We start from the raw sequence: 54,560 nt of genomic DNA, 5'->3' as shown, positions 1-54,560 counted from the left end.
GGAGGATGGGCGCGCCCGTGGCGTCCGCGACGTCCGGCGCCGCGTTCACATGGTCGTTGTGCGCGTGGGTGCACACGACGGCCGACAGGCGGCGGTCGCCGACGGCCGCCAGGACGGCGCCGGCGTCGTGCGCCGCGTCGATGACGACGACCTCGTCGTCGTCGCCGACGATCCAGACGTTGTTGTCGACGTCCCAGGTGCCGCCGTCGAGGCTGAACGTCCCGCTGGTGACGAGGTGTTCGATACGGGGTGCGCCGGCCATCACAGCACCACCACGGAACGCAGCACCTCACCGCGGTGCATCTTCTCGAACGCCTCCTCCACGTCGCCGAGGCCGATGGTCTCGGAGACGAAGGCGTCCAGGTCGAAACGCCCTCCCAGGTACAGGTCGATGAGGGCCGGGAAGTCGCGCGAGGGCAGGCAGTCGCCGTACCAGCTGGACTTCAGCGAGCCGCCGCGCCCGAAGACGTCGAGCAGTGGCAGTTCCACCGTCATCTCCGGGGTGGGCACGCCGACCAGGACGACCGTGCCGGCCAGGTCGCGGGCGTAGAAGGCCTGCTTGTAGGTTTCGGGGCGGCCGACTGCCTCGACGACCACGTCCGCACCGAAGCCTCCGGTCAGCTCGCGCACCGCCTCCACGACGTCTGCCGTCGTGCCGTCGACGGTGTGGGTGGCGCCCATGCTCAGGGCCCGCTCCAGCTTGCGCGGGTCGACGTCGACGGCGATCACCTTGCTCGCGCCGGCGAGCCTCGCGCCCGCGACGGCGGCCATTCCCACTCCGCCGCAGCCGATGACGGCGACGGAGTCCCCGCGGCCGACGGCGCCGGTGTTCACGGCTGCGCCGAAGCCCGCCATGACGCCGCATCCGAGCAGGCCGGCGGCGGCCGCCGGGGCCGCCGGGTCCACCTTGGTGCACTGGCCCGCGGCCACCAGCGTCTTCTCCGCGAAGGCGCCGATGCCGAGTGCGGGTGAGAGGGGGGTGCCGTCGAGCAGCGTCATCGGCTGCGTCGCGTTGTGGGTGGAGAAGCAGTACCAGGGCTTGCCCTTGCTGCAGGCCCGGCACTGGCCGCAGACAGCACGCCAGTTGAGGATGACGAAGTCGCCCGGCTCGATGCCGGTGACTCCCTCGCCGACGGCCTCGACGCGGCCGGCCGCCTCGTGCCCCAGCAGGAAGGGGAAGTCGTCGTTGATCCCGCCCTCCCGGTAGTGGAGGTCGGTGTGGCAGACGCCGCACGCCTCGATCCTGACCAGCGCCTCACCCGGACCGGGGTCGGGGACGACGATCGTCTCGACGGAGACCGGTGCGCCCTTCTTCAGGGCGACGACGGCACGAACCTCATGAGCCATGAGTTACTCCTCGAGCGGGAAACCTCCCGCACATGTTGCCTAATTAGATACACGTACCGCTATGCGCAACTGATCCTCGGGGAGGGAGCGCCGGGGGTCAAGAGGTCGGACCGGCGGCGTCGGCTCGGCCGGATCCGCCCACGCGAACACGGGGAGGCCCAGATGCGGCCCTTGCCCCGCGCCCGGTTTTCGCCCCGGAATTCGCTCCGCCGGCAGTTCAGCGCGCGGCCTGCGGATCCGCCATGACCTCGGCCGTCCGCACACCGTCGTCCGGCTCCGCTTCGCCGTCGGCGTCGGCGTCGGCATCGGCATCGGCATCGGCATCGGCCGTCTTCTCACCCGCGGGAGCCGGCTTCGTCCTCGGCTCGGCGCGCAGGGCCTTCACCAGGGAGACGCACAGGCCGATCATCACGAAGAGGAACGGGAAGGCGGCGATGATGGCCACTTGTTTGACCGCCTCCAGGCCGCCGGCCAGCAGCAGGACGGCCGCGACCAGGCCGGTGAGCGTGCCCCAGAGGATCACGACGGGGCGGCTCGGGCTCGTACAGCCGCGACAGGAGAGCATGCCCAGCACCACGGAGGCCGCATCGGCACCGCTGACGAAGAACAGGCAGACCAGAACGATCACCACTACCGAGGTGAGGGTGAACCAGGGAAGAGTCTGCAAGGTGGCGAACAGGCCCGCTTCCTCGCCCTTGGCGACCGCCTCGGACAGATGACCGCCGTGCATCTCCTGGTTCAGCGCGGTACCGCCGAGGATCGCGAACCACACGACGCTCACCAGGCTCGGCGCGATGATCACACCGACGATGAACTGCCGGATCGTACGGCCGCGGGAGATCCGTGCGATGAACGTGCCCACGAACGGCGTCCAGGAGATCCACCACGCCCAGTAGAAGACCGTCCAGCCGGAGAGCCATTCGCCGCCGCCGAAGGCACCGGTCGTGAAACTCATCTTGGGGAGCGAGGCCAGGTATCCCCCCAGTGCCTCGGTCTGGCTGTTCAGGATGAACACCGTGGGACCCACGACGAAGACGAACAGCAGCAGGAGGCCGGCCAGGATCATGTTGCCGTTGCTCAGCCACTGGATGCCGCGATGCACCCCGGAGAGGGCGGAGAGCACGAACATGACGGTGAGGACCGCGATGATCGAGACAGCGAGGGCGGTCGAGTCGTCGACGCCCCAGAGCGTCTTCAGGCCGCTGTTGATCTGCAACGCGCCGAGCCCGAGGGAGACGGCGGAGCCGAAGAGGGTGGCGAAGATCGCCAGGATGTCGATGGACTTGCCCAGCGGTCCGTCGACCCGGTCACCGAGCAGGGGACGGAAGGCGGAGCTGATCAGACTGTTGCCGCTCTTGCGGAACCCGAAGTAGGCGAGCGCGAGGCCGGCGACGGCGTACATCGCCCAGGGGTGGATCGCCCAGTGGAAGTACGAGTACTCCAACGCCACTTTGGCCGCGTCCTCGCTCCCCGCCTCGGCCGTACCCGGCGGGGGGCTGGACATATGCATGATGGGTTCACTCGCCCCGTAGAACATCAGGCCGATGCCCATGCCGGCGCTGAACATCATCGCCACCCAGGAGGCGGTGCTGAACTCGGGTCGCTCGTGATCCTTGCCGAGCCGGATACAGCCGAACCGGCTGAACGCCAACACGGCCGCCAGCAGCACGAATCCGGAGCTCGCCAGGACGAAGAGCCAGCCGAAGTTCCCGATGATCCGGCCCAGCGTCGCCTCGGCCACCGCGGCAAGATTGTCGGTGAAGAACACTCCCCACGCCACGAACAGGGCGGACAGCGTCACGGATATGTAGAGGACGGCCGGGTCCACTCGCCCCAGGACCGATCTTGCTTTCTTCGTCGTTGCGGTACTCATCCGAAGCCTTCCGAAAGAGGACGTGGGGCGGGGGCAGGGCCTCTGCCCTGCGGGAACCACCGCACATTGGTGCGTGACACGCAACTGTCAGCTTGATGTGCAACACAGTCCCTTCCGGGTCCCGGTACGTCAAGCCCCGTACACCCATCGTTTCGGTCTCGACCGAGCCCGGCCGCGGGGATGTCCGGCTACGGCTCGGAGGCGAGAGCGCCGGCGTGCGGGCTGCTGACGCCGCCGTGCAGCGACCGCAGATGACGTTCGTGTACCGCCTGCGTGTACAGGTCCGCCGTCGCCGCCGCAGCCGTGTCCCAGCCGAAGGACCGGGCGTGCCGTGCAGCGGCCTCGCCCATCCGGGCGGAGAGTGCCGGGTCGTCGGCGAAGCCGTGCAACGCCCGCGCGTAGTCCACCGGATCGTGCCCCGGTACGAGCACGCCGCTCGTACCGTCCCGTACGGCCACGGGCAGGCCGCCGACCTCGGCCGCGATCACCGGGGTGCCACAGGCCTGTGCCTCGATCGCCACCAGGCCGAAGGACTCGCTGTGGGACGGCATGACCAGGACCGACGCCGCCCTGTACCAGTCGGCGAGCTGTTCCTGGCCCGTTGGCGGCCGGAACAGCACGACGTCGCCGATGCCGAGCCTGGCCGCCAGGTTCTGCAGCCCCTCCGGCTTGGCGAGTCCGCTGCCGCTCGGCCCGCCGATGACCGGCACCACGATCCGCTCGCGCAGCCGGGGCCGCTCCTGCAACAGCCGGGCCACGGCGAACAGCAGGACGTCCGGCGCCTTCAACGGCTGTATACGGCCCGCGAAGAGGGGGACGAGCGCGTCCTGCGGCAGCCCGAGGCGGGCGCGGGCCGCGGTCCGGCCGGCCTCGACGCCCGAGGCGTCGGGCCGGAAGCGCTCCAGGTCGACGCCTGGATGGACGACGGCGACCCGGCCGGTGTCGGCGTCGTAGTGGCGGAGCAACTCCTCCGCCTCCTTCTCGGTGTTGGCTATCAGCCGGTCCGCGGCGCCCACTATCTGGGTCTCGCCGATGACGCGAGAGGCGAGTTCGGGGGTGTCGCCCTCGGCGAGCGCGGCGTTCTTGACCTTGGCCATGGTGTGCATGGCGTGGACGAGGGGGACGCCCCAGCGTTCGGCGGCGAGCCAGCCGACGTGGCCGGAGAGCCAGTAGTGCGAGTGGACGAGGTCGTAGTGCCCCGGCCGGTGGCCCGCCCACGTCTGCATGACACCGTGCGTGAACGCGCACAGCTGGGCCGGCAGGTCCTCCTTGGCCAGACCCTCGTAGGGTCCCGCGTCGACGTGCCGCACGAGGACACCGGGGGCGAGCTCGACGACGGGCGGGAGCGCGGCGGAGGTGGCGCGGTGAAGATCTCCACCTCGACGTCGATCGCGGCGAGCCGCTTGGCGAGCTCGACGATGTAGACGTTCATGCCGCCCGCGTCGCCCGTGCCCGGCTGGTGCAGCGGTGAGGTGTGCACGCTGAGCATCGCGGCGGGGGCGGCGGTGGGGGCCGGGAAGCGGCGATCGGGGCGGCCCGGCGAGGGCTTTTGAGGCGGGGCCGCGGTGCCTGCCGAGCCGGGTCGTGTACGGGCTCATGTCGCCGGTCCCCCTTGCGGCTGCCGTGGCCTGCCGGCGGCAGGCCGGGCGCCTCGTCGTCGTTGAGGCCGGGCAAGCATGGCGTCGACCTCGACCGGGGTGAGCCCCGCGTCGCGGGCCCCTCCAGACAGTTGCACCGGTCGGTGAGCGAGACCCGCAGGTCGGTGGCGACGCGACCGAACGTGTCGATGAGCACCGCTCCGCCGCCTCCGTCAGCACTCGATGACGTTGACGGCGAGGCCACCGCGGGCGGTCTCCTTGTACTTCACCTTCATGTCCGCGCCGGTCTCCTTCATGGTCTTGATGACCTTGTCGAGGGAGACGTGGTGGCGGCCGTCGCCGCGCATGGCCATGCGGGCGGCGGTCACCGCCTTCACCGCGGCCATGCCGTTGCGTTCGATGCAGGGGATCTGGACGAGGCCGCCGACCGGGTCGCAGGTCAGGCCGAGGTTGTGCTCCATGCCGATCTCGGCGGCGTTCTCCACCTGCTCCGGGCTGCCGCCGAGCACCTCGGCCAGGCCGCCCGCGGCCATGGAGCAGGCGGCGCCGACCTCGCCCTGGCAGCCCACCTCGGCGCCGGAGATGGAGGCGTTCTCCTTGAACAGCATGCCGATCGCACCTGCCGTGAGCAGGAAGCGGACGATGCCGTCGTCCTTGTCTCCTGGGCGGGCCCCGCCCGGCACGAAGTTGAGGTAGTAGTGCAGGACGGCCGGGATGATCCCGGCGGCGCCGTTGGTCGGGGCGGTGACGACCCGGCCGCCGGCCGCGTTCTCCTCGTTCACGGCCATCGCGTACAGGGTCACCCACTCCATCGCGCGGCCCGCCGGGTCGCCCTCGCTGCGCAGCGCCCGGGCCGCCGCCGCGGCCCGGCGGCGGACCTTCAGGCCGCCGGGGAGAATCCCCTCGTGGGACAGGCCTCGGGAGACGCAGGCCTGCATGACCCGCCAGATGTCCAGCAGCCCGGTGCGGATCTCGTCCTCGGTGCGCCAGGCCTTCTCGTTCTCCAGCATCAGCGCGGAGATCGACAGGCCGGTCTCCCGGGTGAGGCGCAGCAGTTCGTCACCGGTGCGGAAGGGGTGCTTCAGTACGGTGTCGTCGAGCTTGATCCGGTCCTCGCCGACGGCCTCCTCGTCGACGACGAAGCCGCCGCCGACCGAGTAGTACGTCTTCTCCAGCAGCGGCAGCCCCTGCGCGTCGTACGCGAACAGGGACATGCCGTTGGCGTGGTACGGCAGCGAGCGCCGGCGGTGCAGGACCAGCTGGGTCGAGGCGTCGAAGTCGATCTCGTGGGCCGGGCCGATCTCGGCGGCGAGGAGGCGGATGCGGTTGGTGGTGCGGATCCGCTCGACGTCCAGCTCGGCGTGGGCGACGTCGACCGTGTGCGGCTCGTTGCCCTCCAGCCCGAGCAGGACGGCCTTGGGGGTGCCGTGGCCGTGGCCGGTGGCGCCGAGGGAGCCGAAGAGCTCCGCCCGCACCGCGGCGGTCTGGGCGAGCAGGCCGTCCTTCTTCAGCCGGACGGCGAACATCCGGGCGGCGCGCATCGGGCCGACGGTGTGCGAGCTGGAGGGGCCGATGCCGATGGAGAACAGGTCGAAGACGCTGATTGCCACGCCACACTCCGTGGGATTGGAGGGACATGTGGACCGTGCCGTGAGCATGTCCCTTGCGAGGGTTGTCGGTTACAGGCCTGGGTAGAGCGGGTGCTTCTCGGCGAGGGCGGTGACCCGGGCGCGCAGGGCCTGCGCGTCGTAGGCCGGCTTCAGCGCCTCGGCGATGATGTCCGCGACCTCGCGGAAGTCGTCGGCCGTAAAGCCGCGGGTGGCCAGTGCCGGGGTGCCGATCCGCAGGCCGGAGGTGACCATCGGGGGCCTCGGGTCGTTCGGGACGGCGTTGCGGTTGACGGTGATGCCGACCTCGTGGAGGCGGTCCTCGGCCTGCCGGCCGTCCAGCTCGCTGTTGCGCAGGTCCACCAGGACCAGGTGCACGTCGGTGCCGCCGGACAGGACGGAGACGCCGTGCTCGGTGACGTCGGCCCGGACCAGGCGCTCGGCGAGAATGCGGGCGCCGTCCAGCGTGCGCTGCTGGCGCTCCTTGAATTCCTCCGAGGCCGCGACCTTGAAGGAAACGGCCTTGGCCGCGATGACGTGCTCCAGCGGGCCGCCCTGGAAGCCGGGGAAGACCGCGGAGTTCAGCTTCTTCGCGAACTCCTTCTTCGCCAGGATGATGCCGCCGCGGGGGCCGCCGAGGGTCTTGTGCGTGGTGGAGGTGACCACGTCCGCGTACTCGACCGGGTTCGGGTGCAGACCGGCGGCCACCAGGCCGGCGAAGTGCGCCATGTCGACCCAGAGGTACGCCTCGACCTCGTCGGCGATCCGGCGGAACGCCGCGAAGTCCAGCTGCCGCGGGTACGCCGACCAGCCGGCGATGATCACTTTCGGGCGGTGCTCCTTGGCGAGACGCTCGACCTCGGCCATGTCCACCAAGCCGGCCTCGTCGACGTGGTACGCGACGACGTCGAACTGCTTGCCGGAGAAGTTCAGGCGCATACCGTGGGTGAGGTGGCCGCCGTGCGCGAGGTCCAGGCCCAGGATCGTGTCGCCGGGCTGGGCGATCGCGAACAGCGCGGCCTGGTTGGCCTGCGCGCCGGAGTGGGGCTGCACGTTGGCGTGCTCGGCGCCGAACAGCTCCTTGATGCGGTCGATCGCGATCTGCTCGACCACGTCGACGTGCTCGCAGCCGCCGTAGTAGCGGCGGCCGGGGTAGCCCTCGGCGTACTTGTTGGTCAGGACGGAACCCTGGGCCTCCATGACCGCGACCGGGGCGAAGTTCTCCGACGCGATCATTTCCAGGGTGGACTGCTGACGGTGGAGCTCGGCGTCGACAGCGGCGGCGACATCCGGGTCCAGCTCGTCAAGGGGCTGGTGGAAGAGGGTCATCGGCGGTCTCCTTGCGTGTGGGCGCAGTACGCGGCATACGCGTCGGCGGACAGTGCGCCTGCGATGTTCTCGACCCGCAGCTTGAACAGCCAACCGACGGTGTAGGGAGAAGCGTTGACAGCGCCCGGGTCGTCGGCCAGCGCGGTGTTGACTTCCAGGACCTCACCCGAGGCAGGTGCCAGCAGGTCGCTGACGGCTGTGGGTGACCTGATCTCCCCGCAGCTCTCCCCGGCCTCGACGTGGGTGCCGATGTCGGGCAGCCGGAGGTGGACGACATCGCCGAGCGCGTCGGCCGCGAACGCGGTGATGCCGACGGTGGCGTTGCCCTTGTCCACGACCAGCCACTCGTGGCCCCAGGTGTACCGCAGGTGCTGCGGAACGCTCATGGAGATCTCCCGAGGGGACCGCAGAGGCAGTCGGGGCGGGGAGCTCATGAGGCGGCGGCCGCGACGGCCGGGGTGAGGGTGCGGCGGAGCCGGTTGAACAGCTTCGGCTGGTTCAGGGAGAGCACGGCGACGGGGTTGCCCTCGTGCCGGTAGACGGCCGTGAAGGAGCGGCTGTCGAGGTCGCCCTCGACGACCTGCGGCTCGGCACCGGGGGCGACGTGTCCGGCGAGCTGGATGCGCACGTTGTACTGGTCGGACCAGAAGTACGGCGCGGTGCGCGGTGCGGGGGCCGACACGCCGGAGAGCAGCGTGCGGGCGGCGGTCTTCGCCTGCTCGGTGGCGTTGCTCCAGTGCTCGATGCGGGCGTGCCGCCCGGTGAACAGGCTGGGGCAGCGGGCGACGTCACCGACGGCGACCACGCCCGGGACGCTGGTCGCGCAGCCGGCATCGCACACCACTCCGTCGTCCACCTGAACGCCGGAACCGGCGAGCCAGTCGGTGGCGGGCCGTACCCCCACCCCGACCACGACGATGTCGGCGGGCAGCAGGCGCCGGTCGGCCAGCCGTACGCCGGTGACCCGGCCGTCGCCGTCGAGTCCGGCCACGCCGGTTCCGCACAGCAGGCGCACTCCGTGATCGGTGTGGAGCGAGGAGCACACCAGCCCCATCTCGCGCCCCAGTTGGCGTTCCAGTGGTACGTCGAGCGCCTCGACGACGGTGACGTGGAGCCCGAGCTGGTGAGCGGTGGACGCCACCTCGGCGCCGATGAAGCCGGCGCCGATGACGACGACCCGGGGCAGGCCGTCCAACAGCTCGGCGCGCAGGGCCTTGGCGTCGTCCAGGGTCCGCAGGGTGTGGACACCGGCCAGACCCTGCGTGCCGGGGAGCGTCCGGGGACTGGCGCCGGTCGCGACGACGACCCCGTCGGTGCGCAGTTGCCTCCCTCCGGCCAGGGTGAGGGACCGGGCTGTGGTGTCGAGCCGCATCGCGCGCTCGCCGAGCCGCCACTGCACGTTCAGGTCCTCGTACTCGTCCGCGTCGCCGAGCGCGAGCGCTTCGGCGTCGAGGTCGCCCTTGAGGAAGTCCTTGGACAGCGGCGGGCGGTCGTAGGGGGTGTGGCGCTCCTCCCCGATGACGACGAGGTCGCCGTCGTAGCCTTCTGCGCGCAGCGCGCGGACCGTGCTCAGACCTGCCAGCGACGCTCCGACGACGGTGATGCTCTTCACGCCGGCTCCCCGACGGTGACGTGGAGTTGGACATGGCCGCCTGCCGGGAAGACGTGGCGGGTACCCACCGGGCCCTTCACCGGCGGGCGGGTGACGCGGCTGGACTCGCCAGGCGGCAGGTCTTCGATCCGGCACACCGTGATCATGGGGAACCTCCGGGTTGCGGTGCCCGACTGGGTTGGGAAGCCGTCGGCCGGGGGTGACACCCGGTTCGTCGACGGAGCGGGAGCGACGAGGCCGTCTCGAATAACACAACCAAACTCACTATGCGCAACATGCTTTCGGCTGGCCCCAGGGGTTGTCAAGAGAGAGGGCCGCACCAGTTCGCCATGGTGCATGGCGTTGCGCCATGCTCAACACTGCACCGGCTGGGAGGTGACGGCCTGCGGTCACAGGTCCGGCTCGCCCCTCCCCCAGAGCTCCGCCTGGGAGGTGCCCCCGTCCAGCAGGATGTCGCCCATGCCGGAACCAGGTTCGGCCGCGTGATCGTCCAGGAAGTCTCGATGGGCAGGCCCGCGCCCAGGCCCGCGACCGAACCGTGGTGGCTGCGGATCCGGCGCCCTCACGGCAAGGTGCGGCCGCACCTCGGCGATCGCCGGAGCGGGTGGCCGACGGGCCCGTCCACCTGCCGGAGGGGCCGCACGGCAGGTGGACGGGCTGTACCGGGTGGGGCGGGTCAGTCAGTGGGCCGCGCGTCGAGCTTGTCCTGCAGCCAGGTGTGGAATTCGCCGATGTGGTGCTCGCTGGGCACCAGGACACCGCCCTTGGCATACGCCCTCGAGCTCATCGCCGGCTGCGTGCGCTCACACGCGTCGAAGTCCTGCAGGTTCACCCGGTGGAACAACTCCACCGAACGCTCCACGTCCTTGCCGCTCTCCACGACATGCGCCAGATACAGCCAGTCGCACTCCACGATCGTGCGGTCGGGCGCCATCGGATACAGGGGCACGCAGCCGTCCGGCCCCTCAGGGGGTCGGACGGCTGCGTGTCGCGCCGTTCGGCGCTTGCGTCGTCAGGATCGTTCGAGGTCGCCCTCCCTCAGACCGGCGGCGCGCTCCCTGTCGGCAGCCGAGGGCTGCCGGGAGCGGGCGGGCAGGGCACTGGTCTCCGCCAGCGTGCGGCCCCGCGTCTCCTCCGCCCAGGCCAGGGACACCGCCCAGCCCACCAGGGTGATGCCCGCACCGATCAGCATGGTCGTGCCGATGCCGAGCTTGCTGAGGGAGATCGGCAGCAGGAAGGTGCCCGCGGCGGCGCCGACGCGACTGATCGAGGTGGCCACGCCGTCCGCCGTGGCCCGGATGCCGGTGGGGAACATGCAACACCACACACGTCACGCAACTTGCGTTCCCATGGCTGACGAGTGCCGCAAGGGACTGCCCCGCCAAGCGTGACAGTTGCCCGCCGGCCCTTGACCAGCCGGCCGTCCACACTGGACGATGTTGCGCATAACTCATCCTGTTGTGTATTACGCATCAACGGAGGATGCCATGTCTCCCCGACCGCAGTCCGGCAGCGAGTTCGTCCTCACCCTTTGGTGCCCTGACCGGGCCGGTCTCGTCCACGCCGTGACCACCTTTCTCGTCGGCCACTCCGGCAACATCCTGGAGAGCCAGCAGTTCGACGACCGACTGCAGAACCGCTTCTTCATGCGGGTGCACTTCGATGTCTCCGACCCGGACATTTCCCTGAGCGAACTGCGCACCGGTTTCGGCCCGGTGGCCGAGGCGTACCGGATCACCTGGCAGCTGCACGACGCGGCGACCCCGACCCGCGCACTGATCATGGTGTCGAAGTTCGGCCACTGCCTGAACGACCTGCTCTTCCGCAGGTCCACCGGCACGCTCAACATCGAGGTCCCGGCGATCGTCTCCAACCACCGCGACTTCGAGCCCCTGGCACAGAACTACGGGATCCCGTTCCACCACATCCCGGTGACCCCGCAGACGAAGGGCGAGGCGGAGGCGCGGCTGCTGCAGCTCGTGAGCGAGCTCGACATCGACCTCGTCGTCCTCGCCCGCTACATGCAGATCCTCTCGGACGACCTGTGCAAGCAGCTCGACGGCCGGGCGATCAACATCCACCACTCGTTCCTGCCGAGCTTCAAAGGCGCGCGGCCCTACGTCCAGGCGCATGAGCGCGGCGTCAAGCTCGTCGGTGCCACGGCGCACTACGTCACGTCGGACCTCGACGAGGGCCCGATCATCGAACAGGACGTGGTCCGCGTGGACCACTCGCGCGCCCCGGACGAGTTGGTCACCATGGGCCGCGATGTCGAGGCCCAGGTGCTCGCCCGCGCCGTGGAGTGGCACAGTGAGAGCCGCGTACTGGTCAACGGCAACCGCACGGTCGTGTTCCGCTGACCGCGCCGGCCGGGGCTGCGACTCCTTTTGGCCGCCAAGGGTTCACGCGCGCAGGCAGCGCGCCGGCGCGTGCGTCCGCGGGTGACCGCCTCACTCAGCCGCCGCGGCAGCGCCGGGTCCGCTCGCGCGCGGGGTGCGCCTCGCGGGCGGCCGTGCGGGCAGCCGGATCGGGGCCGCGCGGCAGCGGTGTCCGGCAAGACGGCCGGCCGGCTCCGGCGTCGGGGTGGGCCTGCGGCAGCGGCGACGACCGGCCGGGGCCGCGGGGTGGAGGCGCAGGACCTGCTTGGCGCGTCGGTCCGCTCGCGTCCGCCCTGTGGGCGCCGGATACCTTGAGGACATGGCCGGGTACTGGTATACCGGCTTATCCGTGCGCGGGCCGCTGATGTCGCTGCACAGGCCGCGGCCTTGAGGGATCCATGGAGCCCAGTGCGTATAGTTGCGCTATGAGCAACCATACGGCAGATGGCGAAACAGCAGGTCCCGCGGCGGGCGGCGTGCAGTCCGTCGACCGTGCCGTCAGCGTCCTGGAGATCCTCGCCCAGCGCGGCGAGGCGGGCGTGAGCGAGGTCGCCGCCGAGATCGACGTGCACAAGTCGACCGCGTTCCGTCTGCTCGGGGCGCTGGAGGCGCGTGGTCTGGTCGAGCAGGCGGCCGAGAGGGGCAAGTACCGGCTCGGCTTCGGGATCGTGCGTCTGGCGGGCGCGGTCACGGGCCGTCTGGACCTCACCCAGCAGGGCCGGCCGGTGTGCGAGCGGCTCGCCGAGGAGATCGGTGAGACCGTCAACATCGCCGTCCTGCAGGAGCATTACGCGGTCAACCTCGACCAAGTGCGTGGCCCGGGCGCGGTCGGCACGCACAACTGGGTCGGGCAGCTCACCCCGGTGCACGCCACCTCCAGCGGCAAGATCCTGCTGGCTCACCTGCCGGCGAAGGAGCGGGCCGCAGTGGTCGCGGGGTCCGGGATGCAGAAGCTGACGCCGCGCACCATCACCGCCAGGACCAAGCTGGAGAAGGCTCTCACCGAGGCGCGGGAGCGCGGTTACGCGGTGTCGCTGGAGGAATTCGAGATCGGGCTGCACGCCATGGCGGCGCCGATCCGGTCCCGCGACGGCGAAGTCATCGCCGCCCTCAGCGCCTCCGGCCCCGAGTACCGCTTCACCGAGGAACGGATGCACGAGCTCGCACCCGTGCTGGTCGAAGGCGCCGAGGAGATCAGCCGCCGCATGGGCTACATCGGCTGAGTCCCGCCCGGGCCGAGGGGCCCGGGCGGCGCCGCCTGCCCCTCGCCGGTGCGCCCTGCCGCACGCGGCTCGAGCCGGACCACGATGCTCTTGGACGTCGGCGTGTTGGAGATGTCGGCCACCTAGTCGAGCGGGACGAGCACATTGGCCTCGGGGAAGTAGGCCGCGCAGCAGCCGCGGGGCGTGTCGTAGGCGACGGCGCGGAAGTCCTGTGCCCGCCGCTCCTGGCCCTCCTGCCACTCGCTGACGAGGTCCACCGGGTCCCCGTCGGTGATCCCGCGCTCGGCGAGGTCGTCGGGGTGGACGAACACCACTCTGCGTCCCTGGTGGATGCCGCGGTAGCGGTCGTCGAGGCCGTAGATCGTGGTGTTGTACTGGTCGTGGCTGCGCAGTGTCTGCAGCAGCAGGCGGCCGGGCGGGACGCGCAGCACTTCCAGCGGGTTGACCGTGAAGTTGGCCTTGCCCGTGCGGGTGGGGAACTGCCGCTCGTCGCGAGGGCCGTGCTGCAGGGTGAAGCCTCCGGGGTGGCGGACCCGGGTGTTGAAGCCGGCGAAGTCGGGCAGGACGCGGGCGATGCTGTCGCGGACGGTGTCGTAGTCGGCCCCGAAGGCCGCCCACGGCACGTCGTCGTCCGCCCCGAACAGGGCGCGTGCCAGCCCGCAGACGACGGCCGGCTCGGAGAGCAGGTGCGGGGAGGCGGGTGGCAGCCCGCCGCGCGAGGCGTGCACCATCCCCATGGAGTCCTCGACGGTGACGAACCGGTCCTTCCCGTCCGGTCCCCGGTCGCGTTCGGTGCGGCCGAGGACAGGGAGGATGAGGGCCTGCCGGCCGCAGACTGCGTGGGAGCGGTTGAGCTTGGTGGAGACCTGCACGGTCAGCCGGCAGCCACGCAGGGCGCGCTCCGTGGCGGCCGTGTCGGGGGCGGCGGAGACGAAGTTGCCGCCCATGGCGAAGAACACCTTCACCTCCCCGGTGCCCATCGCCCGGATCGTCTCCACGGCGTCGAAACCGTGGTGACGGGGCGGGTCGAATCCGAACTCCTTGTGCAGCGCGTCGAGGAATTCCGGCGCCGGCTTCTCGTAGATGCCCATGGTCCGGTCGCCCTGGACGTTGGAGTGGCCTCGCACAGGGCACACTCCGGCGCCGGGGCGGCCGATGTTGCCACGCAGCAGCAGAAAGTGCACCACCTCGCGGATGGTGGGCACGGAGTGCTTGTGCTGGGTCAGGCCCATGGCCCAGCACACCACGATCGACCGGGCGGACAGGACGTCGCGTGCGGTCTCCTCGATGGCTTCGCGGGCGAGTCCGGTCGCCTCGGCGACGTCGTCCCAGTCAAGTGTGCGCAGGTGTGCGGCGTAGGCCTCGAAGCCGTCGGTGTGCGCGGTGATGAAGTCGTGGTCGAGGACCGTGCCGGGCGCGGCGTCCTCGGCCTCCAGCAGCAGCCGTGACAGCGCCTGGAAGAGCGCCTGGTCGCCGCCGAGCCGGATCTGCAGGAACCGGTCCGCGAGGGGCGTTCCGCCGCCTGCGACTCCGCGGGCGTTCTGCGGGTTCTTGAAGCGCAGCAGCCCGGCCTCGGGCAGTGGGTTCACCGCCACGATGCGCGCACCGCGCCGCTTGGCCTTCTCCAGCGCGGACAGCATGCGCGGGTGGTTGGTGCCGGGATTCTGCCCGACGACGAGGATCAGGTCGGCGCGGAACAGATCGTCGAGGTGGACGCTGCCCTTGCCCACCCCGATCGTCTCGGTGAGCGCCGAGCCGCTCGATTCGTGGCACATGTTCGAGCAGTCCGGCAGGTTGTTGGTGCCGAATCGCCGTACGAGCAGCTGGTAGAGGTAGGCGGCCTCGTTGGAGGTCCGCCCCGAGGTGTAGAAGGCGGCCTCGTCGGGGCTTCGCAGCGCCTTGAGCTGCTGGGCGATGATGTCGAACGCCGTCTCCCAGGTGACCGGCACGTACGTGTCGGAGTCGGCCGGCTTGTACATCGGCTCGGTGAGGCGGCCCTGCTGGCCCAGCCAGTAGTCGCTGCGGCCCGCGAGTTCGCCCACCGGGTGCGCGGCGAAGAACTCCCGCGTCACCCGGTGGACGGTGGCCTCCTCGGCGACCGCCTTGGCGCCGTTCTCGCAGAACTCGGCCCTGCTGCGGTGATCGCCCTCCGGCCAGGCGCAACCGGGGCAGTCGAAGCCGTCCTTCTGGTTGACCTTCAACAAGGTCAGTGCGGTGCGCCGCACGCCCATCTGGTCGTACCCCATGCGCAGCGCATGGGTCACCGCGGGGATCCCGGCGGCCCAGCGCTTCGGCTCGGTCACTTGCAGTGCGTCCTCGCCGGGGTCCACGCGCGGCGCCTTGCGTGCCATGACTGCCTCTCTCGTCCGATGTGCCGGTGGGACTGCTGCTATGCGCTCAGCTTGTCCTGCAGCCAGGTGTGGAATTCGCCGATGTGGTGCTCGCTGGGCACCAGGACACCGCCCTTGGCATACGCCCTCGAGCTCATCGCCGGCTGCGTGCGCTCACACGCGTCGAAGTCCTGCAGGTTCACCCGGTGGAACAACTCCACCGAACGCTCCACGTCCTTGCCGCTCTCCACGACATGCGGCAGATACAGCCAGTCACACTCCACGATCGTGCGATCGGTCGCCATCGGATACATCCGATGGAAGATCACATGGTCCGGCACCAGATTGATGAACACCTGCGGCCTCACCGTGATCGCGTAATAACGGCGGTCCTGCTCCTGCGCGACACCCGGAATACGGTCCAGACCCTCCGACCCGTCGACCGTGAACCCCTGCACCTCCTCACCGAACCCGGCGCCGTGCCCGACGTAGTACTGCGCCGCATACCCGTCCGCGAACTCCGGCAACACCTCGGTGAGTTCGGGATGGATGGTCGCGCAGTGATAGCACTCCATGAAATTCTCGATGATCAGCTTCCAGTTGGCCTGCACGTCATACGTGATCCGCCGCCCCACCCGCAGATCATCGATCCCATACCGCTCGATCGACTCGAGATCGCCCAACCGCTCGACCACCGCACCCCGCACCTCCGCCTCGAACGACGGCGGAGTCTCGGCCAGGCACACCCACACATACCCCAGCCACTCCCGCACATGGACATTGACCAAGCCGTACTCCACCCGGTCGATATCCGGCATCGACGTCAGATTCGGCGCCGCCACCAGCTTGCCGTCCAGACCATAGGTCCAGGCGTGATACGGGCACTGGAACGCCCGCTTCACCTCACCCGACTCCTCCGTGCACAACTTCGCCCCACGGTGCCGGCAGATGTTCAAGAACGCCCTGACCGAACCGTCCCGGGAACGGGAGACCAGCACACTCTCCCGCCCCACCTGGTACGTGCGGAAAGCACCGGGCCTGGCCAGATCGGCGGCACGGGCCACACAGAACCACATGGCCTCGAAAACCCGCTCCTGCTCCCGGGCGAAAACCTCAGGATCGGTGTAGTACTCACCGGCCAGCGTGGCGATCAAGCTGGGCGGCAGATTCGTGATGGTCATCGTGTCACCTTCAAAAGATGTCAGACGCGCACACGGCGGGGGTGGGCCGTCAGAGACGGTTCACGACGGCGCGTTTCTCAATAAGAGACAGGTGGCGTATTATGAAACAAAGAATCTGGCGTGAGGGCAGCGGTGTCAAGACACCGGCCCAAGGCGGGCGGGGCCTGAGATGCCGGCCGGACACCGGGCCCTCAGCGCAGCAACGCCTGCGCCGGGGCCGCCGCCTCGACGCCCCAGCGGACGGTCACCCGCACCGCATCGAGCGTCGAGGCCGCATCGTGCACGCGCAGGCACCAGACGCCCTGCGCGGCGGCAAGCACGGAAACGGCCGCGGTCGCGGCATCCCGCGACCGCGGCGGGCGCACCTGGCCCGTCGCCGGGTCCGCCAGCAGCCCCCCACCTGGCCGGCGAGGAACTCCTTGGACAACGGCGGCCGGTCGTAGGGGCGGTGGGTCTCGTCGCCGACGATGACGAGCCGTCCGTCAAACCCCTGTGCGCGCAGGGCCCGGGCGGCCGACCGTCCGGCCGGCGAGGCGCCGACGACCGCCACGCTCCTCACGCAGCGCCTCCGGCGACCGGGACCGCTCCGAGCCGTGCGGCGACACAGGAGGGCGGGAGGTTCGGCGGGGCGTCGGAGAGCTTGACGTAGATCATGCCGTCCTCGACCAGGACCTGGTGGGTGCGCACGGGGAGCCGGGCCGGCGGGGCGTCCACGCTCCCGGTGCGCAGGTCGAACTTCGAAGCGTGCAAGGGGCATTCGACCTCGCATCCCTCCAGCCAGCCGTCGGAGAGCGAGGCGTCCTGATGCGTGCACGTGTCGTCGATCGCGTAGAACTCGCCGTCCTCGGTGTGGAACACGGCGACGGGCGGGTCGGACTCGATCCGGAACGCCTCGCCTCGCGGCAGATCGGCGACGCGGCACGCAGGAATCATCATGACCACCTCAGCGCGTATTACGGAACTGATTGCGTAAAGTGCAACGCCAGTCTGAGGTCGCCTCTACCCCTTGTCAAGGAGTCGTTGGGGGCATCCCAGAGGTCTCCCGCAGCTCACCCGCTGCCGGGGAACTGCCGCACGCACCACCGGCCGGATCACCAAACGGCCGGCCCCCGACCGCGCGCGGAGCCGGCCGCGTTGTGGGCCAGCGCGGTCTCGCGTGAACGGGCGGGCCCCCATGGCTCGTCGCCGCGCAGGGTGACGCGGTGCATGATCCGCCGGAAGTCGCCGTAGTCGCGGTTGGCGTAGTGGGCCGTGGACCGGTTGTCCACAGAGTGACATCGCCGTCGCGCCAGCGGTGCCGCACCAGGTACTCGGAGGCGGCAAAGGGCTCGTCGAGCAGCAGCAGCGGGGGGCGACGGCAAGCGCCCGGGCGATGGCCACCCGCTGTTGCTGCCGCCGGAGATCTCCCAGGTGCGCCGGTCGCCGGTCTGTGCCAAGCCGACGCGCTGGAGCAGCGCCTCCGCCCGGTCCCGGCGCTCGGCCCGCGGGACGCCCGCGTAGCGCAGGGCCGACTCGACGTTGCCTCGCACCGTGCGCCACGGGAACAGCCGCGGCTGCTGCAACTCCGGCCTGCCGCCCCGGCGTCGGGGGCTGCCCGGCGACCGTGATCGCGCCGTCCGTCGGCTGCTCGAATCCGGCGATCAGCCGCAGCAGCGCGCTCTTCCCGCAGCCCGACGGCCCGACCACCTCGCCCGTCGATGGCGAGCAGGCTCCCTTCTCCGGCGCGCTCCTGTCTCGTGAGATCGCCCTGTCTTACCTGGCGCTTGAGTTCGCAGGAAACCTGTGTGATGAGCCGGATGTGCCTCGTGGTCCCGAGGGACGCTAGGGTCAGCCGCGTGACGCTCCTGGAGACCCAGCATGTGGACGCCCACGTCGACTACTACGGGCTCGGCCTGCAGGACGCCGATGACGGTTGGCTGCCGACGATGTTCCCCGAGGGGTTCACCCAGGGGCCGTTCCTTTCGGAACAACCGGGGCGTATCGACATCACGAGTGCCGGACACACGCAGACCGTGTCCTTCGATGCCGAGATCTGGAGCGGTCCCCCGCCAGTGCCCGACGGCGAATGGGACGAGTCCGAGACCGCCCGCATCGAATGCCGCTCCGGCGAGCTGCGGCTGTGGGCAGTGGCAGGCGGGCCGGCCCGGCAGGGCATCGTTCTGCCCCACGCATCGGCGACATGGAATGTTCACGTCCAATGCCGAGGCCGTGCCGCCGCGGCAGAGGCGTGTCTCGTCGACGTCCCTCATGGAGTCGAGCAGTACCTGGCCCAGTTCTGGCCTGTCTGATTCCGGGGTGGGCCGCAGTCTTCAGCGGCCCGCCCCAGGACTGGTCAGCCAGTGATCTTGACCAGGCACCCGTCGTCGCTCTGCCCCTTCAGCGTGATGCACAGGCCTGGGGCTCCGGTTGTCCCTACCGTCGCCATGCTCATCACATGGTAAGTGAACTGGATCTGCCGACTGTCGAGCGGGACGGTGCCGACCACCACGACATCGAAGGCACTCTCGCCGACCGGCCTGCTGTCCTTCAGCCACGCCTGCAGGTAACCGGCGCCCGAGCAGACAGCGACCCGGGGCCGCCGCCCTGCTGGGCTGAGCGTCCCTGCTTCAGACCGCCGCCGAGTCCCCGGCCGGCGTCGGCCGCGCGCTCCGGGCGGCCTGCTCAGGCTGCGCCGGCGGCATGGCCTGAAGGTGCTGGGCGGCCTCGGCGGCGGTGTAGGAGGAAGCGAAGGTGAACGCGCGCGGGGACGGCCCGTGCACCCGCAGGTCCGCCAGCCGCTCCAGGGCCTCACCGACGGTCGGGAGGTGCCCGGCGGGGACCCACCAGAGCACCAGGTGCGCCTCGACGTGCCGTTCGAACCATTCGCGACGCCGCCGCATCACCTCCAGGTGCCCACTGCGGTAGGCGAAGTCCCACAGAGCCTCCTGGGTCTCCCACACCGACAGGTTGACGATGACGTCCTCACCAGCCGGGCGCAGGCCGGTGGCGTCGGCCGCCCCCTCTTCCACGAGCCGCCACACGAAGCCGGGCGCCCCGTCGGCGGCGGCGTTGACCGGATCGAGCATCTCGACGAACGGCGCCACGCGCGGATCGTCGAAGGGGTGGCGGAGCGTGGCGACGTTGAGCTGGGCGAGGTGGGCGGCATGCGGGAATGCAGTCATGGCCTCATCCCAGCACGGCCCCGCTTTCTATGTCAATTATCATTGCATTTAGAAGTCTCGACCACCACGCAGCACTCCCCCGGCCGGGCGTCCATGCGAGCTCGGACGGGACCGTCCGCGCCGAGCAGCCCCTCCAGCAGCGCCAGATTCATGCCACAGACGAGCGGCGGGAAGCGTTCGGCGACGGCATGAAAGGGGCAGTTGCGCATACGGACGACGCGTGCGGCAGCCTGGGGCGTCCCCTCGGCGCCTTCGGTGCCCTGGACGCCCTCGGCGCTCTCAACGTCTTCCAGGTGCGGTTCGTAGCCGCGGGCGGCCAGCATCTTCATGGCCTCTTCAAGGCCGCCACAGGGCGCCGCCGAGCCGCGCAGGGCCTCACCCCGGCGGCGCGCGGACGCGCAGAGCCCGGCGTCGAGCCCGGCCTGCTCGGCGGCCTCGGCGAGCAGCTCGGCGGCGGTGCGGTAGTCGCGGGCGGGCAGCGACACCGACCGCTCGGCCCGCGCCCGCGTGTACACCTTGGCGGGACGGCCCGCCCCCGGTCCCGAGCGGCCCGTCAGGCGGCGGCTACCGCTCTCCAGCAGCCCGACCTCAGTCAGCCTGTCCAGGTGGTGCGCAGCGAGCGTGCGCGTCACCCCGGCCGCCTCGGCGGCCTCGTTGCGGCCGACCTCGCGGCCCTGTGCCGCCACGTACTCGTACAGGCGGCGCCGTACCGGATCCTGCAACATTGCGATCGCGTCGATGTCCTCCACCTGGCCATTCTAGGAACAACACGGGTTGGATGTAGAAAGCCGCGGACCATCCCGCCTGGTGCGCCCGAAGAGCACCCTCAGCCGGTCGGCCGCACTGGACGCCGCAGCCGGCCGGGTCAGCGCCGTGAGCCACGAAGGAGGAGAGGGTACGGGCGGGTGTGGAGGCCTGCCCGCACTGCCGGCCGAACACGGAGCTCGGGGTGCTCGACCAGGACGCCGTCTTCCGCCGGCTGATCACCTTCTCGGCGGCCGTCTGCTTCGCGGGGGCCTTGGCCGCCTTCTCCGGTTCGCCGGACGGGCCAGTCCCACGGCGGCGGGCTGAGCGGAGCTCCCCCATCGGCCTGCCACCACCTCGCGGCAGCAGCCGGTCCCCCTCGGTCACGGCCGACGGTGCGGTCCGACGGCACACGGCACCTGGAGCACCCCACCCCTCCCGTAGCCGGCCTCTCCCTCGTCACCACTGCCGCCGCCGGCCTTGGCCGCGACCACCTGCTCCAGGGCGTGCGCGTACGGAGCGGCTTCTCGGACATGCCTCACGAGTATCCGAGGGTTCGTCAGGCACGTTGGCTGTCGCTGGGACGGTACCGCTGTCAGCCGCCCCTCAGCTCCCCTTCTTCATCCGCTTGAAGTATCCCGACGGCGGGGTTCACGGAATCGGCCCTTCCGGACTCTCCCTGACGACGGGGCGTTCAGAGGAAACCCCCGTGGGCAGCGGAATCTGGACGGTGCGATCAGGTACCGCGACAGTGGGGGACTTCGCCACATACCAATAGGCCACCCTTGCGTCGCCCGCCCACTCAGCTCCCTGTAGCCGGCTGATTGGACGCCAGCCACGATGGCGAAGAGCTTTCACTCGGCCGAAGGTCCCGGCAGGCCGACCGCGGGTTTCGATCGAAACACCTTCCGAGTGGCGCACCGACGCGCTCCAACGAGCGACCACGAAGCGGTTCGGCCGAACCGCTTCCCGCTCGCCCGCGGTTCGTCCCGCCCGTTCACGCCGCCCCCGTCGTCGTACTCTTCCCCTCCCGGACATGGCCGGCCCCCTGTGACAGCGGTTCGGCCGGTGAAGGCCGGTGCACGCGCGCACCATTGACTTGGACGTCGTCGAAGCCACCGGTCCGGCACGAGGGTTGCCGGTATCACTCCCGAACCACCGTTCGGGAGCGGGGAACGCACGGTTAGGCTGTGGCGCCTATGCTCCGCTTCCACCGCACCGGTCTCGCCCGCACCGGTCTCGCCCGCACCGGCCGCGCCGCGGCCGTCGCTCTGGCCGCCGTCACGGCCGCGGCGGCGGTGGTGTCCTGCACATCGCACGCGGGAGTGCGGGACGGCGGCCCCGCGCCGACGCTGTCGCCGCCGGTGCGTGCTTCGCCGCTGTGGCCGCAGTACGAGCCGCCCGTGCCGCCGTCGGCGGGTGAGCCCAGTCCCACGTACCGGCAGTACGAGGCCGTGCCCTCGGTCGCCGTGCCCGCGGACGGTCTCCGCGCGGTGTCGGTGCCAGATCTGCTGGACAAGGACCCCAATGTTCCGAAACTGGTCAGGGCCGCGCTGACGGACTGCCCCGGAGCACAGTGCGGGCTGCGCAAGCCGGTGTTCCGCGAGCTGACCGGTGACGGACAGGACGAGCTGGTGGTCGCGTTCGACGAGCCGAATGCCTCGTTGACACTCGTTCAGGTCTACCGGGCGTCGGGCGGCACGGTGCGCCCGATACTGATCACCTGGGGCCAGCTCGGGATCACCGGCGAGACGTTCGGCCACGATCTGGTGATCACCTCCACCGGCCGGGACGGCCGGTTCACCACGCGCTACCGCTGGAACGGCACGGTGATGGCGGCCGTCGCACCGAACGACGATCCGGCCGGTCCCGCGGCAGGGCCCGGTGCGGATTCCGGGCACAGCACAGCCCCAAAGACAAGGACGCCCCGATGACACACCACCGGCTCTCCGCGCCCGGCGCGCCGGCCGAGGCCAGACTGCTGCTCGTCGAGGACGACGAGGTGATCCGCAACACCGTCCGCATGCTGCTCGAACGCTACGGGTTCACCGTGGCGACCGCGGCCGACGGACTGACCGGGCTGGAGATCTTCCGCGAGACCGATCCGGATCTACTGCTCCTCGATGTCATGCTGCCCGATCTGGACGGCATCGGACTGTGCCGCCGTGTCCGGGAGTTCAGCCTCGCCCCGATCTTGATGATGTCCGCGCGCGGCGACACTCTCGACGTGGTGTCCGGCCTCGAGGCGGGTGCCGACGACTACGTGGTCAAACCGTGCGAGAGTGCTGTCCTCGTCGCCCGGATCCGTTCGCTGCTGCGTCGTGCCTCCTTCTCCCCGGACACGGTCGCCGGGCGGGAGGGCACGGCCGGGGACACCGACGGCACCACGGTGACCTTCGGCGATCTGACGATCGACACCCGGGGCATGGAGGTACGGCGTGACGGGCGGACGCTGGCACTGACGCCGACAGAGCTGCGGATGCTGCTCGAGTTCGCCGCCAGTCCCGGTGTGGTACTGGAGCGCCGTACGCTGCTCAGCCGGGTGTGGGACCACGCCTGGCACGGCGACACCCGCGTCGTCGACCTCCATGTTCAGCGGCTGCGGGCCAAGATAGGCGCCGAACGGATCGAGACGGTCCGCGGCTTCGGCTACAAGCTCCGGCGCTGATATGGCTCTGCGCTGGCGGATCGCCGCCCTGGTCGCCGTGGCGATCTGCGCCGTGGCGACCGCCGTCGGTGTGCTGGTGCACCATGCGTCGCGCGACCGGGAGCTGTCGCAGGCGCGGGACGCGGCTCGCACCACGCTCGACCGGGCCGCCGTCATCTACGCCCGCACCGGTTCGGTGCAGGGTTCGGGCGCGGAACTGGACGCGCGAGGGCTGCCCCGCTCCCTGGGCGCGCTGGTCGCACGGGGACACCAGGGCACCGAGTTCACCACGGGCGAGCGCGGTCCGGCGATGTGGGCGGCCCGGCCCGCGGGCGGTCAGGTCCTGTCCGTACGCGTCGACCTGGGCGTGACGATGCGGGATCTCGCCGCGCTGGACACGAACATCGTCGTGGCGGGCGTGCTCACCACCGCTGTCGTTCTGCCGCTGGGTGTGCTCAGCGCGGGGCGGATGAGTCGCCGGCTCCGTACGGCGGCGGGTACGGCGCGCCGCATCGCCGACGGCGACCTCGACGCCAGGATCTCCGCGGCGCCGCGCCCGCAGGACGAGATCGCCGAGATCTCAGCGGCCGTGGACACGATGGCCGCGGCGCTCCAGCAGCGGCTGCGGGGAGAACAGCGTTTCACCGCGGACGTGGCGCATGAACTGCGCACGCCGCTCATGGGGTTGGTGACCGCGGCCGAGCTGCTGCCCGAAGGGAAGGCTGCCGGGTATGTGCGCGACCGGGTTCGCGTGCTGGGCTCGTTGGTGGAGGACCTGCTGGAGATATCCCGGCTGGACGCGGGCGCCGAGCGGGCGGATCCGTCCCGCTGCCCGGTCGGTCCGGCGGTGGTGCAGGCGGTGGCCCGGACGGGGCTGGCGGCGACGACCGTCGTCGCGGAGGCGGGGTCCGGTGACGGACCGGAGAGCCACGAGGAGTCCGCGGGCGGGGCGGACGACGACGCTGCTGTCGTGTGGACGGATCCGCGCCGGCTGGAGCGCATCGTCGCCAATCTCGTCGTCAACGCACACCGTCACGGGCGTGCGCCGGTCACCGTCACCGTGGCACGGCATCCGCAAGACGCCTCGGTGACCATCCGCGTACGTGACCGGGGCGACGGTTTCCCGCAGTCCCTGCTCACGGACGGCCCGCAGCGGTTCCGCACAGGTGCGCGGGAGCGGGGGACCGGGCACGGCCTCGGTCTGACGATCTGCCAGGGCCAGGCCCAGGTGATCGGTGCCGTGCTGTCGTTCGCCAACTGCCCCGGCGGCGGGGCGGTCGCCACACTGCGGCTGCCCGACCGCCCGGCGCCGATACACGACTGATACGGACGGGATGCACGCCCGACGCACAGCCGAGGCCCGGCCGATGCAGGCCTTCCGCCCGACGAAGATCTTGGGCACAGAGGATGGCGCCCATGCGTATCAGGCGGAACCCGTACCGAACCGTGGAGCAGCGATTCCTGGTCCTCGGCAACGACGTTGCGGAGACCGGCGCGCCGCCGGACGGCCCGAGAACGGCTCCGGCGGCCCGGCGGGGCACCTTCCGCCGCGGAGGTACGCGCCCCCGGCCGCGGGCGGGGGCGCGTACGGGGATACGCCGGCTGTTCACCTGGCGACGCCTGCTCGCAGGGGTGGTGACCGTGTGTGCTCTGCTCGTCGGCGGGTTCACGGTGCTGTACTTCGCTATCGACATCCCGAGAGCCAACGATCTGGCGAAGGCCCAGAGCAACGTCTATCTCTACAGCGACGGCACACGGCTCACGCGTACCGGCGACATCAACCGCGAGTCCGTGCCGCTCGACCGGGTGCCGAAGGATGTGCAGCGTGCGTTCGTCGCCGCCGAGAACAGGGACTTCTACAGCGACCCCGGCGTCTCGCTCAGCGGCACCGCACGCGGCATCCTCAACACCGTGGCGGGGCGCGGCAAACAGGGCGGTTCGACGATCACCCAGCAGTATGTGAAGAACTACTACCTGAGCCAGGACCAGACCGTCACGCGCAAGGTGAAGGAACTGATCATCTCCCTGAAGGTGGACCGGCAGACCTCCAAGGACGACATCCTCGCCGGCTATCTCAACACCAGTTACTACGGGCGGCTGGCGTACGGAGTGCAGGCCGCGTCACGGGCCTACTACGGAAAGGAGTCCGACGACCTCACCGTCGAGCAGGGGGCGTATCTGGCGGCGCTGCTGCAGGCCCCGAGCCAGTACGACTGGGCCGTGGCCACGCCCGGCGGCAGGCGGCTGGCGGTGGAGCGCTGGAACTACGTCCTGGACAACATGGTGGAGGAAGGCTGGCTGGACCCGACCCGCCGGCAGAGCATGCGCTTTCCCGTGCCCCTGGACCCGAAGCCGGTACAGGGGCTCGCGGGCCAGAACGGCTATCTGGTCGACGCGGCGCGGCGGGAGCTGATGGCCTCGGGCATCAGCGAGCAGGATCTGGCGGGCGGAGGCTGGCGGATCACCCTCAACATCGACCCGACCCGGCAGCGGGCTCTGGAGAACGCCGCCGCCGCCGGGCTGGACAGCGGCCCGGGTGCCGACGGCTCGGCGTCCGCAGCGGCAGACGGCTCCGACCGGCAGGCGGGAGCGGTGTCGGTGGACCCCAGGAGCGGGCACATCGTGGCCCTCTACGGGGGCAGGGACTATCTGAAGCACTACCTCAACAATTCGCTCCGCTCCGACTACCAGGCCGGACCGACGTTCGCCCCGGTCGCCCTGGCGGCCGCCGCCGAGGCCAAGTGGGAGAACAGAGGTCTCGCGGACCCGGCGCAGATCCGCCGGACCGCGACGGACCTGGGCATAAGTCCGCAGGCGAGCGGCTTCGCCGCGCCCGGCGCGACGACACTCGGACTGATGGGCGTCAGCCCACTGGAGATGGCGGGTGTTTACGCCACGCTCTCCCACGACGGGAAGAAGGTCACGCCCTCGATCGTGAAGGCGGCGGAGCGGGCGGGTGAAGCGACACAGCTGCCGCCCTCGGTCGGCGGGCAGGTGGTGCGCCCCGAGACCGCGGGCACAGTCACCGCGTCGTACGGAGCGAAGTCGTCGCTCGGCAACGGCCGGTTCTCCGTCGTGGGCCCCGCGCCGAGCGCCCGGCCGGCGCAGACCGTGACCGTCGGCGGTCCGTCGGACGACAGGAAGGCCGACTGGTTCGTGGGCGGCTCCGCCGAACTGGTCACCGCGCTCGCGCTGTTCGGTGAAGACGCGACGTCGCAGAAGCAGGTGACGCTGGACGGCGCCGGTGACGGTGGCGCGGCAAGGATCTGGTCGATGTACACGGCGGGCTCTGCCGACGGCCTGCCCCGTCCCCTGCCGGACACGCTCCCGCAGGGGGCTGTGTCGAGTCCCTACTGAGCGATCAGTGCCGCAATCCCTCATGAGCAGCCGAGTCGTCGTGGGGCGCCGGGCGGCGAATCGGAGGAAGCCACGGACGGCGGACGCCTGAAAGCCACACCCGGCACCCTGGGTGAGCCAACCCACGAATGGCTCGCTCATCCCGATGAACAAGGCAGGGACGCCTGATCACCCGCCTCGCCCACCGCCGGCCGGCACCCGTCGACCACGTCATGCACTGGTCACACTGGCAACGGCAACACCAAGCCCGCACCAGCCACGACAAACAACGCGGACACTCACCACCCGAAACTGAGCCCCCATCACACAAAAGACCGATCATTGGTCGAGCCAGATGAGGGTGCTGGCGACGGCGAGGTCGCGGTGTCCGGCGGACCAGGGCCCGGTCAGGTGGCGGGCAGCGGTTGGTTCCCGTGCGGGTGCAGGCGGTCGGCGAGGAAGGCGAGGATCTCGTCGCGGGCCCGCACCGTGGGGTGGCCGGCCTCGTCGACGAGATGGGCGGTGACGACGCTGTGCGGGGTGCCGACCAGATCGGCGAAGAAGGGCGGCGGGGCCGGGTTGGCGGCGCTGTCCGGGAGGACACGCCCGTCGAAGGCGTCGCCGAGCAGCGACCGGTAGGCGGCGAAGCGCTGCCCCGTGCACCAGCGGTCGCCCTCGAAGCGGTAGGCGAGGACGGTGAGGCCGTCGCGGTCGAGCCGGTCGCGCACCGCGCGCGCGTCCGCCGCGTCGAGTTCGAGTCCGCCGGGGTCGTCGAGCGGCAGCGACGGGTGGTTGACCACCGGGGCGATCACCGCCGGCTCCAGGGCCATGGTGAGGGCGAAGTTGCCGGTGAAGCACAGGCCGATCGCACCCACCCCCGGCCCACCGCACGCGGTGTGGGCCTGGCGCGCCAGGCCGCGCAGCCAGATCGTCACCGGGCTGGTGCCGCCCCCGGCGAAGGCGCGGAACTCGGCGCTGACGCAGGCGCGGCGGACGACCTCCCGGCCGCCCTCGACCGTGGGGAAGGCGCCGTCCGTCCCGAACAGGGAGGGCACATGGACGGTGAAGCCCGCGTCCCGCACCCAGCGCGCGAGCCGCAGGACGTCGGGACTGATGCCCGGCATCTCCGGGAGCACCACGACCGCAGGCCCGATCCCGGCTGTGTACACCGTCTTCTCCACCCCCTCCACGGCCACGCTCCGGCGGGTGAAGTCGGTGATCGGATCGTCGTCGCTCATGGGGCCAGCCTGGTCCCGGAGCTGGCCGCCGGTTGAGGGGCGAGATCGCCAAGGCCAGGGGTAATCTCGCCACAAGCGAGGGAGGCGATCGGTACGCGGTCGGCGACCCGGGGGCCGGACACCAGGGGTACGGGAGCGATGGCGGAGGCGGCGCGGCAGGCAGAGGAACGTGCGGGTCCGGGCGCCGGGCCGGGTGCGCTGCGGGTCGGGGTCCTGGCGTACCCGGACTGCTTCGCGTCTGAAGTGTTCGGCGTCCCCGATCTGTTGACGATGGCCGGGCATGTCGCCGGACCGGACGCGCCCGGCTACCGGGTGTCGGTCGTCTCGCCGCGCCGCCGGGTCACCGCCTCGGGCGGCGCGAGCCTGGACGTGCGTCCCTTGCGCGAGGTCGACGTCCTCGTGGTCCCTGGCTTCGAACTGCGCCCGGACACGGACCTCGACGCGCGGCTCGCCCGGCTCGCCCCCGAGATCGCGGCGATCCGCGCGCAGGCTGCCGCCGGCACCGCCGTCGTCTCCCTCTGCGTCGGCGCGTTCCTGCTCGCCGAGGCTGGGCTCCTCGACCGGCGCCGGGCCACCACCTCCTGGCTGCACGCCGGCGAACTGGCCAGGCGCTGCCCGGACGCCGACGTGCGGCCCGAGCACCTGGTCGTCACCGACACGGGGGTGACGACCACGGCCGCCTTCAGCGCCATGTACGACTTCGCGCTGGACCTGATCCGCCGGCACAACGGCGCCCGGGTGGCCCGCACCACCGCACGGTTGGCGCTCGTCGACGACGCGCGGACCTCCCAGACCCCGTACGTCGACCCGCGGCTCCTCCCGGAGCCCGGCCGGGAGTTCTCCCAGCGAGTCATGCGGCGGCTCGACCAGAACCTCGCCGAGCGGTACGACCTCGCCGCGCTCGCGGACGCCTTCCGGGTCAGCACCCGCACGCTGCTGCGCCGCTTCGCCGAAGAGACCGGACGCAGCCCGCTGGCCCATCTGCAGGCTTCCCGGGTCCGCCGCGCCCGCCATCTGCTGGAGACCACCGACCGCACCGTCGCCGCCGTCGCCGCGGCCGTCGGCTACCAGGACCCCGGTACCTTCGCCGCCCTCTTCGCCCGCCACACCGGCCACCGCCCGAGCGCCTACCGTGCCGCCTTCCGCCGCACGGCCCGGGCCTCCGCCCCAGATGGCGGCATCTAAGTACTGCAACCGTCTTTCGCGTGACGGTGGGACGGCTGGGGCGCGTTGTGCTGGTCATGAGGTGGGAGACGGTGCGGGCGGATGCACGGGGGTGGTCGTCGGGGCTCGCGGAGTTGCACGAGCGGTTCCTTCATCGGTTCGCGAGGACCGAGCCGCGTGCACACACGCGCGGTGCGCTGCCCAGCGGGCGAGCGCGCGCTGTTCCTCGGGACTCGAGGCGTCGATCGCGTGCACGAGTGCGGCATCAAGGCCCACGAGGCCCTGCGGACAGCCCTGAATCCCCGGAGCTTGCCCTGGACATCCCGCAGTCGATCACTGGGCAGGCGCCCGCCCCACGCGTCCATCTCCTGTTGCAGTTCGGTGTGCTCCGCCTCCTCGCGGGCCCGGCGCTCGGCCTCGGCTCGCTCCTCGGGGGTGGGGCCCGGGGGCTGCTCGCGCGCGAACTCGTGCCAGTAGGCGGCGGCTTGACTGGTCTCCTTGACCACGCGGTCCGGAGCCGGCGGGCTCGGCCAGAATCGCAACAGATACTCATCCACCGCGCGTTCGCCCACATCGCCTGCGGCGTTGTGCGCCCCGTCCATGCCCCGGCAGTGGTACCGGACCCGGTACGAGGTCTCGGAGAGGGGGAGCGGATACCAGCCGCTGTCCCACTCCACGAGCTGAACTCTGTTCGATACGGGCCGGAACGATACCTCGACGATGTCCTCCCAGAGGTCGGCGTCCAGGGGCGGCTCGGTCGCGTGCAGCTCAACGGTGATCGGGACGGAGCCGGTGTGCGTTCCAGTCAGCAGAAAGAGATGGCCCGGCACCGCCCCGCCGCACAGCCCGGCCCGCTGCCCGGCGAAAGAATCTTCGAGGGAGTGGATGTCGTCGCTGCAGACGTAGATCTGCCCGTAGGCCACGTGCACTTCGTCGCTGAAGAGTGTTCGCACAGATCAAGCGTGGCGCGTGGGTCTGACAATGAGCGGTTTCCGACAATGGCCACACTTGGAAACCGGGGGCCCGCACCAGCTCGGCCAGTTCGATCCAGGCGTCCACCTGCTCGTGTGGGGTCATCGGGCAGTTCGATGCTGAAGGTGTGCATGCGGCCATGCAGGCGTGGGTCGACGTCGCGCCCGAGGCCCAGCTCCTGCAGCGTGCGGACCAGCTCGACGCGGGCCACCGACCCGGCGTCGTACAGCCGGTAGGCGGTTGCGGAGCGGGCCGCGGGCGGCACCGCTCCCTCGTCGGACCAGAAGCGCAGGGGGTGCGCACCGGAAGTCCGGTGCAGTGCCCGTCCCGGCACGTCTGACGTGCGCGGAGACGGGTATGCGAGCGGGCGACCACCCCAGCGAATCGAGGAGCCGATATGTCGTCAGCGACCACCGATGTCGTCGAGCTCATTCTGCGGGACCACCACAGGATGGAGGAGCTCTTCCGCACCCTGCGCAGCGCCGAAGCCGATCGCGCCGCCGCTCTGCGCGAGTTCTCTGCCCTTCTCGTCGCCCACTCGGAGGCCGAGGAGGACGAGGTCTATCCCGCACTGCGGCGCTACAAGAACGTGGACGGCGACGATGTCGAGCACGGCATCCATGAGCACGAGGAGGCCAACGAGGCGTTGCTCGCACTGCTCGAGGTGAAGGACACCATGTCCGAGGAGTGGGAGGAGAAGCTCGAAGCGCTCGTCGCGGCGGTCGACCACCACGTGGACGAGGAGGAGCGCACGTTGCTCAACGACACGCGCGAGAACGTCGCCGACGACCGGCGGGCCGAGCTCGGCAAGGCCTTCCGCGAGGCGCGTGCCAAGCACCTCGACGCCGACTGCGGCAGCGTCGACCACGTACGCGAACTGGTTGCCTGACGTGCCGGGCCGCCCGGTGGCTCGTACCACCGGGCCCGGCCGGTGAAAGCCGGCAGGCGGGGCATACGGCCTGCATGAGTGATCTTGTTGCAGCCGCCGAGGGCGGTGACCGCCGCATATGACCGTTCCCTTCAGGAGCCCCGGACGCGAGAAGCGGAAACCGGCCTTCAGCATCCGGCAGTTGGTCCTCTTCTTCGGACTCGTCGCCATCATTCTGTGCGCCGTCGGGCTCACGCTGAAGCTCATCGTCAGAGCGGCCGAGGAGCGGCCCGCGGCGGCGGTGGCCGTCATGGCCGTCCTCGTCGTGGCAGCGGCCGGGCTGGGCAGCGCCAGCCGTCGCCGCGCGGCCGGCCGGCTCGCCGACGGCCTCTCGGACCTCACGCACCACGCCGCCGGTACGAGCGCGGCGCAACAGGTGCGGACACCTGCCCCGGTGTCCGACGGCGAGGAAGCGTCGGGGACGTTCGAGGTGGACGACCTCGCGGCCATGGACCCCGCCGACTTCGAACAGGCCGTCGCCGCTCTGTGCGAACGGGACGGTTGCCGGGACGTCCGGGTCGTCGGAGGTGCGGGCGATCTCGGCGCCGACGTGATCGCCACCACGCCCGACGGCAGGCGTGTCGTCATGCAGTGCAAGCGCTACGGCCCGATGAACAAGGTCGGATCCCAGGAAGTGCAGCGATTCGGCGGCACATGTTTCGCCGTGCACGAGGCGAGTGTGGCGGCCGTCGTGACCACGGGCGAGTTCACCCAGCCGGCGGCCGAGTACGCCGAACAGTGCGGGATCCGATGCTTCGACCACCAGAGCCTCGTCGCCTGGACCGAGGGCAGCGGGCCGGCCCCGTGGGAGGCAGAACCGCCTTCGACGTCCTCCGTCCCCGGCCCTGGACAAGGGGCCGAGGACGGCATCGCCGGCAGCTGAACGCGTACCGAGAGCTGCCGCGGGCAAACGGCAGAAGAACCACGACCTTTGGAGTTCCCATGATGATCGCCGGAATCATTGCAGTGTGTGGCGTCCTCGCCGTGCTGGCGTTCCTCCTGCCGCGCCTGTCGCGCCACCCCGAACGTGGTACGCGACGCACCCTCGGCCTGGGATCACGCGTCGGCAGCAAGGCCCCGGGGTTCCTGGGGCGCATGTTCAGCAAACCGTTCCGCAGCAGCTCACGGGCCGTGAGCCGCAGCGGTTCCGCGGGCCGCCGCACCCGCGGACGCATGCCGTTCTAGAACGAGGTGAGACGCGCGGTGTTCACCACCCGGCCAACACTCCAGGGCACCTTCGGAATGGTGTCCTCCACGCACTGGCCGGCCTCGCTGTCCGCGATGGCCGTCCTCGAGCCCGACGCCAACGCCTGCGACACCGCCGTCGCCGCCGGGTTCGCGCTCCACGTCGTCGAACCGCATCTGTGCGGGCACGCCGGGGAGGTGCCGGTCATCGTCGCACACGTCGGCGGCGAGGTGCGCGTCCTGCGCGGACAGGGCGTCGCGCCGGCCGGGCCACCGTAGCGCACTACCGCTCGCTCGGCCTCGAACTCGTCCCCGGCACTGAGCGGTTGGCCGCCGCCGTACCGGGCGCGTCCGACGCCTGGATGGTCCTGCTGCGCGACCACGGCACCAAGTCCCCGGCAGGCCGCCCGCCGCGCGCTCATCGGGGACATCGGCCTCCGAACAGCACCGGCTTCAGCCGGACGCGGGCGGCGTAGAGGGCGGCGGTGTATCCGGCGGGCCGGAGTCGATGACAATGACGTTGTGTACGTCATCGTCATTCGGCGGCGATCGGGTCGGTCACCGGCTCACGCCTCCTGCTGCGCGTCGATCTCGGCGATCAGGGCCTCGATGCGGGTCTTGATCTCGTCACGGATCGGGCGTACAGCCTCGACGCCCTTGCCGGCCGGGTCCTCGAGCGCCCAGTCGAGGTACTTCTTGCCGGGGAAGATCGGGCAGGCGTCGCCGCAGCCCATGGTGATGACGTAGTCGGACGCCTGGACCGCCTCGGTGGTGAGGATCTTCGGCGTGGCGGCGGAGATGTCGACGCCGACCTCCTTCATCGCCTCGACCGCGGCCGGGTTGACCTGGTCCCCCGGGATGGAACCTGCGGAGCGGACCTCGATGCGGTCGCCGGCGAGGTGGCTCAGGAACCCGGCGGCCATCTGGGAGCGGCCGGCGTTGTGGACGCAGACGAAGAGCACGGAGGCGAGCGGAGCGGTGGTCATCGGTTCTTCCTTCATGGCAGGGATGAGCGGGGTGCGGGGGACGGGAAGCTTCAGGAGCTGGGCGGCAGGGTGTCCGGCAGATCGGTGATGCGGGCGTCGATGTCGTCGCGGATGGAGCGCACGACGGCGATCGGTGCGTCGTCGGGGTCGGCAACGGCCCAGTCCAGGACGCGACGGCCGGGCACCACAGGGCAGGGATTCCCGCAGCCCATGGTGATCACGATGTCGGCGACCTGGACGACCTCGTCGGTCAGCGGCTTGGGACAGACGTCCTCCAGTGCGACGCCCGCCTCCGCGAGCGCCTGAACCACGTGGGGGTCGACGGCACCGGACGGGTGGGTGCCGGCAGAGGAGGCGATCACGTCCGCCCCGGCCCGGTGGGCCAGGAGGGCCGCCGCCATCTGCGAGCTGCCGGCGTTGCGACTGCACACGAAGACCACCCGCGGCCGTCCCCCGCCGGTCGGGCTCTCGACGTGCGCCGGCGCGTCGGGGCGTTCAGCGGCGAACCGTTCGGCCGGCACGACCGCGTGCGTGCGCACCTGCGCCGCGGCCGCGAGCCGCTCGTAGGAGTCGACCATGAGCCGCTGTACCGTCTCCACGGAGTACCGGCCGTGGTCGCGCACGGCGAGGCGGGCGACGCCGGCCGCGAGGCGTTCGTCGGGGAGGACCGGGTGCGGGGACTCGGTCATGGAGAGAACCCCCTGGCTTCAGAAGAGGTCAGCCCAGGCTGGTGTCAGCTCCGGGTGATGTGACAGTATCAGCCCATGATGACGTCAGTCGACACTGATCTGATCCGGGTCCTGGCCGATCCGCTCAGGCTCCGGATCGTGAGCCTGCTCGCGCGGGAGACGCTCTGCACCACGCACCTGGTCGAGGAGACCGGTGCCAGGCAGACGAACCTCTCCAACCACCTGAAGGTGCTGCGCGAGGCCGGGGTCGTGGAGACCGAACCGTGCGGACGGTACATCTACTACCGGCTGCGACCGGAGGTCATCGAATCCCTCGCGGGCCAGTTCGCCGACCTGGCCGCCACCGCCCGCACCACCGCCGAAGCGAACCTCAAGCGGTCCTGCCCCTAAGCCCCTCTCCCCCACTCCACCCTGCCCGAGGAGACCCTGTCTTGACCGCCACCGAGCCCGCCGCGAGCGACGCCATAGCCGCCGGCACCTCGCCGCAGCCCGCGCCCGGCGCCACCCCGCCCCGCACCCCGCTGGTCGCCCGCGCCGCCGCCGAGCTCGTCGGAACCGCCGCCCTCGTGGCGGTCGTCGTCGGATCGGGCATCCAGGCCACCCAGCTCACCGACGACGTCGCGCTGCAACTTCTGGCCAACTCCACCGCCACGGTCTTCGGGCTCGGCGTTCTGATCGCCCTGTTCGGCCCGGTCTCCGGCGCGCACTTCAATCCCGCAGTCACCCTGGCCGAGTGGTGGACTGCCCGCCGCGGCGGCGCGGGGGTGACCGCGCGGGAACTGGCGGTGTACGTGCCGTCGCAGGTCGTCGGCGCGATCGCGGGCGCGGTTCTGGCGGACGCGATGTTCGGCGAGCCGCTGGTGAAGTGGTCCACGCACGACCGCTCGGCGGGGAACCTGCTCCTCGGCGAGGTGGTGGCCACCGCCGGCCTGATCCTTCTGATCTTCGGCCTGGCCCGCACCGACCGGCTCCGCTTCGCACCCGTCGCGGTCGCCTCCTACATCGGTGCGGCCTACTGGTTCACCTCCTCCACCTCCTTCGCGAACCCGGCGGTCACGATCGGCCGCGCCTTCACGGACACCTTCGCGGGCATCGCCCCCGCCTCCGTCCCGGTGTTCATCGCCATGCAGCTGGTCGGCGTGGTCGTGGGGCTGGCCCTGGTCGCGGTCGTCTTCATGCGCAGCGAGTCGGACGCGCAGACGCCCGCGGCATGACGCAGCACACCGACGTGGTGGTGGTCGGCGGCGGCCAAGCAGGGCTCGCCGCCGGCTACCACCTGCGCCGCCAGGGCCTGGACTTCGTCGTCCTCGACGCCGAGTCCGCGCCCGGCGGCGCCTGGCAGCACACCTGGGACTCGCTGCACCTGTTCTCGCCCGCGGCGTACTCGTCCCTGCCGGGACGGATCATGCCCGCCCAGCCCAGCGAGCTGTACCCCGACGCACAGCACGTCGTCGACTACCTCGCCGACTACGAGAAGCGCTACGAACTGCCCGTCCAGCACAGCGTCCAGGCCCAAGCCGTGCACCGCGACGGCGGCCGGCTCCGCGTGGAGACCGATGCGGGTGACTGGTCGGCGCGGGCGGTCGTCAGCGCCACCGGCACCTGGTCGCGGCCTTTCCTTCCTGCTGTCCCCGGCCGGGACGTCTTCACCGGCCGCCAGCTGCACACGGTGGCCTACCGGCGGCCGCAGGACTTCGCCGGGCTGGGGGTCCCCCCAGGGCGAAGCCGTAGGGGGAGGGTGGTTGTGGTCGGTGGCGGGAACTCCGGCGCGCAGATCGCCGCCGACCTCGCCCTGGCCGGCATCGACCTGACCTGGGTCACCCAGCGCCCGCCCCGGTACCTCGCCGACGACGTCGACGGCCGCGTCCTGTTCGACGTCGCCACCGCACGCCGCCGCGCCCTCGACGAAGACCGCACCGATGCCGGCGGCGTCGCCTCGCTCGGCGACATCGTCGCGGTACCGCCCGTACGCGAAGCCCGCGACGCCGGCCTGCTGCGGGCAAAGCCTATGTTCACCCAGCTGACCACGACGGGCGTGAAGTGGGCCGATGGCACCGAGGCCGAGGCGGACACCGTCATCTGGTGTACCGGCTTCCGGCCCGCCCTCGCCCACCTCGCCCCGCTGGGGCTGAGGGGGGCGCGCGGCCACATCGCCACCCACGGCACCCGCGCTGTGGCCGAGCCCCGCCTGCACCTGGTCGGGTACGGGGACTGGACCGGGCCCGCCTCCGCCACCCTGATCGGCGTCGGCCGCCCGGCACGCGACGCGGCACGCGAGGTCGCGGCCCTTCTTGCGGACTGATCGACGTAGCAGAGGCGGTGACGATCGTGGTCTTGTCCACTGCCCGATCGTCGGTCGGCCGGTGAAGATTTGTGGCGACAACCATCCCGGTGACGAGCACCCCGAAGCACCAGCCCTCGAGCGCTGGTTGACCCCCAGGGTGCGAGGCATCGGCACAGCGAGCTTCCTCGCCGATGTCGGCCATGAGATCCCCACCGCGCTGCTGCCGTCCCTGCTGACCTCGACGCTCGGTGCCCGCGGCCGCGCTCGGCGCGATCGAGGGCGTCTCCGAAGCCCTGGCCGGGTCCGCTCGATTCGGCGGCGGTGTGCTGGTCGACGACCCCGCCCGGCGCCGTCCCGGCCGGCCGGCTCTCCCACTGCCTGCAGAAGCACATCCCCGTTCGACGAAGCCCTGGCCTTCCCCACTCAACTCGTTGCCGCTGCCTGAGGCCGGTCAGTCCGCATCGCCCCATAGCTGAGGGGCGATGTCAACGTGGGGTCAACGTGGGTCAGGGCATGACCGGCTCGGCGCCTGTCATGCTGCGCCACCGGGCCTCCTCGGCCTCGTGCGAACCGCCGACCGTCTCAGCGACCACAGTCTTCGCTGCGACCGGCTGCCCTCGCCGCGCCAAGAGGGTCAGCGGCCACGTCGGCGTCCCGGTCAGTCCGCTGAAGGAGTACCAGCTCCAGGGGTGCTCGAAGCGCCACGCGTCGCCCCTCGCGTCGACAACCTCGTCGCCGATCTCCAGGAACGCATATGGCCGGAACAGCACCACCAACTCCATCGGCTCGTGGCCGCCCGGGCAGATGACGCAGCCCTGGTCTTCGAGCTCCGGATCGAAGGACTGGCCGTGGCGCATCACATAGAGGCTCCGGGTCGGCCTGGGCAGCCATCCCCGGTCCTGGGGCGGATCGAAGTGCTCGACAGACAGCACATGGTCCGTCGCCTCCGGGACGCCGACCAGACAGACGTCCCCGACGGCGAGCTCGGCCGGGTCCGGCTCCAGGCGGAAGAGTTCCATGTCCCATTCGTAGTGGTCTGCTCTACGAGGGAAGGCCCGCTCGCCGTTCCAGCGGAAACGCGAATCCGGATCCACCTCCCCCCAGGGCCAGCGGACGAAGACGTAGTACGGCGAATCAGTGGAGACCCGTGCATCGACTGGCTCGCACACCACCCGCAGCACGTCCCCGACACGCACGTCGGTCAGCACGCTCGGTTCGGTGACATCTCGGTCCGGCCCCATGTCCACCACTGCCCGCCCCTTCCTACAGGCGTGGACAGATCATCCCAGAGCCCGACCGCACCCACCGCCTGAATCCCACACTCCTGAGGTGTCTACCGCCTCGCCACCACCCGGGGCCTGAGCCGAACAGCAGAGCCCGCAGGGCAGCGCCCCGGTACGGCCCGGGACTCCGCCTCGAACCCCACGAGCCCCTCGGGCTCCTCCTCCTGCACCTCCACCGCGCGCACGTCGTCCCGGCGGCGACGCGTCGCGCGGCGGCACGGATACGACCGCGCAGACCGGCCACGCGTCAGGAAACGCACCTCGCCGTCCGTCAGTCCCACAGCTTGTACGTCACCTCGGGCGGCATGTGCTCGGGCCTGCTGCCGGAGAAGCTGAGGTGGAGCTGCCCGTACCGCTGCTGATCGGGGTTCTTCTCCCACGCCTCCGGGCGCTCGAACCTGACGTTCACGGGATACGAGTGGAACGTGCCCGCGGCGCAGTAGGGCTTGCAGTCGTTGACCACGTTCAGCCCGGTGGCCACGGCGGACGTCGGCCCCCACGACGACCACTTGAGTTCGGTCAGCCCACTGTTGCCGTCCCCGCAGGCGATCAGGAACTCGCTCGGGCGCACCTGCGCCTTCATGAAGCAGTCCACGACCACGACCTGGTCACCGGGCTGTGCCGGCATGGAGGGGGACGCCGAGGCGGTTGCCGGTGCAAGGCCTACAGCGAGCGACGTCGCGGCAAAGATCACGGCCGCGGTTCTCAGCTTTCGTCTCGGCATGTCTGCTCCCAGCCGTCTCTCCCCGAGCCACCTGGCCCAACGCCCCCACGCACCTCTACCGCCCAGCGCGCCCCACGCCTCGCAGCGCATCCCGACAGGCGCTCCCGACCCCCTTCGAGCGGCTGCTCCTGTATCGACGCTACGACGGCACCAGGGGACCCACCACTTAGGCCCGGGACTCCTGTCCGCTCTCCAGCGCGCTCACCATGGAGACCCCGTACTTCGCGCCCTGGCCCGGGGCAGGCCACCTCGGCCTCCCGGGTTCTCACCACCAGGCCAATCGCTCCGCCCTCAAAGAGCACGCGGCGCGCCACCAGCAACTCGCCGAGGTGCGGAATCAGGTCACCGACGGGCTCATCACACCGCACCACGGTCCCAGATGGCGCTATGCCGATGAACCGAAGTACGACAGCCTGTGAGCTCGTCTCCCGGGAGCTGCTTCCGCTGCATCAGCGTGAGAGTGGGGCAGCTCTTGTCATGCGACCGCCGGGCTGAAGGGCGCTGAACATCCAGGACGACCGCCGTTCCGGCGACGGTCCGGTCCTCGTGCATGGTGATCACTTGACCGGTCTGAAGGTGCTGCCACTTCGACGGGCAGAGTGGGGCGAGACGCACCGTGGCCCGCCCGCCAGGCTCCATGAACGGCGCGAACTCCACCCAAAGGCTGGCAATGCAGAGGTCCGGTTCGTCTGTCGCGGTTCGACGCCCGATGTTCCACAGTGGTCGAAGGACGCCAGCTCCCGGGAAGGGTGTCTGTCGGCGGGCCTCCTCGGCAGGCGTGAGGGTGAGGTCGGCTCGGATGATGCCGTGTCGGGTTTCGTAGCAGCGCCAGTGGCACCAGGCCGCGCTCTTCTCCAGCCCCATCTGCTCGGCGGCGGTGGCGAGGGCCTGCCAGAAGTTGAGCGGAAGCCGCTGGACGTCACCGAGTTCCTCCAGCAGACCGAGAGCCACTTCCCACTCGTCGTGGGTGAGGTACTCCCAGACGTCGTTCACCGTGATGTCGTTCTCGGTGGCGATCTCTTCCGGGACCAGCAGGGAAGCTGCTTCCAGCAGCCTGGGGACGTCCATGCCCCGATTCTGGACGATGGTCTGCTCCTGCGGGCCGGCACGTCTCCGGCGCGCAGGCGCCGGCCAAACTTCGGGGAACAGGCCTCGCCGACCACATCGCCCCCGGACGCCTGTCCGATGCGCGACCAGCGCACTGACCTCGGGTGTACGCAATGTGGGAGCCCACACTTTTGCGGCCTTAGTCCGGTTCGAGTGCTTCCGCTATTTCGGCGGCCCAGCGGCGGCTCCAGGTAGTCAGCGACTGGAGGGCTTCGACCAGGTCAGCACCTAGGGGAGTGAGCCGGTAGCCGTCGTCGTGGAGGGTGAGCAGGTGGGCGTCGGTGAGTTCGGCGAGGCGCGTGGCGAGGACGCTGGAGGACATGCGCTCGCAGCGGCGCTGCAGTTCCCGGAAGCCGGCGGGCGCGAGGCTCAGCTCCCACAGGATGCGCATCGTCCAGCGGCGGCCGAGCAGGTCGAGGGCTGCCATGACAGGGCGGCCCGAGTCGGATCCGCGTACGGGTGCACCTGGTTTGGGGGTTCCGGTCGCCATGCGATCTCCCTTGCGCTTCTGTTGTCGAAGCATCATAGTGATGTGAAAATCGAAGCACCGGTGTGATGTGCACCAGGGAGGGCGAATGCCGCGCATCGAGCCGCTCGAACCGCCGTACTCAGACGCAATCGACCAGGCGCCGCTCGACCGGATCTACCGCGAACAGGGCCAACTGGACGTCGTGTTCAACTACATCCGGCGAACCGCTGGTCAGCGCTCATGAGCGACCGCGGTATGCCCGTGGCGATCGTCCGCGCGTGTATGCGCGACGGCAGAGGCGGCAGCCCCACCGCAGTGATGGACGAGGCGCCGTTGAGTGACGAGGAGCGCCGTCGTGTGCCGGTTGCTGTGGGAACCTCGCACGCAGTCTTCGTCTCGGTGCACGACAACCGCCCCGGCCGGCCCGCGGCTTCCCTCCGCTTCTTCACCGCCGAGGGGGAACTGCCCGCGTGCGGCCACGGGACCGTTGCCGCGCTGGCCTACCTCGCCCAGCGCGCCGGACGGGTGCCCTACCGGCCCACCCTCCATGCGGCGGGGCGTGTCTTCACCGGCTGGGCCATACGGGAGAAGACGTACATCAAGGCCGCCTTCGACCCCGGTTCCGTCGACCTGCGCCAGCCTGCAGCGATCGAGCGCGACCTCGTCCTGCCCGCACTCGGCGTCACCTCGGGCAGTCTCGCTCCCGGTGCCCGCGTCGCCTCGGTGGGGCGATCGCGATTGCTGGTTCCCGTGGCTACGCAGTCCGCTCTCGCCACCCTCGACCCGGACCTCGAACGACTCCGTGCCGCCTGTGACCGTCTCGATTTCCTGGGCTGCTACGTGTACTCCCTGCCGACACCCGTCGGCCGCCTCGCGGCTCGCATGTTCGCCCCGTCGATCGGCGTCACGGAAGACATCGCCAACGCCAACAGCACTGCCTGTCTCGCAGCCCACCTGGCTGGTCAGAACATCACCCACATCACCGTCGACATGGGCGACACACTGGGCAGGCCGGCCACGATCACCGCCACCACACAGCACAGCCCGTCGGGCCCGCTCATCCGCCTGGGCGGGACCGCGGAAATCACCCGCAGCGTCCCCCTGCCATAGCCGGCCCGTAGGCCCCAGTGCGCCGCGCGCCAGCCGGCTGGAGGTCTGGCCGGTCTCGGGGTGTTGCCACGTCACCCAACTGCGGGCTTCGGCAAGCAGGTGCCCTTGCGGCGGTCCCGCTGCCACGCCTTGCGCACCCGCTTGCTCAGGCCGCTCAGGCCTCCCGCGTGTTCAGGGCGTTCGGCACGTTCACCCTAATCAGCGTATTCACGCCATAACGGGTGCTGCAAACCGCAAGCGAGGGAATCCATAGGCCGGTCTGTCCGACCGGCAGGCACCCACGGCGTTCCTCGCTCACGAAAGGTTCACAGCATGTCACTCATTGGCCGTAAAGCCTTCAAGGCCTCAGTCGTCCCCGTCGCCGCTCTCGCCCTCACGCTGGGCGCGTCCTCCACCACCGCGGCCGCGGCCAGCGCGTCGCCTGCCGCCGCTTCGGCCGAGCAGCGGGTCGTCTCACCACTCGAAGCGGCCATCGCGGCTGACGTGGAAGCCGTTCTCGAGAAGAGCCTCGACGTGGACGTCATGGTCGCCGCCGTCGCGCGGGCCGGCCTAGGCGGCAGCGTCGACATCCGGCTGACCGTCGTCACCAGCGCGAAAGTAGAGGCCGACGCCGCACTCGAGGCTGCCATCGCCGCTGAGATCGAATCCAGGATCGAAGCCACCCTCAAAAAGCGCCTCGTCCTCGCCGCGGACCTCGATGTCGCCGTCCGCGTCGACGGCGACATCAGCGTAGACATCGCCACCCTCTGACGCCTCTGCGGTCATGACGTTCGTTCGCCTCCGTCAGAGCCCGGTGCTCGTCGGCGGAGGATGAAAGCGGCGGCCCGAGTGCCGCATCGGCTGTCGCCCGATGGGCGCGAAACCGCTCGGGCCTGCACGCGGGCAGCCGAAACACCGTCAGTTCCTCCCGATCCGCCCCCGCGGCGCAACATCACCGCGGGCTCCGCCACAGATCGTCAGAGTGATCGTGGCCTCCATCCACGCGAACTTGTCGCCGATGCACTTCCGATTGCCCGCCCCGAACGGGACGACTTGCTCGCGCGGACGCCGGCTCGCCTGCTCCGGCAGCCACCGGTCGGGGTCGAAGATGTCGGGGTCGGGGTACAGCCGGGTGGCGGTGCAAGGCGTAGAGGCTGAGCAGCACCTCGGTCTCGGCCGGGATGTCGAAGCCGCCCGAAGTGACGGACCCCGCCGCGACCTACGAGCAGCTCCGGCAGGAGTACGGACCCGTTGCCCCCGTCCTCCTGTACGGCGACATCCGGGCCTGGCTCGTCCTCGGCTACCGGGAGAACCTGGAAGTCATGCGGACGCCGAGCCTCTCCTCGCGCGACTCACGGCGGTGGAACGCCTTCCTCGAGAACCAAGTGCCGCCCGACTCGCCCCTCATCCCCATGGTGGGACGGCAGCCCCTGTGCGTCTTCACGGACGGCGAGGAGCACGCCCGGCTGCGCACCGCCGTGGTCGACGGCCCGGCCCGGCTCAGCCGGCGCGGGATGCGCCGACTCGTCACGCACTACACCCACCAGCTCGTCCGCGGGTGGGCAGGCGGAACCGCGGACCTGGTGCGCGACTACGCCGAGCCGCTGCCCATGCTGGTCATCAGCCGGCTGATGGGCATCGCTCCCGACGAGGGACCGGCCCTCGTGGAACCCACCCTGGATCTGACGAGGGCCAGCGAAACGGCGCCCGCCAGCAACGCGGCCGTCACACAGGTGCTCGAGGACCTGGTGCAGCGCAAGAAGGCGCATCCCGGGGACGATCTCGCCTCCCTCCTGATCAGCCATGCGTCGCAGCTCACGGACAAGGAGATCGCGGAGCACCTGCGGCTGGTGCTCGTGGCCGCCCACCAGGGGACCGTCAACCTCATCGCGCACACGCTGCGCCTGATGCTGACGGATCGGCGGTTCCGCGGCAGCCTCGCCGGCGGCCAGATGACGCTCCCGGACGCCCTGGAGAAGGTGATGTGGGACAACCCGTCCATCGGCGTGGTGCCGGGCCGGTGGGCCACCGGGGACACGGTCCTCGGCGACCAGCAGATCCGGAAGGGCGACATGCTGCTGCTGGGCATCGCGGCCGCCAACGTCGAAAATGCCCCGGTGGAGACATCGGCCGCGCCATCGCGGACACCGGCTTCACCCCGCCACGATCGCTGGGCATGGAGCCCGGCACCACAAGCGCCGGCACGGCGGCTCAGCCGCTCCCACCCGCCGCACCGCCGGCCGAGCCGACGGCCACCCCGGCTCCCGCGCCGGCGGCGGGCACGAGCCCCAGGTGGCGATCCCTGACGGCGAAGCGCTGATCGAGGTCCTCCGGATCGACCGACCGTCCGACCCCAGCAGAAGATCATGAACGGTGTCGCAGGCCCTGCCGTCGCCGCCGCCCTGATCACAGTTGCGGTCGTCGTGGTCCGCAAGCTCGTGTGCCGATCATCGTGCTCCGCCTCATCAGCCCCACGACGCCGTATGTTTCTCGTCCTGCCCCTGGAGGGCCGCCGGACCTGGCCGCCCCCCAGCCACATCATCAGCGGGCCGAGTTGCCGGCTTCCTGCCGCCCCTCCGCAATTCGTCGGCCTCGACTGATCAGTGGCCGCCGCAGCACTCCGGCGTCGATCACCGACCGTGCGGCAGCCGATGGCGTTCCGGGCCGAGCACGCCGAATGGGCCCGATCGCCTGAGCCGAGTGCCCGCACCCGATGCACGCTCAGGGGCGCGTGGTAGGCGCGCCACTTGCTCAAGCTCGAACCAGCCGGCGCCGCGTGGGATGCAGACACCCCACGCCGAGTTGGAGATCCGCGCGTCGGACGGCTCCTGGCGCGCGGACGTGCTGGCCGCCGATCCGGCCGGGACGTGGCGGATGGCTTCGGAAGCCCAGCTCTCCCCGATCACTGGTGCGGACCAGCCCGGTCCTACGATCTCCTGGGCATCCGGCGCACCCATGGATGCGCCCCGATCCGGGCTCGATGCGCGCTCGCCTTTCAGCGGCACTCACCCAGTCCGTCCCCGTCGTCCCGGCCCTCCGGCGACGCGTCCAGGGCATCAACGCTGGTCACGCGATCCATTGCGCACACAGGCCCGGATCGGTAACGCGCCGGAGCGCGATGCCGGTAAGCGGCGCCTGTATGAGCCAACTTTCGCCAGGCCAAATCCAGCGGCCAGTGATTCCTGAGGTTTCATTTTGAGGGGAGATCAGCCTGGCTGGCCCCTCCGGCGGGTGAACCGATCAATGAAGGAGTACGCGAAGCCGTGTTGAAGTTGTCAAGCGTCCTGGGGCACACGATCCGCATGTACGCCACTGGCAGGGCCGCAGGGGCCGATGTCCATGTGCACTACGAGCCCGCGGAGCGCCGGGGCATCCCTGAGGTCACCTTTGCGATACGTGCGCACCGGCACGACCGTCTCCACCCTCGCCGACGCGTCTGCCGCTGCGTGTGGCCCCGCACGGCCTGGGGAAGGGCGGGGCTGCGCGTGACGTCTTTGAACGTTCAGCGCTCGCAGTGGGGCAGGCACGTGGTCAAGAAATGGGAAGAGGGAGAACACGGCTGGGCCGGAATCCGCGTGTCGTCCAGAGGACTGGAACTGGCGGGCGGCGAGCTCGTCAACGTGCAGTTCTCGCCAAACGGGCTGGAAGACTTAGGCCCCTACTTAGAACTCAGGTTTGAGGCCGAGATCGACGGTGTGAGCATCGGCGAAGCCTCACAGGTCTTTCGGGTGGCGGGAACGAAGCTCCTGCCTGCCTGCTGACCCCAGCCGATCCACCGGGCCCGGCAGGTCCGCTGGCTGGCCTCTGGCCAGGGCCCGGGGCCACCCCTCCCCCGCCGCCCGGCTGGCAGTCCGACGGCCGCCTGCCCACCAGCCTGGTACGTCGGAGGCGGTGCCTTTTCTCACCTTCATGCGACCTGCAGGTTCGGCTGTCCCTTCACGGGCGGGACCGTGACGTAGGGGGCGATCGCCGGCGCCGGCCCGACGGATTCTCCGGTCGGGCACAGCCTCCTGCTCATCTCGCACATGGTCACGAACAGCGCAGAACATCGGGCAAGTGCAGGCTCGTTCACTGTAGACGAGGACGATGAGCGAGTCCTCGCCGAGCCGCGGTCCTCAGCACTCAGCGCACTGCTCGACACTGCGATGGCGTACGGCGCCGCGCCGCACCTGGCGGACAGCAACGCCGCCACGGCAACGACCAGCGGGACTACGGCCGACGCCTTCCTACCAGAGCCAGCGGGCCAGGAACTCTGGCCAGATGAATCCCCGGTAGCCGGCGAATGCGGGCGGGTCGCACTCCTTGAGTTCGGCAGCGAGTTCCTCGAGTTCGGCAAGGACGGCGTCCTCCTCATGGAACTCTGCGTCGAGGAGCAGGTCGCAGGTGTCGACGCGCAGACCGTAGTGGTGCAGGCATTGCACCCACAGGACGACAGAGGAGTTTGCGAACCAGGGTTCACCGTCCGGCATCACGTAGTACACCACCCCGGTGCGGGCTCCACGGCCCACCACCAGGTCGTCTCGCCAACCTGACTCCGGACCTCCGCCAGCAGGTACAACAGCCCTCCGTCAGCGGTCGATACCGTCGGCTCAGCCTCTGACTGGAAGCACACCCGTGTGAGGGGGACGTCGTCGCTGTGGGGCACGCCGACGTCGGCAAGGACCCTCTTGTCGGCCTCCGGGATATGCCACGCGCCCACCGTCCGCCGATCGGCCCGTGCAACGCCACCCTCGCCGGCCCAGTCCCGACAAGATCCTCATACGCCAGACCCTCGTAGAACAGCGCCCAACTGACACCAACAGCAGCAAGCGTCGGCGTTCAAATGCCGTGGCCGGTCAGCAGCGTCGCCATCGCCTCCGACAAGTCCTCCTGCGCAGACGTTCCGGTGAACCCGGGCAAGGTGCTGTCGAATCGTCACGAGTTCGCGGTGGAAGTTGGTGGCGACGGCATCATCCTCGGCATCAACTCAGCATGCGGAGTACGACGGTGCCTATTCTGCGGCCGCGTTGGGAACGGGCAAGCCACATGCCCGCTTCGAGGACTTCGTGGCTGTTGCGGACCGCCAGGCGGGCTGCGCCCACGGCTTTCCCATGGTGGTGATCGCAAAGGTGGATTCTCGGAGTGGGCCGGCAAGTCCAGGGCGTCGAGTCGACGAGTCAGGTGCTGCGGATCATTAATCGTCAAGGGCATGGGATATATGGGCGGTTGAGGCCGATTCACCCAGCCTTGGTTACTCTGGTGGCCGTCACGTGTGCGTTGTCCGTCGGCCATGCCTCGCGGTGGGCCAGGCAGCGTTGCAGCACGATCCAGGGGGCGGGGTCCAGCGGGACGGGGTCGGGTCGCTTGCCGAGCCGGACCGTCTGAGCCGCCGCGTCGATGTCGGTGATCTGCAACAGATACACGGTCAGTCAGTCGCTGTCGCTGTGGAGCCCCTGACGGATGCGGACTTCGACACCCTGGCGTTTGCGGTGCGGTCGGAGACGCCCCGCCGGCCCGACGGCCTGCCGGGCTCCTCGCGTCCCCGCCGCCGGACGGCCGGCGAGGGCACCGCCATGGTGGAGCGGTGACAGTCAGGTGTGATCTTCCCTGACCACATGACTCCGTTGAGTGATGTACTAAGTGCGAAGCGTAATCGCTTTGGCGTAAACCCCCCTTGAGTCGAGCGGGGAGTGGCAAAAGACTGCTCGTGTGCCGAAGCGGACACCCGCCCAGAGAGGTCCGCCCGCACGCCCGTCACGTATGCCATTGTCAGGAGACCATTGCATGCCCGACGTCGGCCGAGACACCTCGCACCCGATCACGTTGACCGACGGTACCGCCACCCGGACCCGCGAAGTGACCCCCGCGGATCTTGAACCGATCCAGGCACTGCACCGCCGCTGCTCGCCGAGCAGCCGGGCCCTGCGCTACCACGCCGGCAAACCCCAGCTCTCTCCCGCAGGATGGCGACTGCTGTCCGACCCGGGGCGCGGCACCACGTTGGTGACCACCCCGGCCCAGCGCACGGACCACATCATCGCCATGACCAACGTCATGCGCACCGACCGGCAAGGGGTGGGCGAGCTCGCCGTGCTGGTCGAGGACGCCTGGCAGTCCAAGGGGTTGGGCACCGCCCTGGCCGCACACGCGGCCGAAGTGGCCCGCCGGGAGGGCCACCACACCTTGACGGCGGCGGTCGCTGCGCAGAACGTACCGATGCTCCATGTCCTGGAGAGCCTGGACGCACCACCCCCTCGCGTCGTCGGCCCCGTCCTCGACATCCATGTCCCGCTGTAGCTGGGAAACGGAGAACACGGCCCGCCCCGTGAGTGCGGCGGCGGGCCGGGCACCAAGTGTGATCCCCAGAAGGCCCTTCCCTGTCGCGCGGCAGCCCAGTGCGGACCACACTGGTCCGCAGCGCCCTGGCTGGGCGAACCCTCACGCCGGAAGGACATCGCCCATGCCCACGGACGCCCACCCCGGCCCCCTGCGTGTGCTCGTCTTCGGCGCCGCCCTGCGGGCTGAGTCCACCAACGCCCGCCTCGCCTCCCTCGTGGCCCGCATGATCGCCGACACCGGCGTCACCGCCGACCTCGCCACCATGCGCGACTTCGACATGCCCCCGTACGACGGCGATGTAGAGGCTTCCGAGGGGCTGCCGGAGGGCGCTCTCGCGCTGCGCGACCGGCTCGAACAATGCGACGCTTTCGTGATCTCCTCCCCCGAGTACAACGCCTCCATGCCCGGGGTCCTGAAGAACACAATCGACTGGGTCTCCCGCGTCCAACCCCAGCCGTTCAAGACCAAGCACGCGCTGCTCGTCTCCGCATCCCCGTCCCTGGTCGGCGGCAACCGCGGGCTATGGGCGCTGAGGGTTCCCCTGGAACACCTCGGCACCCGCGTCTATCCGGACATGTTCAGCCTTGCCAAGGCTCACCAGGGCTTCACCGAGGACGGCATGCTCACCGACTCCGGCCTGCAGGAGCGCCTTGCCGAGACCGTCGCGGCCTTCCTCCGCCTGGTCGAAGCCGATGTTCGGTACGTCTGCCTACAGCGCCGGTGGTACGAGTTCCCAGGAGACCGCACCGAGGCACCCGTCACCCAACGGGCGGAGGACTAGCCTGGGAGTACCTCTTGGCGCTGTGGCGATGAACCAGCCAAATCGGCGGCGCGGGCGACGTCGAAACTTGCCCCGACTCGAAGGTCAAATGCTCACTCCCGGAGCAGGTAGCGCACTCAGCCGCCAAATATCGCGTTCAGTCACTGCGATGCGCGACTCGGCCTCCTGGAATACCGCTCATCCTTCAGTGACGTTCTCGCCGGCCAGGATGATCCGGCCCGGAGCGCTCCTCTGACGCGGGCGGGGTCCGGACCTCACCGTCGCCGTCTCGCCCGTGCGCGCGGCCGTGATCCCGGCAAAGCAACAGGAACCAGCTGCTGCTGCCCGCGATAAAGCCAGTAGGTCGAGAAGGTGGAGCGTCTGAACAGCAACCTGATGCTGGGGTGGTCCGCCGAAATCTCCTCTGCCGAAGGAGTGCCTTCGACGACAGGTCCCTGACCCGGTGAAAGCCGTCGGCGTTCTGGAAGGACACGCCCAGGGGAGAGACGCGCAAACCCTCCTCGGTTTATCGGCGAACGTCGGCGAACACCTCTTGGCCCTTCTGCCCTGCCGGCGTTCTCGTTCTCGTTCTCGTGAGGTACATGGAACTCATGTGACGTCATCTGGCCGTCCTTCCCCGTGGCGAGAACCGATGGGTATGTGACGGGGCGATCGGCCGTGTTCCGCAGGTATACCCGTGTACAGTCCCCGTGCCTGTGCGACCACGTGACTACCTTCAGCACCTTTTGGCGCTCCTCTTTCCTGCGGTCCCGAAGCGTCGGTCGCGCTCGGGGAGTCGGACATCAAGCCGTGCCAGATCTGCCGACCCGAGACCGGTACGGACGAGGCCTGTCGTGACTGCCATGTGCTCTGATCGTTCTGGAGCACAGAACCTGCCCGCGATGGAAAGGGAACTGACTGATGGGTGAGCGGTGGCAAGTGGACGTCGACCGTGAGGTGTGTATCGGGTCGGCGATGTGCGTGGCGGCGTTGCCTGAGGGATTCCGGCTGGACTCGGCGCGGCAATCACATCCGGTGGAACACGAGACGCCGGCGTCGGAGGAACTGATGGGGGCGGCGGAGAACTGTCCTGTCGAGGCGATCTCATTGCGGCTGGCAGGGACGGGCGAGGCCGTGTTCCCTCCGGAGGACTAGGACGCGCGCGGCTTCCGCCCGGTCGTCTTGTCGGCCGCGGTCTTCTTCGCGGCCGTCTCTGGGCGGCTTTCATTGCGGTCCGGAGGCTCCGCAAGCTGGAGCACCTGCCTCCGGGGGTAACAGGGCAGCGATCGACGCGTGGCTTTGCACTGCTGCAGATGTCAACGGGACATGACACGACGCCCTACCAGCGAGGGGAAGGACGGAGTGCTTCTCCAGGAAAGACGGCTGGTCTCTTCGGGTGGTCTGTGCTGTGCGGCATCGCGATAGGGGCCGTTTGGGTAATGGTGCTGTCGGCGTACGCGGCCACATTGCGTAACCTCGTCACCAGAAGGGCACCGGACAGCTATTCCGCCACCGCTCCGCCGGTCGCGGTGCAAAGGGGTGCTGGATGTCGATGACGAGTCGGCGCGGTCTGCTGGCGAGATCTGCGGGAGCGGTGGCGGTCACCCTCGTGCCCAGCTCCGGCGCGGCAAGGGTGAACACACCGCGGGAGCGGCCGGTCACCACGATCGACGGGCGCGTGGACTGGGACGCCTTGCGGGCGCAGTTTCGCCTGGAGCCTGGATGGGTGAACCTTGCGTTGTTCTATCTGGCCTCGCATCCGAAGGTGGTGCGGGATGCGGTAGATCATTTGAGGGCTCAGGTCGACGCCAATCCTCTCGCGGTGCCCACGGGGCTGGCGCTGCCCGATGGTCCTACCGGATGGCCCCGGGTACGCCAGGCGCTCGCGGCCTGTCTAGGAGGCCGGGCCGAGGACATCGCGATGACGGCGAGCACGAGCATCGGGCTGGGCCTCTTCTACAACGGCGTCGTGACCCGTCCGGGACAGGAGTTCCTGTTGACCGAGCACGACCACATCTCCCATCGCATCGCCGCCCGGCTGGCCGCCGACAAGCATGGCAACACGCTACGGCTGGGCTCCTGGTTCGCCGATCCGGCCACCGCGACGGCGGACGGCATCGCAGCGGCAGTCGGCGAGGCGATACGCCCGAACACGAGAGTCGTGGGGATCACCTGGGTGCAGTCGAGCACGGGTCTTCGGATGCCGGTGCATGCGGTGGCCGAGGTGGTGCGCCGAGCCAATGAAGGCCGCAGCCCTGCCGACCGGTGCCTGCTGGTCGTCGACGGCGTGCACGGGCTGGCGGCGATCGACGAGGATGCCGCCGGCCTCGGCGCGGACGTGGTGATCGCCGGAACGCACAAATGGTTGTTCGGTCCAAGGGGAACAGGGCTGGTCTGGGTGGCGCCGGACGTCCTCGACCAGCTGCGGCCCACGTTCGTGAGCTTCATCAGTGGCGGGGGAGCAGCGCCCTTGTCGCCCGGCGGGTTTCTGGCGTTCGAGCATGCCTTCGCCCTGCCGGTGGCGGTAGCGCTGCATGAGCAGCTGGGCCGAGCACGCGTTGCCGCCCGCATCACACAGCTGTCGACGCGGGTGAAGCAAGGACTGAGCCGCATCCCCGGGGTCACCGTGCACACCCCTGCCGACGCGGAGCTGTCAGCGGGCATCACCTGTTTCAGCGTGGCCGGACACACCCATCAGCAGGTCGTCGACCACGCCGCCACCCACCGCGTGCGGCTGTCCACCTCGACCTACACCCGGATCGGTACCGCCGTTATCAACACTCCAGCCGAGATCGACACCGCACTGAACAGCCTGGCTGACCTCACCCGCTGAAAACCGTTCTCGGACGCCGTCGCCTTGCCGCCTTCAGGGAAGTCGACCCCAGTCACCGGCCACCACAGGCCTGAGTGGCGGCGGCGGTCGGCACCATCCGCTGCCCGGCCCGGCGGTTGGAACAATGGAACAGCCAACATCGCATGCACGCCAGTTGCGAATGGATCAAGAAGAGTCAGCCGCTCCGCCTGATCTGCGACTCCGGCACCGGCAAGTCCCCCATGTCGAACGAGTCGTTCGGCGGCTGGACCAAGACCTTCACGGATCCCCGGCTCTGCGCGGCCATCCTGGACCGTTGGACGTTCAACGGCACCATCATCGAGACCGATACCGACTGCTACCGCCTGGCCAGCGCCCGGGAACGAGGCGAAGCACCCGCCCAGGCCGGCTGAAGTCCTTTGAACTCGTTCTCTCCACGGGCGAACGGCTACCAGGACACTTGAGCCCGTTTCCCCGCCGGACGCATTTCGATCAGTTCGAACCCGCCAGGATGGCGGATGATGTGGTGGCCGGTCTCCGTGGCTGAGCACCTCACCAGCCCGACCCACCCGTCGGTGGTGGCTTGCTTCAGCAGCCAGGCCACCACGTCCATCACGATCCCGAAATCGTCCTCGTGGACGCAGGACCGCAAGGTCAGGGCCCACGGGGCACGGCCGTCCACATTCACCCGGTCCGCGGCCTGAACCAACACAGCAGCGTCGGCACCATCAAAGCCGTGGCTGGCCTCGGCACCACCGAACACCTGCCAGGGCCCTTCCCCCACCGCCCAGTCAGCAGCGGCATGCACGTCGGGCTCGGAGTCGGTCAGCCCCAGGTGCCACCGAAGCTCCTGCAGCACCGGCTCGGGAAGCTCCGGAGCGAGATCCACCGCTAGAAACAAGTCGTAGTAGTCGCTCACGCGGCCCGACCCTAACCTGTGGCACAGACACGTCACCCACAGCCAGCAAGGACGAGGTGCTGTCGAAACGCGTGAGCACCCCCAAACCGAATGATCAGCAAACGCTGTCAGAAGTCAGAGACCAGTGCTGTCTTTACGAGTGAACGAGGCCAGCCCTGGTCCCCCGAGCGCCTCAACACCTTCGGCGATCACCCGCCCAAGGAGCTGTGGGACGAGTACCCCGCGCGCTGGTCACCCGCCTCCGCTGCCCCGCGGGCCTGCGAGCCACGTGGCGGGGCGCCCCGGCATCCGCCCTGACCAGGGGAGCACGAACGACCCGTCACGTGTGACCGGCCCCCGGATCCCCTTCAGACGCCGGGGCCGAACTCTTTGCGAAATCCGGGTGCGGCGGCTTGTGTCCACAGCTCGCCCACATGTTCCATGGGATCTTCATGTTCGACAATGGACATGAACTGAGCCTGTGGGGGGCATAGTTGAGCACATTTCAGTACACGGGACGACGTCTCGCCGCCATGGTGGCGGCCACTGTCATCGGCGGTGGAGGCCTTGTCGTCGCGGCACCGGCCGCACACGCGGCGGAGGCGTCCGACGTGGTGGCCAAGCTGCCGATCTCCTCGTTCTCGGACATGGTGGTCGACTCGGTCCACGAGCGCGTCTTCGTCTCCGACAGGGCGGGGTACGCGCACTACGGCGGCACGGTCGTCGCGTACAACTTCCAGGGCCAGAAGGTCGGTACGTTCTACACCACGTCACGCGCCTCCGGCCTGGCGCTGAGCGAGGACGCCGCCACGCTGTACGTGGGCCAGCGCAGCCATGTCGTCGCCTACGACACCCAGACGCTGCAGGAGACCCGCCGCACCGGCGCGTACACGGACGACTGCGGGCGCGAACTCGCCGTCACCGGCACCAAGAGCTGGCACACGACCACCCCGGCGTACAGCGACTACTACTGCGACAAGAGCCAGACCGATCTGGACTCGATCACCGACGGCCTCCTTGCGCGCACCGGCTGGAACGCGACGGGCAAGATCCTGCTCGCCACCGGTGGCGGGGCCCCGAACCGGCTGTTCATGGGCCAGGCGAAGGGCCCGAACGCCACCGACCCGTTCCTCACGTCCTTCGACACCTCCGGTCCCACCCCCGTGCGCGGTGATGCCCGCCGCATCGCGGACGCCGAGGGCAAGGGCGGCCTGGACCCGAAGGACATCGCGGTCAGCGCGGACGGCAGGCACCTCGCCGTCGCCGACGCCGCGTACGGCACCCGCCTGCTCAACGCGGGCGACCTCACGGATGCCGGTGTCTACCAACCCCTGCCCGCCGGGGCCACCTCGACGGCCGTCGCATTCAGCGGCGACGGGAAGTACGTGGCGCGCGGCGCCTTCGCCGCAGGCAGCACGCCCGATCTGCTGATCCAGCCCGCGGACCCGGCGAACGGCACGACGGCGACGGAGTTCGCCTACGAGGGCGACCTCGACGGCAACCGTGTCGTGAACCGCGGTCTCGAATGGTCGAAGGACGGCTCCCGGCTGTTCGCCCTCACCACCAACGCGTACGGCAACGCCTTCTGGCTGCACGTCATCCAGCCGCCCGCCGCGCAGTACGACTCCCGCTTCAGCGGGGCGCTGACGCACACGCCGGCCCAGGCCGTCGTCGGCGAACCGGTCGGCATCCGCGGCCGCCTCGAACTGGACGGTCCCGCACCGGCCGAGCCGGCCAAGGTGACCGCCGTACGCACCACCGCCGACGGTACCCGTGCGCTCGCGGCCGCGGAGGTGGCTGCGGACGGCACGTTCACGGTCCTCGACGTGCCGGACGCCGTCGGCAGTGCCACCTACACGCTGTCGTTCCTCGGCGACATCACGCACCGCCCGGCCGAGGACGTCTCGATCACCGTCGACGTGGCCAAGGCGCCGACGTCGATCGCGCTGACGGCCCCGCAGGAGGCTTCCATGAGCGGGGGCGTGGAGATCACCGGCAAGCTGACCGCCCAAGGCCGCGCCCTCCCCGCCGGCGTCACGCTCGCCGTCCGGCGCACCGACCGGCTGGGCACGGGCTCGCTCTCGTCCGTCCCGGTGGCGGCCGACGGCACGTTCACGGTCAACGACATGCCGCGCGCACGGCGGGACGTGACCTACACGGTGTCGTACGAGGGCGACGACCTGCACACCGGCAGCAATGCCTCGGCGACGGTGTACGTCACGCGCTGAGCCGCACGCACGGGTGCCGTGCCCGGACGCTCCTGGGCACGGCACGTGCTGCTGCGATGCTGGCACCCGGTCCACACGCCTCCCGGCCGAGGTGCTTGTCTGTGGAGCCCCTTCCCGTGGGCCCGTACGGGTTCGAGGCGAAGTGGGACGGCTTCCGCTGCCTTGCGGTTCGGGCGGCCGGCACACAGACACGGCTGCTGTCGCGGAACGGCACCGACCTGACGGGGCCGTTCGGCGACACTGCGGCGGCAGCCGACAGAGACAGCCGGACGACCAGGACGTCCTCCTCGATGGCGAGCTGGTCGTCTTCCCCTCGGAGCCGCACGGGGACCGGCCGGCGCCCGCTGTCCGCGAGGTGAGCTGCCGTATCGTCACTGCCGTGAGCTGCCGACCTGCCGCGCCTCACCGTGACCGGTGCCGAGATCGGCGAACTGGCGCAACGTCTGGCCATCGTGGACGGCGGCACCGGCGACACGTGCCTCTGCTCCGGCTGGCCGACGATCACTAGTGGTACGACTTGGCGGTGCTCCGCCATCTCCTGACCGAGGATCCCGGCCTCGTCCTCGCCGCGTGTGCCGTGTCCCCTCTCAGTCCGGTCCAGCTCGACGGCGCCGCCGAACTGTTCTCCGCTGTCGAATGGACCCGGGCACAGGGCAAACAGCTGCCGGAGCCGCTCAGGTCTCTCCTCATCGAGCACATCCGGGCGGACGGCACCGACGCCATGCGGTTCCGGATGCATCACGGCTACTACGGAGCCGAACGGACCGTCTGACACCCTCTCGTTGCCGTCCCCTTGGGAAAAGGGGTGCCGGAATAGTCATGGCAAGGATCCGGGTTCCGCTAAGCGGACTTGGGAGACCGAGAACTCGACCGCAGGCCGTCTTGGCGGATCGCGCGTATTCGTCCCGCGATCCCTTGCCATCTCCGCCGACGCGGCATTCGGACGGTCATCCCGCAACCCGCCGGGTCACGTCCGCTGGAGTGGTGTAGTGACGGCCACTCGGTGATCTCGTTTTGAGGCTATGCGGTGAGTTCGGTGGGCAGGGCGGTCTCGTCGGTT

At 70.1% G+C, this 54,560-nt stretch carries 55 protein-coding genes and 8 pseudogenes (1 of these 63 running past the window's edge); 29 read left to right on the top strand and 34 right to left on the bottom strand.

Translation table 11 applies throughout. From position 1 onward, the window contains the following. The 11 genes and pseudogenes from ACWD0A_RS24505 to ACWD0A_RS24455 form a co-directional block, all read right to left on the bottom strand. A protein-coding gene (locus tag ACWD0A_RS24505) for an MBL fold metallo-hydrolase (protein ID WP_451301385.1) crosses the window boundary here: on the bottom strand, positions 1–262 show its beginning. 374 nt of this gene lie to the left of the window's left edge; 262 of the gene's 636 nt are visible here — the first part of the coding sequence; its start codon is at positions 260–262; the stop codon falls past the left edge of the window. Further along, complete coding sequence (locus ACWD0A_RS24500) at positions 262–1,347, bottom strand: S-(hydroxymethyl)mycothiol dehydrogenase (protein ID WP_451301383.1); 1,086 nt, start codon at positions 1,345–1,347, stop codon at positions 262–264. The genes ACWD0A_RS24505 and ACWD0A_RS24500 overlap by 1 nt, the downstream gene beginning before the upstream one ends. A 217-nt stretch (positions 1,348–1,564) precedes the next feature. Further along, positions 1,565–3,220, bottom strand: a complete 1,656-nt coding sequence (locus ACWD0A_RS24495; RefSeq protein WP_451301381.1) for a BCCT family transporter — start codon at positions 3,218–3,220, stop codon at positions 1,565–1,567. A gap of 188 nt (positions 3,221–3,408) precedes the next feature. Continuing rightward, positions 3,409–4,818: pseudogene (gene mshA / locus ACWD0A_RS24490) on the bottom strand (D-inositol-3-phosphate glycosyltransferase). A 212-nt stretch (positions 4,819–5,030) separates the two neighbouring features. Continuing rightward, positions 5,031–6,428 carry an L-serine ammonia-lyase gene (locus ACWD0A_RS24485; protein WP_451301379.1) on the bottom strand — a complete coding sequence of 466 codons (1,398 nt, stop codon included), beginning with the start codon at positions 6,426–6,428 and terminating at the stop codon, positions 5,031–5,033. 69 nt (positions 6,429–6,497) lie between these two features. Continuing rightward, positions 6,498–7,754, bottom strand: a complete 1,257-nt coding sequence (gene glyA, locus ACWD0A_RS24480; RefSeq protein ID WP_451301377.1) for a serine hydroxymethyltransferase — start codon at positions 7,752–7,754, stop codon at positions 6,498–6,500. After that, complete coding sequence (gcvH, locus tag ACWD0A_RS24475) at positions 7,751–8,140, bottom strand: glycine cleavage system protein GcvH (protein ID WP_451301375.1); 390 nt, start codon at positions 8,138–8,140, stop codon at positions 7,751–7,753. The genes glyA and gcvH overlap by 4 nt, the downstream gene beginning before the upstream one ends. 44 nt (positions 8,141–8,184) lie before the next feature. Next, entirely contained in the window at positions 8,185–9,366 is a 1,182-nt protein-coding gene (locus tag ACWD0A_RS24470; RefSeq protein ID WP_451301373.1) for an NAD(P)/FAD-dependent oxidoreductase, read from the bottom strand. After that, positions 9,363–9,512, bottom strand: coding sequence for a hypothetical protein (locus ACWD0A_RS24465; protein ID WP_451301371.1), 150 nt, complete (start codon positions 9,510–9,512; stop codon positions 9,363–9,365). Before ACWD0A_RS24465 ends, ACWD0A_RS24470 begins: the two co-directional genes overlap by 4 nt. A gap of 530 nt (positions 9,513–10,042) precedes the next feature. Beyond that, positions 10,043–10,309 (bottom strand): annotated as a pseudogene (locus tag ACWD0A_RS24460) (SRPBCC family protein); the annotation flags it as partial. A gap of 69 nt (positions 10,310–10,378) precedes the next feature. Beyond that, a complete protein-coding gene (locus tag ACWD0A_RS24455; protein WP_451301369.1) occupies positions 10,379–10,681 on the bottom strand; it encodes a hypothetical protein in 303 nt (100 codons plus the stop codon). A 172-nt stretch (positions 10,682–10,853) separates the two neighbouring features. Here ACWD0A_RS24455 and purU point away from each other — a divergent pair, with 172 nt between their 5' ends. Both purU and ACWD0A_RS24445 read left to right on the top strand, forming a co-directional pair. Continuing rightward, positions 10,854–11,726, top strand: coding sequence for a formyltetrahydrofolate deformylase (gene purU / locus ACWD0A_RS24450; RefSeq protein ID WP_451301367.1), 873 nt, complete (start codon positions 10,854–10,856; stop codon positions 11,724–11,726). A 443-nt stretch (positions 11,727–12,169) separates the two neighbouring features. Beyond that, a complete protein-coding gene (locus ACWD0A_RS24445; protein WP_451301364.1) occupies positions 12,170–12,967 on the top strand; it encodes an IclR family transcriptional regulator in 798 nt (265 codons plus the stop codon). Between the two features lie 122 nt (positions 12,968–13,089). Here the strand turns inward: ACWD0A_RS24445 and ACWD0A_RS24440 are convergent, their stop codons facing one another. The 6 genes and pseudogenes from ACWD0A_RS24440 to ACWD0A_RS24415 all read right to left on the bottom strand — a co-directional run. Then, positions 13,090–15,318 carry an FdhF/YdeP family oxidoreductase gene (locus ACWD0A_RS24440; RefSeq protein ID WP_451301362.1) on the bottom strand — a complete coding sequence of 743 codons (2,229 nt, stop codon included), beginning with the start codon at positions 15,316–15,318 and terminating at the stop codon, positions 13,090–13,092. 38 nt (positions 15,319–15,356) lie between these two features. After that, entirely contained in the window at positions 15,357–16,478 is a 1,122-nt protein-coding gene (locus ACWD0A_RS24435) for an aromatic ring-hydroxylating oxygenase subunit alpha (protein WP_451301360.1), read from the bottom strand. 394 nt (positions 16,479–16,872) lie between these two features. Beyond that, positions 16,873–17,037: pseudogene (locus ACWD0A_RS24430) on the bottom strand (FAD-dependent oxidoreductase); the annotation flags it as partial. Further along, positions 17,034–17,414: a bifunctional 3-phenylpropionate/cinnamic acid dioxygenase ferredoxin subunit gene (locus tag ACWD0A_RS24425; protein WP_451301358.1), complete on the bottom strand. Its 381-nt coding sequence runs from the start codon at positions 17,412–17,414 to the stop codon at positions 17,034–17,036. The gene ACWD0A_RS24425 and the pseudogene ACWD0A_RS24430, both read right to left, overlap by 4 nt. A gap of 155 nt (positions 17,415–17,569) precedes the next feature. Further along, positions 17,570–17,746 (bottom strand): hypothetical protein, encoded by a 177-nt coding sequence (locus ACWD0A_RS24420; RefSeq protein ID WP_451301416.1) that lies wholly within the window; start codon positions 17,744–17,746, stop codon positions 17,570–17,572. A 14-nt stretch (positions 17,747–17,760) separates the two neighbouring features. Further along, a pseudogene (locus ACWD0A_RS24415) lies at positions 17,761–18,164 on the bottom strand (ATP-binding cassette domain-containing protein); the annotation flags it as partial. Between ACWD0A_RS24415 and ACWD0A_RS24410 the strand changes: the two are divergent. Next, positions 18,082–18,303, top strand: a complete 222-nt coding sequence (locus ACWD0A_RS24410; protein WP_451301414.1) for a hypothetical protein — start codon at positions 18,082–18,084, stop codon at positions 18,301–18,303. The pseudogene ACWD0A_RS24415 and the gene ACWD0A_RS24410 sit on opposite strands and share 83 nt — an antisense overlap. Positions 18,304–18,313: 10 nt before the next feature. After that, entirely contained in the window at positions 18,314–18,766 is a 453-nt protein-coding gene (locus tag ACWD0A_RS24405) for a hypothetical protein (protein ID WP_451301356.1), read from the top strand. A gap of 318 nt (positions 18,767–19,084) precedes the next feature. Here the strand turns inward: ACWD0A_RS24405 and ACWD0A_RS24400 are convergent, their stop codons facing one another. Together ACWD0A_RS24400 and ACWD0A_RS24395 are read right to left on the bottom strand one after the other, a co-directional pair. Next, positions 19,085–19,639, bottom strand: a complete 555-nt coding sequence (locus ACWD0A_RS24400) for a DUF3291 domain-containing protein (RefSeq protein ID WP_451301354.1) — start codon at positions 19,637–19,639, stop codon at positions 19,085–19,087. Between the two features lie 32 nt (positions 19,640–19,671). Then, entirely contained in the window at positions 19,672–20,388 is a 717-nt protein-coding gene (locus ACWD0A_RS24395) for a helix-turn-helix transcriptional regulator (protein ID WP_451301352.1), read from the bottom strand. Between the two features lie 1,194 nt (positions 20,389–21,582). On the opposite strand from ACWD0A_RS24395, the gene ACWD0A_RS24390 reads away from it, so the two are divergent. The 4 genes from ACWD0A_RS24390 to ACWD0A_RS24375 all read left to right on the top strand — a co-directional run bounded on the left by ACWD0A_RS24390 (position 21,583) and on the right by ACWD0A_RS24375 (position 26,387). Next, complete coding sequence (locus ACWD0A_RS24390) at positions 21,583–22,317, top strand: hypothetical protein (protein ID WP_451301409.1); 735 nt, start codon at positions 21,583–21,585, stop codon at positions 22,315–22,317. Next, complete coding sequence (gene cseB, locus ACWD0A_RS24385) at positions 22,314–23,051, top strand: two-component system response regulator CseB (RefSeq protein ID WP_451301350.1); 738 nt, start codon at positions 22,314–22,316, stop codon at positions 23,049–23,051. The genes ACWD0A_RS24390 and cseB overlap by 4 nt, the downstream gene beginning before the upstream one ends. A gap of 1 nt (position 23,052) precedes the next feature. Then, complete coding sequence (locus ACWD0A_RS24380) at positions 23,053–24,354, top strand: sensor histidine kinase (protein WP_451301348.1); 1,302 nt, start codon at positions 23,053–23,055, stop codon at positions 24,352–24,354. 92 nt (positions 24,355–24,446) lie between these two features. Further along, entirely contained in the window at positions 24,447–26,387 is a 1,941-nt protein-coding gene (locus ACWD0A_RS24375; RefSeq protein ID WP_451301346.1) for a transglycosylase domain-containing protein, read from the top strand. Positions 26,388–26,773: 386 nt separating this feature from the next. Here the strand turns inward: ACWD0A_RS24375 and ACWD0A_RS24370 are convergent, their stop codons facing one another. Beyond that, the gene (locus tag ACWD0A_RS24370) at positions 26,774–27,604 is read right to left on the bottom strand and encodes a dienelactone hydrolase family protein (RefSeq protein ID WP_451301344.1); all 831 of its coding nucleotides are present in this window, start codon (positions 27,602–27,604) and stop codon (positions 26,774–26,776) included. A 138-nt stretch (positions 27,605–27,742) separates the two neighbouring features. On the opposite strand from ACWD0A_RS24370, the gene ACWD0A_RS24365 reads away from it, so the two are divergent. After that, entirely contained in the window at positions 27,743–28,789 is a 1,047-nt protein-coding gene (locus tag ACWD0A_RS24365; protein WP_451301342.1) for a GlxA family transcriptional regulator, read from the top strand. Here ACWD0A_RS24365 and ACWD0A_RS24360 read toward each other — a convergent pair. Then, a complete protein-coding gene (locus tag ACWD0A_RS24360; protein WP_451301412.1) occupies positions 28,786–29,721 on the bottom strand; it encodes a hypothetical protein in 936 nt (311 codons plus the stop codon). The two genes, ACWD0A_RS24365 and ACWD0A_RS24360, sit on opposite strands and share 4 nt — an antisense overlap. Before the next feature lie 176 nt (positions 29,722–29,897). Then, positions 29,898–30,115: pseudogene (locus ACWD0A_RS24355) on the bottom strand (helix-turn-helix domain-containing protein); the annotation flags it as partial. Positions 30,116–30,137: 22 nt separating this feature from the next. Between ACWD0A_RS24355 and ACWD0A_RS24350 the strand changes: the two are divergent. From ACWD0A_RS24350 to ACWD0A_RS24335, 4 genes and pseudogenes are all read left to right on the top strand, one after another. Beyond that, positions 30,138–30,629, top strand: coding sequence for a hemerythrin domain-containing protein (locus ACWD0A_RS24350; RefSeq protein WP_451301340.1), 492 nt, complete (start codon positions 30,138–30,140; stop codon positions 30,627–30,629). 118 nt (positions 30,630–30,747) lie between these two features. Further along, complete coding sequence (locus ACWD0A_RS24345; protein WP_451301338.1) at positions 30,748–31,551, top strand: restriction endonuclease; 804 nt, start codon at positions 30,748–30,750, stop codon at positions 31,549–31,551. 59 nt (positions 31,552–31,610) lie between these two features. Continuing rightward, positions 31,611–31,853, top strand: coding sequence for a DUF6411 family protein (locus ACWD0A_RS24340; RefSeq protein ID WP_451301336.1), 243 nt, complete (start codon positions 31,611–31,613; stop codon positions 31,851–31,853). An 18-nt stretch (positions 31,854–31,871) separates the two neighbouring features. After that, positions 31,872–32,254, top strand: a pseudogene (locus ACWD0A_RS24335) (gamma-glutamyltransferase); the annotation flags it as partial. A gap of 165 nt (positions 32,255–32,419) precedes the next feature. On the opposite strand, the gene ACWD0A_RS24330 reads toward ACWD0A_RS24335, so the two are convergent. Continuing rightward, positions 32,420–32,839: an arsenate reductase ArsC gene (locus tag ACWD0A_RS24330; RefSeq protein ID WP_451301334.1), complete on the bottom strand. Its 420-nt coding sequence runs from the start codon at positions 32,837–32,839 to the stop codon at positions 32,420–32,422. Positions 32,840–32,889: 50 nt separating this feature from the next. Continuing rightward, a complete protein-coding gene (locus ACWD0A_RS24325) occupies positions 32,890–33,528 on the bottom strand; it encodes an arsenate-mycothiol transferase ArsC (RefSeq protein WP_451301332.1) in 639 nt (212 codons plus the stop codon). A gap of 75 nt (positions 33,529–33,603) precedes the next feature. Here ACWD0A_RS24325 and ACWD0A_RS24320 point away from each other — a divergent pair, with 75 nt between their 5' ends. The 3 genes from ACWD0A_RS24320 to ACWD0A_RS24310 are packed head-to-tail and all read left to right on the top strand — an operon-like array spanning position 33,604 to position 35,830. Beyond that, on the top strand, positions 33,604–33,918 hold the full coding sequence (locus tag ACWD0A_RS24320) for an ArsR/SmtB family transcription factor (RefSeq protein WP_451301330.1): 315 nt from the start codon (positions 33,604–33,606) through the stop codon (positions 33,916–33,918). 41 nt (positions 33,919–33,959) lie between these two features. Then, positions 33,960–34,742, top strand: coding sequence for an aquaporin (locus ACWD0A_RS24315; protein WP_451301328.1), 783 nt, complete (start codon positions 33,960–33,962; stop codon positions 34,740–34,742). Then, complete coding sequence (locus ACWD0A_RS24310) at positions 34,739–35,830, top strand: ArsO family NAD(P)H-dependent flavin-containing monooxygenase (protein WP_451301326.1); 1,092 nt, start codon at positions 34,739–34,741, stop codon at positions 35,828–35,830. The genes ACWD0A_RS24315 and ACWD0A_RS24310 overlap by 4 nt, the downstream gene beginning before the upstream one ends. Before the next feature lie 488 nt (positions 35,831–36,318). Here ACWD0A_RS24310 and ACWD0A_RS24305 read toward each other — a convergent pair whose 3' ends face one another. The 4 genes from ACWD0A_RS24305 to ACWD0A_RS24290 form a co-directional block, all read right to left on the bottom strand. Continuing rightward, complete coding sequence (locus tag ACWD0A_RS24305) at positions 36,319–37,053, bottom strand: hypothetical protein (protein WP_451301324.1); 735 nt, start codon at positions 37,051–37,053, stop codon at positions 36,319–36,321. Positions 37,054–37,366: 313 nt separating this feature from the next. Beyond that, the gene (locus tag ACWD0A_RS24300; RefSeq protein ID WP_451301322.1) at positions 37,367–37,723 is read right to left on the bottom strand and encodes a hypothetical protein; all 357 of its coding nucleotides are present in this window, start codon (positions 37,721–37,723) and stop codon (positions 37,367–37,369) included. A 453-nt stretch (positions 37,724–38,176) separates the two neighbouring features. Then, positions 38,177–38,887 carry a hypothetical protein gene (locus tag ACWD0A_RS24295; protein ID WP_451301320.1) on the bottom strand — a complete coding sequence of 237 codons (711 nt, stop codon included), beginning with the start codon at positions 38,885–38,887 and terminating at the stop codon, positions 38,177–38,179. 178 nt (positions 38,888–39,065) lie between these two features. Beyond that, positions 39,066–39,416, bottom strand: a complete 351-nt coding sequence (locus ACWD0A_RS24290; RefSeq protein WP_451301318.1) for a winged helix-turn-helix transcriptional regulator — start codon at positions 39,414–39,416, stop codon at positions 39,066–39,068. Positions 39,417–39,501: 85 nt separating this feature from the next. Here ACWD0A_RS24290 and ACWD0A_RS24285 point away from each other — a divergent pair, with 85 nt between their 5' ends. The 3 genes from ACWD0A_RS24285 (at position 39,502) to ACWD0A_RS24275 (ending at position 41,255) form a co-directional block, all read left to right on the top strand. Beyond that, positions 39,502–39,639 (top strand): hypothetical protein, encoded by a 138-nt coding sequence (locus ACWD0A_RS24285; RefSeq protein ID WP_451301316.1) that lies wholly within the window; start codon positions 39,502–39,504, stop codon positions 39,637–39,639. 38 nt (positions 39,640–39,677) lie between these two features. Then, positions 39,678–40,505 (top strand): PhzF family phenazine biosynthesis protein, encoded by an 828-nt coding sequence (locus tag ACWD0A_RS24280; RefSeq protein WP_451301314.1) that lies wholly within the window; start codon positions 39,678–39,680, stop codon positions 40,503–40,505. A gap of 312 nt (positions 40,506–40,817) precedes the next feature. Next, positions 40,818–41,255, top strand: coding sequence for a hypothetical protein (locus ACWD0A_RS24275; RefSeq protein WP_451301312.1), 438 nt, complete (start codon positions 40,818–40,820; stop codon positions 41,253–41,255). Between the two features lie 147 nt (positions 41,256–41,402). On the opposite strand, the gene ACWD0A_RS24270 is transcribed toward ACWD0A_RS24275, so the two are convergent. Then, positions 41,403–41,573 (bottom strand): cytochrome P450, encoded by a 171-nt coding sequence (locus ACWD0A_RS24270; RefSeq protein ID WP_451301407.1) that lies wholly within the window; start codon positions 41,571–41,573, stop codon positions 41,403–41,405. A 110-nt stretch (positions 41,574–41,683) separates the two neighbouring features. Between ACWD0A_RS24270 and ACWD0A_RS24265 the strand changes: the two genes are divergently transcribed. Continuing rightward, on the top strand, positions 41,684–42,790 hold the full coding sequence (locus ACWD0A_RS24265; RefSeq protein ID WP_451301310.1) for a cytochrome P450: 1,107 nt from the start codon (positions 41,684–41,686) through the stop codon (positions 42,788–42,790). Positions 42,791–43,969: 1,179 nt separating this feature from the next. After that, positions 43,970–44,245 (top strand): hypothetical protein, encoded by a 276-nt coding sequence (locus tag ACWD0A_RS24260; protein ID WP_451301308.1) that lies wholly within the window; start codon positions 43,970–43,972, stop codon positions 44,243–44,245. 465 nt (positions 44,246–44,710) lie between these two features. On the opposite strand, the gene ACWD0A_RS24255 is transcribed toward ACWD0A_RS24260, so the two are convergent. The 4 genes from ACWD0A_RS24255 to ACWD0A_RS24240 form a co-directional block, all read right to left on the bottom strand. Further along, entirely contained in the window at positions 44,711–44,992 is a 282-nt protein-coding gene (locus tag ACWD0A_RS24255; protein WP_451301306.1) for an SUKH-4 family immunity protein, read from the bottom strand. Continuing rightward, positions 44,953–45,183: a hypothetical protein gene (locus tag ACWD0A_RS24250; RefSeq protein ID WP_451301304.1), complete on the bottom strand. Its 231-nt coding sequence runs from the start codon at positions 45,181–45,183 to the stop codon at positions 44,953–44,955. Before ACWD0A_RS24250 ends, ACWD0A_RS24255 begins: the two co-directional genes overlap by 40 nt. Before the next feature lie 262 nt (positions 45,184–45,445). Beyond that, positions 45,446–45,565: a hypothetical protein gene (locus ACWD0A_RS24245; RefSeq protein ID WP_451301302.1), complete on the bottom strand. Its 120-nt coding sequence runs from the start codon at positions 45,563–45,565 to the stop codon at positions 45,446–45,448. 135 nt (positions 45,566–45,700) lie between these two features. Next, a complete protein-coding gene (locus ACWD0A_RS24240; protein ID WP_451301300.1) occupies positions 45,701–45,886 on the bottom strand; it encodes a hypothetical protein in 186 nt (61 codons plus the stop codon). Between the two features lie 361 nt (positions 45,887–46,247). Here ACWD0A_RS24240 and ACWD0A_RS24235 point away from each other — a divergent pair, with 361 nt between their 5' ends. The 5 genes and pseudogenes from ACWD0A_RS24235 to ACWD0A_RS24215 all read left to right on the top strand — a co-directional run. Beyond that, the gene (locus tag ACWD0A_RS24235) at positions 46,248–46,760 is read left to right on the top strand and encodes an N-acetyltransferase family protein (RefSeq protein WP_451301298.1); all 513 of its coding nucleotides are present in this window, start codon (positions 46,248–46,250) and stop codon (positions 46,758–46,760) included. A gap of 163 nt (positions 46,761–46,923) precedes the next feature. Continuing rightward, entirely contained in the window at positions 46,924–47,583 is a 660-nt protein-coding gene (locus tag ACWD0A_RS24230; RefSeq protein WP_451301296.1) for an NADPH-dependent FMN reductase, read from the top strand. 900 nt (positions 47,584–48,483) lie between these two features. Continuing rightward, complete coding sequence (locus ACWD0A_RS24225; protein WP_451301294.1) at positions 48,484–48,717, top strand: ferredoxin; 234 nt, start codon at positions 48,484–48,486, stop codon at positions 48,715–48,717. 391 nt (positions 48,718–49,108) lie between these two features. After that, positions 49,109–50,395 (top strand): aminotransferase class V-fold PLP-dependent enzyme, encoded by a 1,287-nt coding sequence (locus ACWD0A_RS24220; RefSeq protein ID WP_451301292.1) that lies wholly within the window; start codon positions 49,109–49,111, stop codon positions 50,393–50,395. A 224-nt stretch (positions 50,396–50,619) separates the two neighbouring features. Further along, positions 50,620–50,787 (top strand): annotated as a pseudogene (locus ACWD0A_RS24215) (ATP-binding protein); the annotation flags it as partial. Between the two features lie 35 nt (positions 50,788–50,822). Here ACWD0A_RS24215 and ACWD0A_RS24210 read toward each other — a convergent pair. Then, complete coding sequence (locus ACWD0A_RS24210; RefSeq protein ID WP_451301290.1) at positions 50,823–51,293, bottom strand: hypothetical protein; 471 nt, start codon at positions 51,291–51,293, stop codon at positions 50,823–50,825. A gap of 473 nt (positions 51,294–51,766) precedes the next feature. Between ACWD0A_RS24210 and ACWD0A_RS24205 the strand changes: the two genes are divergently transcribed. The 3 genes and pseudogenes from ACWD0A_RS24205 to ACWD0A_RS24195 all read left to right on the top strand — a co-directional run. Then, the gene (locus ACWD0A_RS24205; RefSeq protein WP_451301288.1) at positions 51,767–53,500 is read left to right on the top strand and encodes an Ig-like domain repeat protein; all 1,734 of its coding nucleotides are present in this window, start codon (positions 51,767–51,769) and stop codon (positions 53,498–53,500) included. A gap of 523 nt (positions 53,501–54,023) precedes the next feature. Then, a complete protein-coding gene (locus ACWD0A_RS24200; RefSeq protein WP_451301410.1) occupies positions 54,024–54,272 on the top strand; it encodes a hypothetical protein in 249 nt (82 codons plus the stop codon). Positions 54,273–54,316: 44 nt separating this feature from the next. Continuing rightward, positions 54,317–54,464, top strand: a pseudogene (locus tag ACWD0A_RS24195) (IS5/IS1182 family transposase); the annotation flags it as partial. Positions 54,465–54,560: the final 96 nt, after the last annotated feature.

Source organism: Streptomyces sp. NPDC002867 (assembly GCF_053591895.1).
The sequence above is the reverse complement of the archived record's forward strand: the minus strand, read 5'-3'. Positions and strand labels throughout refer to the sequence as shown.

Excerpts from the sequence above, each read along its gene's own strand:
- ACWD0A_RS24370 (WP_451301344.1), bottom strand. The coding sequence starts at position 27,604 with ATGAGCGACGACGATCCGATCACCGACTTCACCCGCCGGAGCGTGGCC.
- ACWD0A_RS24305 (WP_451301324.1), bottom strand. The coding sequence starts at position 37,053 with ATGGGGCCGGACCGAGATGTCACCGAACCGAGCGTGCTGACCGACGTG.
- ACWD0A_RS24500 (WP_451301383.1), bottom strand. The coding sequence starts at position 1,347 with ATGGCTCATGAGGTTCGTGCCGTCGTCGCCCTGAAGAAGGGCGCACCG.
- ACWD0A_RS24365 (WP_451301342.1), top strand. The coding sequence starts at position 27,743 with ATGGCGGAGGCGGCGCGGCAGGCAGAGGAACGTGCGGGTCCGGGCGCC.
- ACWD0A_RS24435 (WP_451301360.1), bottom strand. The coding sequence starts at position 16,478 with ATGACCATCACGAATCTGCCGCCCAGCTTGATCGCCACGCTGGCCGGT.
- ACWD0A_RS24295 (WP_451301320.1), bottom strand. The coding sequence starts at position 38,887 with ATGGACGTCCCCAGGCTGCTGGAAGCAGCTTCCCTGCTGGTCCCGGAA.
- ACWD0A_RS24330 (WP_451301334.1), bottom strand. The coding sequence starts at position 32,839 with ATGACCACCGCTCCGCTCGCCTCCGTGCTCTTCGTCTGCGTCCACAAC.
- ACWD0A_RS24375 (WP_451301346.1), top strand. The coding sequence starts at position 24,447 with ATGCGTATCAGGCGGAACCCGTACCGAACCGTGGAGCAGCGATTCCTG.
- ACWD0A_RS24275 (WP_451301312.1), top strand. The coding sequence starts at position 40,818 with ATGTCACTCATTGGCCGTAAAGCCTTCAAGGCCTCAGTCGTCCCCGTC.
- purU (WP_451301367.1), top strand. The coding sequence starts at position 10,854 with ATGTCTCCCCGACCGCAGTCCGGCAGCGAGTTCGTCCTCACCCTTTGG.
- ACWD0A_RS24380 (WP_451301348.1), top strand. The coding sequence starts at position 23,053 with ATGGCTCTGCGCTGGCGGATCGCCGCCCTGGTCGCCGTGGCGATCTGC.
- ACWD0A_RS24345 (WP_451301338.1), top strand. The coding sequence starts at position 30,748 with ATGACCGTTCCCTTCAGGAGCCCCGGACGCGAGAAGCGGAAACCGGCC.
- ACWD0A_RS24455 (WP_451301369.1), bottom strand. The coding sequence starts at position 10,681 with ATGTTCCCCACCGGCATCCGGGCCACGGCGGACGGCGTGGCCACCTCG.
- ACWD0A_RS24325 (WP_451301332.1), bottom strand. The coding sequence starts at position 33,528 with ATGACCGAGTCCCCGCACCCGGTCCTCCCCGACGAACGCCTCGCGGCC.
- ACWD0A_RS24230 (WP_451301296.1), top strand. The coding sequence starts at position 46,924 with ATGCCCACGGACGCCCACCCCGGCCCCCTGCGTGTGCTCGTCTTCGGC.
- ACWD0A_RS24225 (WP_451301294.1), top strand. The coding sequence starts at position 48,484 with ATGGGTGAGCGGTGGCAAGTGGACGTCGACCGTGAGGTGTGTATCGGG.
- ACWD0A_RS24340 (WP_451301336.1), top strand. The coding sequence starts at position 31,611 with ATGATGATCGCCGGAATCATTGCAGTGTGTGGCGTCCTCGCCGTGCTG.
- ACWD0A_RS24290 (WP_451301318.1), bottom strand. The coding sequence starts at position 39,416 with ATGGCGACCGGAACCCCCAAACCAGGTGCACCCGTACGCGGATCCGAC.
- ACWD0A_RS24220 (WP_451301292.1), top strand. The coding sequence starts at position 49,109 with ATGTCGATGACGAGTCGGCGCGGTCTGCTGGCGAGATCTGCGGGAGCG.
- ACWD0A_RS24390 (WP_451301409.1), top strand. The coding sequence starts at position 21,583 with ATGCTCCGCTTCCACCGCACCGGTCTCGCCCGCACCGGTCTCGCCCGC.
- ACWD0A_RS24235 (WP_451301298.1), top strand. The coding sequence starts at position 46,248 with ATGCCCGACGTCGGCCGAGACACCTCGCACCCGATCACGTTGACCGAC.
- ACWD0A_RS24320 (WP_451301330.1), top strand. The coding sequence starts at position 33,604 with ATGATGACGTCAGTCGACACTGATCTGATCCGGGTCCTGGCCGATCCG.
- ACWD0A_RS24350 (WP_451301340.1), top strand. The coding sequence starts at position 30,138 with ATGTCGTCAGCGACCACCGATGTCGTCGAGCTCATTCTGCGGGACCAC.
- ACWD0A_RS24440 (WP_451301362.1), bottom strand. The coding sequence starts at position 15,318 with ATGGCACGCAAGGCGCCGCGCGTGGACCCCGGCGAGGACGCACTGCAA.
- ACWD0A_RS24400 (WP_451301354.1), bottom strand. The coding sequence starts at position 19,639 with ATGACTGCATTCCCGCATGCCGCCCACCTCGCCCAGCTCAACGTCGCC.
- cseB (WP_451301350.1), top strand. The coding sequence starts at position 22,314 with ATGACACACCACCGGCTCTCCGCGCCCGGCGCGCCGGCCGAGGCCAGA.
- ACWD0A_RS24300 (WP_451301322.1), bottom strand. The coding sequence starts at position 37,723 with ATGCCGGCACAGCCCGGTGACCAGGTCGTGGTCGTGGACTGCTTCATG.
- ACWD0A_RS24280 (WP_451301314.1), top strand. The coding sequence starts at position 39,678 with ATGCGCGACGGCAGAGGCGGCAGCCCCACCGCAGTGATGGACGAGGCG.
- ACWD0A_RS24310 (WP_451301326.1), top strand. The coding sequence starts at position 34,739 with ATGACGCAGCACACCGACGTGGTGGTGGTCGGCGGCGGCCAAGCAGGG.
- ACWD0A_RS24285 (WP_451301316.1), top strand. The coding sequence starts at position 39,502 with ATGCCGCGCATCGAGCCGCTCGAACCGCCGTACTCAGACGCAATCGAC.
- glyA (WP_451301377.1), bottom strand. The coding sequence starts at position 7,754 with ATGACCCTCTTCCACCAGCCCCTTGACGAGCTGGACCCGGATGTCGCC.
- ACWD0A_RS24425 (WP_451301358.1), bottom strand. The coding sequence starts at position 17,414 with ATGATGATTCCTGCGTGCCGCGTCGCCGATCTGCCGCGAGGCGAGGCG.
- gcvH (WP_451301375.1), bottom strand. The coding sequence starts at position 8,140 with ATGAGCGTTCCGCAGCACCTGCGGTACACCTGGGGCCACGAGTGGCTG.
- ACWD0A_RS24495 (WP_451301381.1), bottom strand. The coding sequence starts at position 3,220 with ATGAGTACCGCAACGACGAAGAAAGCAAGATCGGTCCTGGGGCGAGTG.
- ACWD0A_RS24445 (WP_451301364.1), top strand. The coding sequence starts at position 12,170 with ATGAGCAACCATACGGCAGATGGCGAAACAGCAGGTCCCGCGGCGGGC.
- ACWD0A_RS24465 (WP_451301371.1), bottom strand. The coding sequence starts at position 9,512 with ATGATCACGGTGTGCCGGATCGAAGACCTGCCGCCTGGCGAGTCCAGC.